This window comes from Enterococcus sp. 9D6_DIV0238, assembly GCF_002174455.2.
In the GTDB taxonomy this organism is placed as follows: Bacteria; Bacillota; Bacilli; order Lactobacillales; family Enterococcaceae; genus Enterococcus_L; species Enterococcus_L dunnyi.
Genome location: NZ_CP147246.1, coordinates 2,750,686 through 2,792,500, shown reverse-complemented (window position 1 = coordinate 2,792,500; position 41,815 = coordinate 2,750,686). Strand labels below are relative to the sequence as shown.

40 protein-coding genes, 2 tRNA genes and 2 rRNA genes (2 of these 44 running past the window's edge) are annotated in these 41,815 nt (G+C 36.3%); 11 read left to right on the top strand and 33 right to left on the bottom strand.

Annotated elements, in window-relative coordinates; genetic code table 11:
• The 6 genes from A5889_RS13105 to A5889_RS13080 form a co-directional block, all read right to left on the bottom strand.
• Positions 1-816 (bottom strand): 23S ribosomal RNA (locus A5889_RS13105) (it extends 2,096 nt beyond the left edge of the window).
• Positions 817-997: 181 nt separating this feature from the next.
• Positions 998-1,070 (bottom strand) — tRNA-Ala (locus A5889_RS13100).
• An 82-nt stretch (positions 1,071-1,152) separates the two neighbouring features.
• A 16S ribosomal RNA gene (locus A5889_RS13095) occupies positions 1,153-2,712 on the bottom strand.
• The 16S and 23S rRNA genes sit together here with 1 tRNA gene alongside, the layout of an rRNA operon.
• Positions 2,713-3,262: 550 nt before the next feature.
• A complete protein-coding gene (locus tag A5889_RS13090) occupies positions 3,263-3,775 on the bottom strand; it encodes a GNAT family N-acetyltransferase (protein WP_087642306.1) in 513 nt (170 codons plus the stop codon).
• 148 nt (positions 3,776-3,923) lie between these two features.
• On the bottom strand, positions 3,924-4,295 hold the full coding sequence (locus A5889_RS13085) for a hypothetical protein (RefSeq protein ID WP_176372910.1): 372 nt from the start codon (positions 4,293-4,295) through the stop codon (positions 3,924-3,926).
• Between the two features lie 64 nt (positions 4,296-4,359).
• Positions 4,360-4,728, bottom strand: a complete 369-nt coding sequence (locus A5889_RS13080) for a CvfD/Ygs/GSP13 family RNA-binding post-transcriptional regulator (RefSeq protein WP_087642304.1) — start codon at positions 4,726-4,728, stop codon at positions 4,360-4,362.
• A 200-nt stretch (positions 4,729-4,928) separates the two neighbouring features.
• On the opposite strand from A5889_RS13080, the gene A5889_RS13075 reads away from it, so the two are divergent.
• Positions 4,929-6,095 (top strand): MalY/PatB family protein, encoded by a 1,167-nt coding sequence (locus A5889_RS13075; RefSeq protein WP_087642303.1) that lies wholly within the window; start codon positions 4,929-4,931, stop codon positions 6,093-6,095.
• Positions 6,096-6,217: 122 nt separating this feature from the next.
• Here A5889_RS13075 and A5889_RS13070 read toward each other — a convergent pair whose 3' ends face one another.
• Positions 6,218-6,805 (bottom strand): peptidylprolyl isomerase, encoded by a 588-nt coding sequence (locus tag A5889_RS13070; protein WP_087642302.1) that lies wholly within the window; start codon positions 6,803-6,805, stop codon positions 6,218-6,220.
• Positions 6,806-7,034: 229 nt separating this feature from the next.
• Between A5889_RS13070 and A5889_RS13065 the strand changes: the two genes are divergently transcribed.
• Positions 7,035-8,048, top strand: a complete 1,014-nt coding sequence (locus A5889_RS13065; protein ID WP_087642301.1) for an NAD(P)/FAD-dependent oxidoreductase — start codon at positions 7,035-7,037, stop codon at positions 8,046-8,048.
• A 50-nt stretch (positions 8,049-8,098) separates the two neighbouring features.
• On the opposite strand, the gene A5889_RS13060 is transcribed toward A5889_RS13065, so the two are convergent.
• Positions 8,099-8,341 carry a DUF1450 domain-containing protein gene (locus A5889_RS13060; protein ID WP_087642300.1) on the bottom strand — a complete coding sequence of 81 codons (243 nt, stop codon included), beginning with the start codon at positions 8,339-8,341 and terminating at the stop codon, positions 8,099-8,101.
• An 85-nt stretch (positions 8,342-8,426) separates the two neighbouring features.
• Between A5889_RS13060 and A5889_RS13055 the strand changes: the two genes are divergently transcribed.
• Entirely contained in the window at positions 8,427-8,933 is a 507-nt protein-coding gene (locus A5889_RS13055; RefSeq protein ID WP_087642299.1) for a phosphatidylglycerophosphatase A family protein, read from the top strand.
• Between the two features lie 690 nt (positions 8,934-9,623).
• Here A5889_RS13055 and A5889_RS13050 read toward each other — a convergent pair.
• The 5 genes from A5889_RS13050 to A5889_RS13030 form a co-directional block, all read right to left on the bottom strand.
• Positions 9,624-10,502: a hypothetical protein gene (locus tag A5889_RS13050; protein ID WP_087642298.1), complete on the bottom strand. Its 879-nt coding sequence runs from the start codon at positions 10,500-10,502 to the stop codon at positions 9,624-9,626.
• A 192-nt stretch (positions 10,503-10,694) separates the two neighbouring features.
• Positions 10,695-10,767, bottom strand: a tRNA-Lys gene (locus A5889_RS13045).
• A gap of 109 nt (positions 10,768-10,876) precedes the next feature.
• Positions 10,877-11,008, bottom strand: coding sequence for a FeoB-associated Cys-rich membrane protein (locus A5889_RS13040; RefSeq protein WP_087642297.1), 132 nt, complete (start codon positions 11,006-11,008; stop codon positions 10,877-10,879).
• A gap of 4 nt (positions 11,009-11,012) precedes the next feature.
• A complete protein-coding gene (feoB, locus tag A5889_RS13035) occupies positions 11,013-13,166 on the bottom strand; it encodes a ferrous iron transport protein B (protein ID WP_087642296.1) in 2,154 nt (717 codons plus the stop codon).
• A gap of 4 nt (positions 13,167-13,170) precedes the next feature.
• Positions 13,171-13,638 (bottom strand): FeoA family protein, encoded by a 468-nt coding sequence (locus tag A5889_RS13030; RefSeq protein WP_087642295.1) that lies wholly within the window; start codon positions 13,636-13,638, stop codon positions 13,171-13,173.
• 578 nt (positions 13,639-14,216) lie between these two features.
• On the opposite strand from A5889_RS13030, the gene nrdH reads away from it, so the two are divergent.
• From nrdH to nrdF, 4 genes are all read left to right on the top strand, one after another.
• Positions 14,217-14,441, top strand: a complete 225-nt coding sequence (gene nrdH, locus A5889_RS13025; RefSeq protein ID WP_069664941.1) for a glutaredoxin-like protein NrdH — start codon at positions 14,217-14,219, stop codon at positions 14,439-14,441.
• Between the two features lies 1 nt (position 14,442).
• Positions 14,443-14,829: a class Ib ribonucleoside-diphosphate reductase assembly flavoprotein NrdI gene (gene nrdI / locus A5889_RS13020; protein WP_087642294.1), complete on the top strand. Its 387-nt coding sequence runs from the start codon at positions 14,443-14,445 to the stop codon at positions 14,827-14,829.
• The gene (gene nrdE, locus A5889_RS13015; RefSeq protein ID WP_422389702.1) at positions 14,795-16,960 is read left to right on the top strand and encodes a class 1b ribonucleoside-diphosphate reductase subunit alpha; all 2,166 of its coding nucleotides are present in this window, start codon (positions 14,795-14,797) and stop codon (positions 16,958-16,960) included. Before nrdI ends, nrdE begins: the two co-directional genes overlap by 35 nt.
• A gap of 243 nt (positions 16,961-17,203) precedes the next feature.
• Entirely contained in the window at positions 17,204-18,166 is a 963-nt protein-coding gene (nrdF, locus tag A5889_RS13010) for a class 1b ribonucleoside-diphosphate reductase subunit beta (RefSeq protein WP_087642293.1), read from the top strand.
• A gap of 63 nt (positions 18,167-18,229) precedes the next feature.
• Here the strand turns inward: nrdF and A5889_RS13005 are convergent, their stop codons facing one another.
• A complete protein-coding gene (locus tag A5889_RS13005) occupies positions 18,230-19,339 on the bottom strand; it encodes an AI-2E family transporter (protein WP_087642292.1) in 1,110 nt (369 codons plus the stop codon).
• 161 nt (positions 19,340-19,500) lie between these two features.
• On the opposite strand from A5889_RS13005, the gene A5889_RS13000 reads away from it, so the two are divergent.
• The gene (locus tag A5889_RS13000) at positions 19,501-20,310 is read left to right on the top strand and encodes a DUF92 domain-containing protein (protein ID WP_087642291.1); all 810 of its coding nucleotides are present in this window, start codon (positions 19,501-19,503) and stop codon (positions 20,308-20,310) included.
• A 94-nt stretch (positions 20,311-20,404) separates the two neighbouring features.
• Here the strand turns inward: A5889_RS13000 and A5889_RS12995 are convergent, their stop codons facing one another.
• The 18 genes from A5889_RS12995 to A5889_RS12910 all read right to left on the bottom strand — a co-directional run bounded on the left by A5889_RS12995 (position 20,405) and on the right by A5889_RS12910 (position 38,369).
• Positions 20,405-21,109, bottom strand: coding sequence for an MgtC/SapB family protein (locus A5889_RS12995; protein WP_087642290.1), 705 nt, complete (start codon positions 21,107-21,109; stop codon positions 20,405-20,407).
• 215 nt (positions 21,110-21,324) lie between these two features.
• Positions 21,325-22,026, bottom strand: coding sequence for a glucosamine-6-phosphate deaminase (gene nagB / locus A5889_RS12990; protein ID WP_087642289.1), 702 nt, complete (start codon positions 22,024-22,026; stop codon positions 21,325-21,327).
• A gap of 128 nt (positions 22,027-22,154) precedes the next feature.
• Positions 22,155-23,273 carry an LCP family protein gene (locus A5889_RS12985; RefSeq protein WP_242585586.1) on the bottom strand — a complete coding sequence of 373 codons (1,119 nt, stop codon included), beginning with the start codon at positions 23,271-23,273 and terminating at the stop codon, positions 22,155-22,157.
• A 138-nt stretch (positions 23,274-23,411) separates the two neighbouring features.
• Positions 23,412-24,578 (bottom strand): nucleotide sugar dehydrogenase, encoded by a 1,167-nt coding sequence (locus A5889_RS12980; RefSeq protein WP_087642288.1) that lies wholly within the window; start codon positions 24,576-24,578, stop codon positions 23,412-23,414.
• A gap of 31 nt (positions 24,579-24,609) precedes the next feature.
• Entirely contained in the window at positions 24,610-25,806 is a 1,197-nt protein-coding gene (locus A5889_RS12975; RefSeq protein WP_207114636.1) for a polysaccharide pyruvyl transferase family protein, read from the bottom strand.
• An 8-nt stretch (positions 25,807-25,814) separates the two neighbouring features.
• On the bottom strand, positions 25,815-27,206 hold the full coding sequence (locus A5889_RS12970; RefSeq protein ID WP_207114637.1) for a lipopolysaccharide biosynthesis protein: 1,392 nt from the start codon (positions 27,204-27,206) through the stop codon (positions 25,815-25,817).
• Complete coding sequence (locus tag A5889_RS12965; RefSeq protein WP_207114638.1) at positions 27,181-28,494, bottom strand: O-antigen ligase family protein; 1,314 nt, start codon at positions 28,492-28,494, stop codon at positions 27,181-27,183. The genes A5889_RS12970 and A5889_RS12965 overlap by 26 nt, the downstream gene beginning before the upstream one ends.
• Before the next feature lie 3 nt (positions 28,495-28,497).
• Positions 28,498-29,199 (bottom strand): acyltransferase, encoded by a 702-nt coding sequence (locus A5889_RS12960; RefSeq protein WP_207114639.1) that lies wholly within the window; start codon positions 29,197-29,199, stop codon positions 28,498-28,500.
• 2 nt (positions 29,200-29,201) lie between these two features.
• Positions 29,202-30,068, bottom strand: coding sequence for a glycosyltransferase (locus A5889_RS12955; protein WP_207114640.1), 867 nt, complete (start codon positions 30,066-30,068; stop codon positions 29,202-29,204).
• Positions 30,052-31,173 carry a glycosyltransferase family 4 protein gene (locus tag A5889_RS12950; protein WP_207114641.1) on the bottom strand — a complete coding sequence of 374 codons (1,122 nt, stop codon included), beginning with the start codon at positions 31,171-31,173 and terminating at the stop codon, positions 30,052-30,054. Before A5889_RS12950 ends, A5889_RS12955 begins: the two co-directional genes overlap by 17 nt.
• On the bottom strand, positions 31,174-32,361 hold the full coding sequence (cps2T, locus tag A5889_RS12945; protein WP_087642285.1) for a beta 1-4 rhamnosyltransferase Cps2T: 1,188 nt from the start codon (positions 32,359-32,361) through the stop codon (positions 31,174-31,176).
• Positions 32,361-33,068 carry a sugar transferase gene (locus A5889_RS12940; protein ID WP_087642284.1) on the bottom strand — a complete coding sequence of 236 codons (708 nt, stop codon included), beginning with the start codon at positions 33,066-33,068 and terminating at the stop codon, positions 32,361-32,363. Before A5889_RS12940 ends, cps2T begins: the two co-directional genes overlap by 1 nt.
• Positions 33,069-33,283: 215 nt before the next feature.
• A complete protein-coding gene (locus tag A5889_RS12935) occupies positions 33,284-34,048 on the bottom strand; it encodes a tyrosine-protein phosphatase (RefSeq protein WP_087642283.1) in 765 nt (254 codons plus the stop codon).
• 25 nt (positions 34,049-34,073) lie between these two features.
• The gene (locus tag A5889_RS12930; protein ID WP_087642282.1) at positions 34,074-34,775 is read right to left on the bottom strand and encodes a CpsD/CapB family tyrosine-protein kinase; all 702 of its coding nucleotides are present in this window, start codon (positions 34,773-34,775) and stop codon (positions 34,074-34,076) included.
• A gap of 11 nt (positions 34,776-34,786) precedes the next feature.
• Positions 34,787-35,614: a YveK family protein gene (locus A5889_RS12925; protein WP_087642281.1), complete on the bottom strand. Its 828-nt coding sequence runs from the start codon at positions 35,612-35,614 to the stop codon at positions 34,787-34,789.
• Positions 35,615-35,777: 163 nt separating this feature from the next.
• Positions 35,778-36,596 carry a hypothetical protein gene (locus tag A5889_RS12920; RefSeq protein WP_140405353.1) on the bottom strand — a complete coding sequence of 273 codons (819 nt, stop codon included), beginning with the start codon at positions 36,594-36,596 and terminating at the stop codon, positions 35,778-35,780.
• Between the two features lie 65 nt (positions 36,597-36,661).
• Positions 36,662-37,642 (bottom strand): diaminopimelate epimerase, encoded by a 981-nt coding sequence (gene dapF / locus A5889_RS12915; RefSeq protein WP_087642279.1) that lies wholly within the window; start codon positions 37,640-37,642, stop codon positions 36,662-36,664.
• Between the two features lie 118 nt (positions 37,643-37,760).
• Positions 37,761-38,369, bottom strand: a complete 609-nt coding sequence (locus A5889_RS12910) for a superoxide dismutase (protein WP_087642278.1) — start codon at positions 38,367-38,369, stop codon at positions 37,761-37,763.
• Positions 38,370-38,538: 169 nt separating this feature from the next.
• Here A5889_RS12910 and A5889_RS12905 point away from each other — a divergent pair, with 169 nt between their 5' ends.
• The 3 genes from A5889_RS12905 to A5889_RS12895 all read left to right on the top strand — a co-directional run bounded on the left by A5889_RS12905 (position 38,539) and on the right by A5889_RS12895 (position 41,652).
• Entirely contained in the window at positions 38,539-39,351 is an 813-nt protein-coding gene (locus A5889_RS12905) for a DUF1189 domain-containing protein (RefSeq protein WP_087642277.1), read from the top strand.
• Between the two features lie 144 nt (positions 39,352-39,495).
• Entirely contained in the window at positions 39,496-40,587 is a 1,092-nt protein-coding gene (gene ispG / locus A5889_RS12900) for a flavodoxin-dependent (E)-4-hydroxy-3-methylbut-2-enyl-diphosphate synthase (protein WP_087642276.1), read from the top strand.
• 102 nt (positions 40,588-40,689) lie between these two features.
• Positions 40,690-41,652 (top strand): phosphoglycerate dehydrogenase, encoded by a 963-nt coding sequence (locus tag A5889_RS12895; protein ID WP_087642275.1) that lies wholly within the window; start codon positions 40,690-40,692, stop codon positions 41,650-41,652.
• A 73-nt stretch (positions 41,653-41,725) separates the two neighbouring features.
• Here the strand turns inward: A5889_RS12895 and A5889_RS12890 are convergent, their stop codons facing one another.
• A protein-coding gene (locus tag A5889_RS12890) for a glycosyltransferase family 2 protein (protein WP_087642274.1) crosses the window boundary here: on the bottom strand, positions 41,726-41,815 show its end. Its footprint extends 849 nt past the window's final position; 90 of the gene's 939 nt are visible here — the last part of the coding sequence; the start codon falls outside the window, past its right edge; it ends in the stop codon at positions 41,726-41,728.

The following is a 41,815-nucleotide window of genomic DNA, read 5'->3' as shown; positions in this document are numbered from 1 at the left end:
CGCTACCCACAGCTCATCCCCGCACTTTTCAACGTACGTGGGTTCGGTCCTCCAGTGCGTTTTACCACACCTTCAACCTGGCCATGGGTAGATCACATGGTTTCGGGTCTACGACTACATACTCATTCGCCCTATTCAGACTCGCTTTCGCTGCGGCTCCGGCTCTTCACCTTAACCTCGCATGCAATCGTAACTCGCCGGTTCATTCTACAAAAGGCACGCTCTCACCCATTAACGGGCTCGAACTTGTTGTAGGCACACGGTTTCAGGATCTATTTCACTCCCCTTCCGGGGTGCTTTTCACCTTTCCCTCACGGTACTGGTTCACTATCGGTCATTAGGGAGTATTTAGCCTTACGGGATGGTCCCCGCGGATTCCGACGGAATTTCTCGTGTTCCGCCGTACTCAGGATCCTCCTAGGTGCTGTCACAATTTCGTCTACGGGGCTATTACCCACTTTGGCGGACCTTTCCAAGTCCTTCGACTATCCTGACAGACTACCATATTGGAGTCCTACAACCCCAACAAGCAAGCTTGTTGGTTTGGGCTCTTCCCGTTTCGCTCGCCGCTACTCAGGGAATCGAATTTTCTTTCTCTTCCTGCAGGTACTTAGATGTTTCAGTTCTCTGCGTCTACCTCTAACCAGCTATGTATTCACTGGAAAGTAACATCCTATAAAAGATGCTGGGTTCCCCCATTCGGAAATCTCTGGATCATAGCTCACTTACAGCTCCCCAAAGCATATCGGTGTTAGTCCCGTCCTTCATCGGCTCCTAATGCCAAGGCATCCACCGTGCGCCCTTATTCACTTAACCTTGTCAACCTTGCGGTTGGGTCTTGACTACTTCTTCTAGCGATAGAAGGTTGGTCAATAAAATAAGCTTCGAACAATTAATTAATTAACTCTTCAACGCGGTGTTCTCGGTTTGTTTTGATTACTTTTTTTACTTCAATATCCAGTTTTCAATGAACAATCTAGTAACCATTGGTTACTAATGGAGCCTAGCGGGATCGAACCGCTGACCTCCTGCGTGCAAAGCAGGCGCTCTCCCAGCTGAGCTAAGGCCCCAGTAAAGCTATATAATTGAGAGTAGACCTCTCAAAACTGAACAAAGTGTTGACGAACCGTGTAGTTCCGTAATATTCCTTAGAAAGGAGGTGATCCAGCCGCACCTTCCGATACGGCTACCTTGTTACGACTTCACCCCAATCATCTATCCCACCTTAGGCGGCTGGCTCCAAAAGGTTACCTCACCGACTTCGGGTGTTACAAACTTTCGTGGTGTGACGGGCGGTGTGTACAAGGCCCGGGAACGTATTCACCGCGGCGTGCTGATCCGCGATTACTAGCGATTCCGGCTTCATGTAGGCGAGTTGCAGCCTACAATCCGAACTGAGAGAAGCTTTAAGAGATTTGCATGACCTCGCGGCCTAGCGACTCGTTGTACTTCCCATTGTAGCACGTGTGTAGCCCAGGTCATAAGGGGCATGATGATTTGACGTCATCCCCACCTTCCTCCGGTTTGTCACCGGCAGTCTCGCTAGAGTGCCCAACTGAATGATGGCAACTAACAATAAGGGTTGCGCTCGTTGCGGGACTTAACCCAACATCTCACGACACGAGCTGACGACAACCATGCACCACCTGTCACTTTGTCCCCGAAGGGAAAGCTCTATCTCTAGAGTGGTCAAAGGATGTCAAGACCTGGTAAGGTTCTTCGCGTTGCTTCGAATTAAACCACATGCTCCACCGCTTGTGCGGGCCCCCGTCAATTCCTTTGAGTTTCAACCTTGCGGTCGTACTCCCCAGGCGGAGTGCTTAATGCGTTTGCTGCAGCACTGAAGGGCGGAAACCCTCCAACACTTAGCACTCATCGTTTACGGCGTGGACTACCAGGGTATCTAATCCTGTTTGCTCCCCACGCTTTCGAGCCTCAGCGTCAGTTACAGACCAGAGAGTCGCCTTCGCCACTGGTGTTCCTCCATATATCTACGCATTTCACCGCTACACATGGAATTCCACTCTCCTCTTCTGCACTCAAGTCTCCCAGTTTCCAATGACCCTCCCCGGTTGAGCCGGGGGCTTTCACATCAGACTTAAGAAACCGCCTGCGCTCGCTTTACGCCCAATAAATCCGGACAACGCTTGCCACCTACGTATTACCGCGGCTGCTGGCACGTAGTTAGCCGTGGCTTTCTGGTTAGATACCGTCAAGGTAAGAGCAGTTACTCTCCTACTTGTTCTTCTCTAACAACAGAGTTTTACGATCCGAAAACCTTCTTCACTCACGCGGCGTTGCTCGGTCAGACTTTCGTCCATTGCCGAAGATTCCCTACTGCTGCCTCCCGTAGGAGTCTGGGCCGTGTCTCAGTCCCAGTGTGGCCGATCACCCTCTCAGGTCGGCTATGCATCATGGCCTTGGTGAGCCGTTACCTCACCAACTAGCTAATGCACCGCGGGTCCATCCATCAGTGACACCCGAAAGCGTCTTTCAAATCAACACCATGCGGTGTCGACTGTTATGCGGTATTAGCACCTGTTTCCAAGTGTTATCCCCCTCTGATGGGCAGGTTACCCACGTGTTACTCACCCGTCCGCCACTCCTCTTTTCAAATGAGTGCAAGCACTCGGTAGAAAAGAAGCGTTCGACTTGCATGTATTAGGCACGCCGCCAGCGTTCGTCCTGAGCCAGGATCAAACTCTCATAATAAAAGTTGAACACGATCTTGCGATCGTTAAGCTCATTTGTTTGCTAGCATATTGCTTCGCTTGTTAAAAATTGTTGTTTGTTTTCACCGTTGTGAAAACAACCTACACATTTGGTTTGTCTTACTTTGTTCAGTTTTCAAAGGTCTACGTTGTTACCTCGCAGCAACTTTTATATCATATCAAATCTCCGGTTTGATGTCAACACTTTTTTTTAAAAGTTTCAAAGTTTTTTCTGCTTGGCGTTGTCGTTTGTTTCAGCGACAACTTCATTAGTTTACCAGGTTGTTTGTTATTTGTCAACAACTTTCTTCCTGATTTTTCAAGTTTTTTTAAAACTTGATTTGTTATTCTATTTCAGTCGTTTCAGCGTTTTTGTTGCTCGCCTTGCGACATGTAATAATATAACAAGTTTTTCTTAATTGGTCAACCTTTATTTTAAAAAAATTGAATATTTTTTTCATCATGATTCTCTGTTCCAAGTACCTTTTCGCTTTTTGATAGCTTATATACATTTGGCTCTTGTTTTTAGATTAAATCACTTATATTTCCGATCATTTTTTTAGTTTATATGAAAATAGTTCGAATTCTACTCCTGTATTATCTTTTGAACGCCCGATATACTTAAATTCATTTTCAATATAGAACCTTGATAAGCGCTGATTACTTGCTAAACAATCCAAACGTAATTCATCGACCTGATTTTCGAATTCAACTTTTACAGCATTCAGCAATTCTTTCCCATAACCAGCCTTTCGGTATCTGGGACGTATTATCACACGATGGAGATAGCATGATTTCTGGCTTGATTCAATGTTTTTCCAAAGTAGGCGATCCCATTCAGTAGGTTTCTGCCAAGCAGCAACCATTCCTGCCAATTGTTTTTCATTATTATAGAAGAAAAACACTTCGCCTCTTTTTACAGCAGCAATTAATCCGTGCTTATCTTCTCCTTTTAATACATCAGACCATTGATCACTGCCGATCGATTTTAACCATTCTGCAGTTTCTTTTAATAGTTCTAATGCAGTTTGTCCTTCTTCAGTAGTTGCTTTTCTGAGCTCCATTAACTTTTCCTCCTTGCGCTTCCCTACTATATATATGTTATGTTAGAAAAAAAGACGGGCAAACCAGCATTTGGTTCACTCCGTCTACACAATGTTGAATATTAAAAGCATTCATGACAGCTTCTCATATTCTTTATGTATCTAATTTTTAAAACATCGGTACTCCTTCGATTTCAAAAGAAGAGAGTAAATTTTTTAATTCGGACGGTTTTTCCCAAACATACGTACTACCGATTGTTGGTATTCCTGAATCTTCATTCATTTCAAATACAAATAGAGGCATATTTTCAACCTCAGTATGGGCATTTGTCAATTCGACTAAATTAATTGAAGTAACATCTAAAAGAACTTCTTCTTTGATAATCTGCAACATACTAGCCAAAGCGGTCATCTCTTCTGAAACTTTTGTTGTAACAAACTGCATCGATCCATCAACTGGATGAACAAGAAATTTTTTAGAACCATCATTTAAATGCAATATAATAGTACCAGCGACTTTTTTGTTAGACAAAACATCCACCTCAATTAATTTTTGTTTTCATAAACTAGGAAAATTGTACCATATTTTCTGAAAAAAAACAGAATTATTTCGACAAGAGTTTCTCCATTGCTTCATCTCGCCAAATAGGAAGCTCTTTTTCAAGTGTTTGAAAACCAATTTTTTTGTTTTTATTGGTGAAGTATTTTTTTCGTCGATAGTTTGGCTGCTGAGTTTGACTTTCTAGTGTTCTCAAAGACAAACTGATTTTTTTTGTATATTCATCGATATCAATGATTTGAACTTTTACTTTTTGCCCAACCTCCAGTAAGTTGTGTATATTTTTTGTATATCCTGCTTGGACTTCAGACACATGGATCAGTCCCTGAACCGTGTCGCTCAGTGAAACAAATGCTCCGTAGGGTTGCAATCCTGTAATCGTTCCATCAACGACCATGCCTATTTTGTAGTTCATAATTATTAGCCTCTTTTCAATTTTCACACTAAAGTATTTTCCTCATTTAAAATAATAGCATGTTCCGTAGAAATGTGCATAGATTTCTTTCTACTATATAATATTCGTTCTTTTTGTTCATATTTTCTTAAAAGTCTATTATACTAGAGTTATCAATCAAGTAATATACTAAATAATTGATAAATGAAAGGATGAAGCGAATGGTAGAATTTGATAAAGTATATGACCGTCGAAATACAAATTGTGCAAAATGGGATTCCATCAAGGATACTTATGGAGAAGATGGATTACTTCCACTTTGGGTAGCTGATATGGATTTTAAAGCGAATAAGCCTGTTTTAGATGCCTTAAAGAAAACGATAGATCAAGGAATTCTAGGATATTCTCCAGCACCAGATTCATTGTATCAAGCAATTCAAAGTTGGCAGCAGCGCCATCATGATTACTCAATCAGCAAGGAAGCGATTCTTTTTAACAGTGGAGTCGTTCCAAGTTTAGCATTAGCTGTTCAAGCGTTTACTCAACCTGGTGAAGCTGTTTTAATTCATGATCCTGTTTATCCACCATTCGCTAAAGTCGTTGAGCAAAATAATCGCAAGCTTGTTCGTAGTACCTTAGACGTGGCCGATGGACACTTTGTTATGAATTTAGATGACATGGAAAAGCAAATTCTGAATGAAAACATCCGTCTATTCATTTTATGTAATCCTCATAATCCAGGAGGACGAGTTTGGACCGCTGCTGAATTAGAAGCTGTTGGGAAATTATGTGCGAAATACGATGTCCTTGTCGTAAGTGATGAAATTCATCAAGATTTGATTTTTGCTCCTCATCAGTTTACAACTTTTGCCAATGTTCATTCTAGCTTCAAGGATTTTTCTATTACTTTAACAGCAGCCACAAAAACATTTAATTTAGCCGGTATCAAAAATTCAATGGTCTTTATCGAAAATTCTGAATTACGAAAGAAATTCGTTACGATCCAGCAACAGAATGCCCAAGATGAAATCAACATTTTCGGGTATGTTGGAACAGAAGCAGCTTATGAACACGGCGATGACTGGCTTAAAGAGTTACTCGCATATCTAAAAGAAAATATTGATACCGTAGCTGACTTTTTAAAGCATGAACTACCTCAAGTAAAGATGATGCGCCCAGAGGGAACCTATCTGATTTGGCTTGATTTTTCAGCTTTTGATTTATCTGATGCAAAACTTCAAAAACAATTGGTCCACAAAGGTAAGGTCGTTCTAAACGCCGGGATCACTTTTGGTCCTCATGGTTCACAGCATATGCGTTTAAACGTTGCTTGTCCAAAAGAAACGCTGTTAGAAGGATTACGTAGAATAAAATATGCATTCGAATAAAATCAAAACGGATCAAGATGTAGCTCAACGAGTTATATGCTTATCACTTAACATTTAAATATAAGAACAGAAGCGCCTGATCCTTCCTTAAGATCAAGCACTTCTGTTCTATTTTTTGTATTCTATTCGCTAATTTCTACTTTATCGATCACAACGTCAAATGTTGGGCGATCTTGAGAATCTCTTTGAACGCCGCCGATTTCATCAACAACATCCATTCCCTCAACAACATGACCAAAAACAGTATGACGGAAATCTAGCCATGGTGTTCCGCCTGCTTTATAAGCTTCGATCACTTCTGTTGGGAAGCCGGCTCCTTCTAGTTGTCCCATCATATTAGCTGGTACATTTTGATTGTTGACAATGAAAAATTGGCTACCGTTCGAGTTCGGTCCAGCATTCGCCATTGATAAAGCGCCTCTTAGGTTAAAGACATCTTTAGAAAATTCATCTTCAAATTTTTCGCCATAAATACTTTCGCCGCCCATGCCTGTTCCAGTAGGATCTCCACCTTGGATCATAAAATCAGGAATGACACGATGGAAGATCACTCCATCATAGTAGCCTTTTTTCGCTAATTGAACAAAATTTTCAACGGTTTTAGGCGCTTGCTTTGGGAATAGTTGAACTGTGATATCTCCTCTATTTGTTTTGATCACCGCTTTTGGTCCTTTGACATTTGCTAAATCTAATTGTGGAAATTCTGACATTTTATTTCCTCCTAGTGTAGTTTTTACTTCCTCATTTTATCATAATCAATGACACTTGAACATTCTATTCTCTCATCCCAATCTTTTAAGAGTTCCTTTCTTTCACAAACTTCCACTTGCTTTTTTCTGTTACAAGTGATATTTTGTGAAAAACGATATACTTTGCATTTTCGTTTTATCTTTAAAATAGATAGGAACTTTTTATAAACCGAAACAGGAGGAATTTTTAATGTCTGACGCAAAAGATATTTATGATCTAACGATTGTTGGCGCGGGGCCTGTTGGTCTTTTCGCCGCTTTTTATGCAGGAATTCGTAAAGCAAAAACGAAAATCATTGATAGTTTACCCCAAGTAGGCGGACAATTATCAACGCTTTATCCTGAAAAATATATTTATGATGTTCCTGGTTTTCCAGCCGTGAAAGCAAGTGAACTGATTGAAAACTTAGAAAAACAAATCACTCCTTTTTCTCATGATATTTGTTTGGAAGAAGAAGTACGTAATTTAGTGCAGGAAGATGGACATTTGCGTATCGAAACGTCTAAAGGGATCCACTATTCTAAAGCAGTTATTTTTGCGATCGGAAACGGATCATTTCAACCAAGACGTTTAACTCTTGATGGTGCAGCAGAGCTTGAGGGGAATCATGTTCATTACTATGTTACTGACATGAATAAATTTTCTGGAAAGAAAGTTGCCATAGCTGGTGGCGGTGATTCTGCGATCGACTGGGCATTAATGTTGGAACCCATTGCTGAACGCGTATCGATTATTCATCGTCGACCTGAATTCCGTGGCCATGAGCATAGTGTAGATAATCTAAAAAAATCAGATGTTTCTATTTACACACCTTATGTGATCGATCAGCTTTTGATGGAAGACAGCTCTTTTAAAGGCATTCAATTAAAAGAAACGAAAGCTGATAATTTTGAGAAGCTTGATTTAGATTCTTTGATCATCAATTACGGCTTCACTTCTTCGTTGAGCCATCTAAAAGACTGGGGCTTGGAAGTCAGCCGTAATGCAATCGAAGTCAATTCTGATATGTCAACAAATATTCCTGGCGTTTACGCTGTAGGTGATATTTGTGACTACGATGGAAAAGTAAAACTAATTGCTACAGGTTTTGGAGAAGCTCCAACTGCCGTAAATAACGCTTTGCACTTCATCAAACCTGATGCTAGAACTCAACCCATGCACAGTACTAGTCTATTTGAAGGCAAAGAAGCAACAATGCTTTAGTATAGAAAAAGGAATCAAACAGATAAAACCTGTTCGGTTCCTTTTTGTATTTAGCCCATTTCTTCTTGCCAAGCGACTAGAGCTTTCTTTATATTTTCCACTAACGATTCAGGTGTTTCACCAACAATTCTCTCTCCTTCAAATAAAACGAATAACGTTTGAGCACAAAGTACACATTCATTCATACAGGAATAGGTGACAATATCACTATTTTCTTCGATAAATGGATCGCTTAGTATCAACTCTCCACCATTCGCTAAATTTTGCTCACAACATTCGATTAAGGGATTCATTGATCTTCTCCTTGCATTTTACTCTTTAGATAGTATACCATTGATGTATTCTAAATTTAAAAAAGACGAATTGGAGGTTTTTATTTTGGTCATAAAAGGTGAAACGTTAGAGAAAAAAGCACGTCAGCTATTGAAAGAACGCGGTGTTGAAATGGAAGATCTAGCTGAGTTAGTATTATATCTACAAAAGCCTTATATTGAAAATCTTGATCTAAACACTTGCATTGAAAATATCGATAGTGTACTTTCAAAACGTGAAGTTCATAATACCATCATTACAGGTATTCAGTTAGATATTTTAGCTGAACAAAAAAAATTGCTTCACCCACTTCAGGAAATTATTGAAGATGATGAAGGCTTGTATGGTATTGATGAAATTTTGGCTCTTTCCATCGTGAATGTTTATGGCTCGATCGGTTTTACCAACTATGGTTATATCGATAAAGTGAAGCCTGGAATCTTAGCAAAACTAAATTCTCATGAGGGACCAGAAGTCCATACTTTCTTGGATGATATCGTTGGAGCGATCGCAGCTGCTGCAGCTAGCCGTTTAGCACACTCACAACCGGATAAAAGCAGAATCACGCAGTAAAATGTATCTCTATCTACTATATTTAACGTCGTTTTGATTGCGTTGATAGTAATTCTTCCATTATAATAACTATAAAGTATATGATGTTTTATACTTCCATTTAAAGCCACCACTATAGGTTTCAAAAGTTCTTTGTGACGTGTAAGCGGACACTGTTTTCAGTCATTGATTTTCTTCCCCAATAGATAAATCAACTACCTATAGTGATGAGCTTTATTTTTTTGTATCTTTATGCACTGACTTCTGTTTTTCTACCTATGACAGAAGCCTTCCACTGAATAAAGATAACAAAAAATGAAAAAAGAATAGAAGCGAAAATAAAAGCAGTGTCAGAATCTTCTCCAACACTGCTGTTTCGTTCAATAAATAAAGGCTGGCATGTCTGTGCTCTCATACATTTTAGGGGTAGATATTTTCCTAAAAATTGAGTACAATAAATCATGTCAGTGCTTTTTGCATCGACGAGGGCAACTTGATTGGTCAGTGTCTGCTGACTTTTCAGGGCTTCATAGTTTGGCTGCCACCAAATTGTGAAGTGCCTTTTTTTATTTAATTATTTTCGCTTCTATCCTGTACTTATTGTACAAGATGAGTGAATGTTTCGTCAATGATGATTCTGTTTTATTTTCCTTTTGAAGCACCATCGTTCGCTTTCTACTTACAGAGGTAAATAAATGCTCTTGAACGTTTTTAACCGTTTGTTGAGACAGCCATCTTAACTGCTTGAAGGGGATCAAAATGCTTGATCGTATATATGGTCGTTCCTTTTTGCCAAACAACTGTATTGATTTGGTAGCTGTCGCTTGTACTCGCTGTCAAAGAAATTTGACCTAGATTTTGAGGAGCCGGCAGCATTGCTTTTTCTAGATAGGTAACTACTTCTTTTGCTAAAGGTTCTGCTACTTCTCCACCAATATTAGAAGCACGTACAACCAAACTCCAATTTCCTTCCTGCCAAGATAAATAGGTCGAACCGGCTGCTCCTTGTTCATATCCCGTAATACCATAGCCCAAATCCACCTTATTCCCGCCAGTATCAATAATTTGTCCTACTGCTCCTGCAGCTTCTTCAGCCGAACCATAGCTTTTCTTTTCAAAAGAAGCAATCGGCTGTAAATTATTTACTGCAAGATCATTGACTGCGATCGGATGATCTTCTGCATAATATAGTATTCTAAAATTCGTTTGATCCGCTGTACTGGTCGTTGCTGCTGTTAAATATTCAGCTGTTCTACTCGTTAATAGGCTTTGCGGCAACGTATTATTTGGAAATAGGCTATTCAGCTCATCAAGTACTGCTTTTGCCTGTTTTTCTGGTGTATTGCTTTGCGGCTGAGCAGCAGTTTGTGTTTCGCTTGTTTTTGTTTCAGAAGATGATGAAGCTTTTGTCGAACTAGAAGCTGAGGTACTTGATTTAGTTGAGTTTTCTTTTGTTGTAGTTGATGCTTGACTACTTTTCTCCGTTTGCTTTGGCGGTGTTGAATTTTCAGATGACTTCGTTTTCCCTCCACATGCGGCTAGCGAGATAGTTGCTAGTAATATCAATGAATAACTAATGATCTTTTTCATGACTTTTCCCTCCCATTCCTATTCTTCAATTTTAGTGTATCACCAAATCAGAGAATACTCACTTTATACGATTTTTAAAATAGATTTTTAATTAAAGGACAGTCAAATAAACAAAAAAAAAGAATGCATATTCCATCTTCGAAACGTCCGAAGACGCCGACAGAATACCATTCTCGTGGGTTTGGCACCCAATGGGTCGTAAGGGGCTCGAACCCATGACCCGCTGATTAAGAGTCAGCTGCTCTACCAACTGAGCTAACGACCCAAATGTTTAGTACTTAAATATTGTAGCACTTGCTTGTTGTTTGTTCAAGTGAAAAAATACGACACAATAAAAGAAATGACGGTTACTTTTCTTTCATCGTGTCGTTCGATCAATTTTCCTGTTCTTTTTTCACTGGACAAGTCGTATGACAATCATCGCAACTCTTTCCAGTTCTTATACGAGAATAGATGATATACCCCGCACCACCAAAAATCAGTACTGCTAAAATAAACGTTGCCATGTTCCTACCCTCTTTCTAATGTTGCCATCGTAATAACAGGTTCTTCTTTGGCTTTCGGTTTTCTAAATAGATAATACCCCATAATGAACACTAATAAAATGGCACTAAAGAATCCTGCACCTATCGGACCATTTTCAAAAATGACATGACCAACTTGGTAGATAATAAAGCTGACAACATAAGCCAGTCCACACTGATAACCAATGGCTCCCCATGTCCATTTCCAATCGCCCATTTCCCGACGGATAGCACCGATCGCAGCAAAACAAGGCGCGCACAATAAGTTGAAAACTAAGAATGAATAGGCTGCAACTGGCGTAAATGCCGCCTGAAGAGCAGACCAAACTTCAACGCCATTTTCTGATACTTCACTCAAATGACCAAAAAGAATACCAAACGTTCCAATCACATTTTCCTTCGCTACTAATCCAGTGATCGTTGCAACAGCTCCTTGCCAAGTACCCCAGCCAAGCGGTGCAAACAACGGTGCGATGACTTTTCCTAAGTTTGCTAAAATACTTTGGTCTTCTGCGGCTTCCTGCAAAGTAAATGTATAAGTTGATGTAAACCAAATAATAATGCTCATCACAAAAATGATCGTTCCAGCTTTTTTGACGAACGATTTGCTACGATCATATGCATGTCTCAAAACGCCTCTTAGTTGGGGCATATGATACGCAGGAAGTTCCATGATAAACGGGGCCGGATCCCCTGAAAATGAACGAGTTTTTTTCAAAGCGATACCAGACAATACAATCGCTGCGATTCCAATGAAGTAGGCAGAAGGCGATACCCAACTGCTTTTTGGGAAAAATGCCCCCGCAATCAAAGCAATAATCGGCAATTTCGCTGAACAAGGCATAAAGGTCGTTACCATGATCGTCATCTTACGATCTTTTTCATTTTCGATCGTTCGGCTGGCCATAACTCCTGGAACACCACAACCTGTAGCGATCAGCATAGGAATAAATGATTTCCCTGATAAGCCGAATTTTCTAAACAAACGATCCATTACAAATGCGATACGTGCCATATATCCGCAATCTTCTAAAAAGCCCAAACATAAAAACAAGACAATCAATTGCGGCAGAAAACCTAAAACAGCTCCTACTCCTGCGATGATCCCATCTAAAATCAAACTTTGCATCCAAGGCGCTACCTGTAAGGTCTCTAGCCAGTTTGCTACATTCGTTGGTACGATATTTCCAAATAACTCATCGTTGATCCAATCTGTTCCCATTGTCCCTACTGTTTGAATCGCTAGATAATAAACAAACCACATAATGACTGCAAAAATCGGTAATGCTAACCAGCGATTCGTTACGATCCGGTCGATTTTATCACTCGTACTGAATGAAACTTCATTTTTTTCGATCGCACAAAGTGCAGTTAAGCGCGTAATAAATTCATAGCGTTCATTGATCACGATCGATTCACTATCATCACCAAAAATTTGTTCTGTAATCTTGATGATATCTTCGATTTCTTTTTTCTGCAAGTCGCTCAGCGTCAATTGAGCAGCCACTCTAGTATCCCGTTCAAATAATTTAACACTGTACCAGCGAGCCTGCTTTTCCATCACACTATCCCCTAGAACATCCACAATTTCATTCAAGGCTGCTTCTAGCCGATTATCGTATGTTGGATAATTAAATTCAGGCGGAAAAACTTCTTGAACTTTACTTGCCTTTTTTATTAATTCATCGAGTCCACGATTTTTCAAAGCACTGATTCCAATGACATCGATCCCTAAGCCATATGCTAATTTTTCGATATTGATCTTTTTACCAGTTTTGTCCAAAATATCCATCATATTTAATCCGACAACAACCGGAATCCCTGTTTCCATCAATTGGGTCGTCAGATAAAGATTTCGTTCTAAATTTGTTGCATCGACAATATTAACGATCACATCAGGAGAACCGCTAAGCAGATAATCTCTAGCAACAACTTCTTCTGGCGTATAAGGTGAAAGAGAGTAAATACCAGGCAGATCCTGAATCGTGATCGCTTTGTCTTTCTTCAATTTACCTTCTTTTCTTTCAACAGTGACTCCCGGCCAATTTCCTACATATTGATTTGCCCCAGTCAATGCATTAAAAGCAGTTGTTTTCCCGCTATTAGGATTTCCTGTCAGAGCAATATGCTGTTCTTTCATCTCCTTACCCCACTTTCTGTACTAAGACTAATTCTGCTTCATTTTTCCTCAACGTCAGCTCATAACCACGAAGATTGATTTCGATCGGATCCCCTAATGGCGCCATTTTTCTAACTAATAGATCCACGCCTTTAGTCAGTCCCATATCCATCAAACGTCGCTTGACCGCTCCTTGACCGTGAATACCTACAACACGTGCTTTTTCACCAACAGACAACTGATCTAATGGTACCCAATTTTCTTCTTCTGTATTTTTTTCTACTATTGTAATTTGTTTTAATACAGATACATTGATCGCGATCCGGCTGTTGTGTAAAAGAACGATCCCATTATCAGCAGAAAAGTTCAGCAGCACTACTTTGCCCCCTGGCACAAGGCCAAGATTGTTCAAGTGCTTCTTTGCAAATCCTTCTGCCTGGATCTCGTCGATCATATAAACCCTGTTCAATTTTGCCTGTGCCAATGTCAACATTGTGTAGCCTCCCTTAATTTAAAAGCGGAACAAATCATTTAATCCTGTAGAAAATTAGGAAATTGATATTGAGACGTTTTTTGTCTCACTGACAATTTATCTATTTTCCTAAGGATGGATTTGTGTAGCTGGATAACTTACATTCATCAATATCACTCACGATATATATTATTTGTGAAAAAGTTTCATTCCTTTCTTTAATGATATTGATAATCGTTCTCATTAAGTATACCTGTTTGTGAGGTTTAAATCAATGTTCTTTCTACCTATAGTAAGAAAATAATTGGTTCTTACATTCGCCAAAATATTTCTAGTGTGCTTCCTTTTAGTCACCCCCTATATCTTGTGTTTCTCTCATTAAAAATCCCGCCGAAAAATTTAATAAATTTCTTTTTTGAACACGAAAATCGGCATAAATGTCGCATAAAACGAGAGAATACGAGCTTTCATATTCTTTTCAAAAACACAAAACATGGTATTCAGCTAAAAAACAACCACAATATATAGTGCCTAAGTGTTGACTTTTTCCCAGAGAGATTTATACTAGTGAATGTAAACTAATTGAGGGGGAAATAAAAATGAACGTAAAAATCTTTTCTAAAAATAATTGTATCCAATGTAAGATGGCAAAACGCTTTTTGAGCGAAAATAATATAGCATTTGAAGAAGTAAATATCGATATCCAACCAGATGCGATCGACTGGTTAAAAGAACAAGGATTCCAAAGTGTTCCGGTTATCACTTCTGACGCTGCTACAGTTGTGGGATTCCGTCCAGATCAATTAAAAAACTTGGCCAGCTAGAATGAAACTCGTTTATTTTACTGTTACCGGACAAACCAGACGATTTATTAAAAAATTGGATTTGCCAGCTTATGAAATTGAGCCTGCGAATCCTTTTTTTGAGATAAATGAACCCTTTATTCTGGTTGTTCCAACCTATGATGCTGATATTACTGATGTCATCAATGATTTTCTCGACCATCAGGAGAACAAAGAACATTTGATAGGGGTTGCCGGCAGCGGCAATCGTAACTTTGCAGAATTATTTGTTTATACAGCCAAAGATATAGCACGTGATTATAACGTTCCGTTACTTTTATCTTTTGAATTTAGCGGTACCAATGAAGACGTAGAATCCTTTAAGAAAGTAGTGAATGAACTTGAGTCTAAAAGAAATCAAAGAGGTTAGTTACTTTAAACTAAACAATGAAATCAACCGTCCGGTGAATGGACAAATTCCTTTGCATAAGGACAAAGAAGCTTTGGAAGCATTTTTTAAAGAAAATGTTGAACCAAACACAAGAACCTTCAATACAGTAGAAGAAAAGATCAACTACCTGATCGATAATGATTATTTAGAAACTGCCTTTATTCAAAAATATTCAATGGCTTTTATTGAAAAATTATATACATTTCTTGATGAACAAAAGTTTGAATTTAAATCATTTATGGCCGCTTACAAGTTCTATTCACAATATGCACTTAAAAACAATGCTGGAACAGAGTATTTAGAAAGCTATGAAGATCGTGTTGCTTTCAACGCCTTGTACTTTGCTGACGGTAATGAAGAGTTAGCCATGGTCTTAGCAGATGAAATGATCCACCAACGTTATCAACCAGCGACTCCTTCTTTCTTAAACGCTGGGCGTAAACGCCGTGGGGAATTGGTTTCTTGTTTCTTGATTCAAGTAACAGATGATATGAACAGCATTGGTCGTTCGATCAACTCAGCTTTACAATTATCAAGAATCGGCGGAGGTGTGGGAATCACATTAGCCAATCTTCGTGAAGCAGGCGCTCCAATCAAAGGTTATGAAGGAGCAGCTAGCGGGGTCGTTCCTGTAATGAAATTGTTCGAAGATAGCTTCAGCTACTCCAATCAATTAGGTCAACGTCAAGGTGCAGGTGTTGTTTACTTAAACGTTTTCCACCCAGATATCGAAATGTTCCTTTCTACAAAGAAAGAAAATGCAGATGAAAAAGTCCGTGTTAAAACATTATCTTTAGGTGTTGTCGTTCCAGATAAATTTTATGAACTTGCACGTAAAAATGAAGATATGTATTTATTCAGCCCTTATAGTGTCGAAAAAGAATACGGTGTTCCCTTCTCATACGTTGATATTACAAAAGAGTATGATAACTTAGTAGCGAATCCTAACATTCGTAAACGTAAAATCAAAGCGCGTGATTTAGAAAATGAAATTTCTAAACTGCAACAAGAATCAGGATATCCTTATATCATCAATATCGATACAGCTAATAGAAGTAATCCTGCTTATGGAAAAATCATCATGAGTAATCTATGTTCAGAAATTCTACAAGTTCAAACGCCGTCTATTTTAAATGGCAAACAAGAATACGAACAACTTGGTACAGATATCAGCTGTAACTTAGGTTCTACAAATATCGTTAATTTGATGGACAGTCCTGATTTCGGGAAATCTGTTCGTGCGATGACTCGTGCCTTAACTTTCGTAACAGATGCTTCAGATATCGACGTCGTTCCTTCTATCCAAAACGGGAATCGATTGAGTCATACTATTGGACTTGGTGCCATGGGATTACACACTTTCTTTGCAAAAAATCATATGGAATATGGTTCTCAAGACTCTTTAGACTTTACGAACGTTTATTTCATGTTATTGAACTACTGGACATTAGTTGAGAGTAATACTATCGCTAAAGAACAAAAACAATCCTTCCATAATTTTGAAAAATCAGATTATGCAAATGGTTCTTATTTTGACAAATATATCGAAGGTGATTTTACACCTCAATCAGATAAAGTCAAAGAGATCTTCAAAGATATTTTTGTACCGACAGCAGCTGACTGGGCAGCATTACGCGATGCAGTCAAACAAGATGGTTTGTATCACCAAAATCGTTTAGCGGTTGCGCCAAATGGTTCAATCTCTTATATCAACGATACAAGCGCCAGTATTCATCCAATCACTCGAATGATCGAAGAACGTCAAGAAAAGAAAATCGGGAAAATTTATTATCCTGCTCCTTATTTGGCAAATGATACCATTCCATATTATACGTCTGCATACGACATGGATATGCGCAAAGTGATCGATGTTTATGCAACAGCACAGCAACACGTAGATCAAGGAATGAGCTTAACTCTGTTTATGCGTTCTGAAATTCCTGAGGGGCTTTATGAATGGAAAGATACACCAAAACAAACAACACGCGATCTGAATATTTTACGTCACTATGCTTTCCATAAGGGTGTAAAATCAATCTATTACGTACGAACATTTACTGATGATGCGGAAGAAATCGGCAGCAATCAATGTGAAAGTTGTGTGATTTAACTTAAATTGGTTCAAAGGCTGAGACAAAAGTCTTTGGCTCCGAGAAATAAGAAGGAATCCATGAAAATGATAAGAAACATGGTGCTCTTCAAATTTTCGTGAATTTCGGCTTATTTCTGAAAGAGCTGCTCTTTTCTCGCCGTTTATTCTGGTTTAGAGAGCGAATCAAAACGAACTTTTAGTTTTGTCCCGCTCTTTATGATCATTGGTTAAACAGTCATTCGGTAATTAGGAGGAAAATAAATGGCAACATATTATGAAGCGATCAACTGGAATGCGATCGAAGATGTGATCGATAAATCAACTTGGGAAAAACTAACAGAACAATTTTGGCTTGATACACGTATCCCACTATCAAACGATCTAGATGACTGGAGAACACTTTCAGACTTAGAAAAAACAACTGTCGGATATGTTTTTGGCGGCTTAACTTTACTTGATACAGTTCAATCTGAAAGCGGCATGGATCAACTAAGAAAAGATATCCGTACGCCTCATGAAGAAGCGGTGCTTAACAACATCCAATTTATGGAATCTGTTCATGCGAAAAGTTATTCTTCAATTTTTAGTACGTTGAATACTAAAAAAGAGATCGATGACATTTTTGAATGGACTAATACAAATGTTTACTTACAAACAAAAGCTGAAAAGATCAATGAAATCTATAAAAACGGCACACCATTAGAAAAGAAAGTTGCAAGTGTGTTCTTAGAAACCTTCTTATTCTATTCTGGTTTTTATACTCCTCTTTATTATCTAGGCAATAACAAATTAGCTAATGTTGCTGAAATCATTAAATTGATCATCCGTGATGAATCTGTCCATGGCACATATATCGGCTATAAATTCCAATTAGGTTTTAATGAACTGCCTGAAGAAGAACAAAACGAATTAAAAGATTGGATGTATAACCTACTTTATGAACTATACGAAAATGAAGAACGTTATACAGAAGAGCTTTATGATGAATTAGGCTGGACAGAAGAAGTAAAAACCTTCTTGCGTTATAATGCTAATAAAGCACTGATGAACCTTGGCATGGACCCATTATTTGCTGATACAGCGAACGATGTAAACCCAATCGTCATGAATGGTATTTCTACAGGAACAAGTAACCATGACTTCTTCTCACAAGTTGGTAACGGCTATTTATTAGGAACTGTTGAAGCCATGAAAGATGACGATTATTTGATTGGTATGGAATAATTAAATAAAAGAAAAAAGGATCAGCGACAACATAAAATGTTATCGCTGATCCTTTTTCTTTTATCATTCATCCGAGAGTTGAGTCCTCTCTTCTTTTCGAATGTTATAAATTTTAACGATATTGACCACTAAAGTTTTAATCACAGCATAAACAGGAATACAAATCAGCATTCCAATGATTCCACCGACACTTCCAGCTGCAATCAATACAAGAATGATCGTCAATGGATGGATATTCATCGACTTGCCCATCAATAAGGGTTTGATCAAATTACCATCTAACTGCTGAATGACAAGAATCGACAACATCATATATAGTGCTTGCCAAGGTGAGATGAAAAAGCCAACAAGAACGGCAGGTACAGCACCAATAAATGGCCCTACATAAGGAATGATATTAGTCACTCCACAAAAAACAGCTAGCAGCAAGCTATACGGTTGTTTAAAGATCGTCATTGCGATAAAGCTTAAACCTCCAATGATCAAAGCATCCAAAACAGTACTGCTGATATAGGCTGACAAAGTTTGATTCATTTCTCTTACTGTTTGACGAAGCTCTGTTCTAATACTTGCAGGAAAAAAATGAGATAACGCGTCTAAAAACTTATGTCCGTCTTTAAACATAAAAAATAAAATAAACGGTACTGTAAAAAGTAAAATAAAGAATTTCATTAATATCCCAACGATTTTCGATAAACTACTCGTCACCCCTACGATCGCGAAATTCAGAATATTTGTAATCGTGATATTCGCTTTATCTAATTGATCCTGAATATTGAATCCTTTGATTTCTTCTAAGTTTCCTAGCTCAGTCAACCAACGATTCATTTCCTCCGCATATCCTGGAAGTGACTGCGTCAAGTCAACAAACTGTTTGACCAATTGAGGAACGATATTCATGATCACAAGAGCAATCAAAACCGCTAAGACTAAAAAAGAAAGCATAAAGCCAACAAGTCTAGGCACTTTATGTTTTTCAAGAAATACAACAACTGGATCAAACATATAATACAAAAAGCCTGCAATCAGCAGCGGCATAAAAACAGCGGAAATCATTCCCAATATCGGACTAAAAACATTCGGCATCCTTAATAAAAAGTAAACACCAATAATAGTCAAAACCACTTCTGTTGTCCAAAACAGTAACTTTGACTGCTTAAAAAGAGAACCCATATCAAACCTCCAATAATCTAGCTATTTCTATTTTATCATTCTTTTCAAGTATAAAAAATATTTTTTTGATAACTATTATTTCGTGATCATAGATTATTGTGTATTTATCTAATCTATCTTGTACTTTCATGATATACTTGTTTTGTTTTAGGAGGCAGCATATGACTATTTTGACGTATAAATTACTACTTGGTGTTTTCGGCAGCAGCTTCATTGCCTTTTTTTCTTATGTCTATCAATTACTCACAAAATCGGGTGTTTTTGCCTTGATCATGATTGGAACCCTAGTTTGTGGTTTTGGCAGCTGGCCAACTTGGGTACTTTTGATCCTTCTTTTTGGCAGTTCTAGTTGTATTTCTTTTTTTAAAAAAGTAGCTGCACTTGATGGTAAAGATACTATAAGTAAAAAAGACGCACAAAGAGACGGTTGGCAAATACTGGCAAACGGCCTTCCCGCTGTTGTTTCATTGGTTCTTTTTTACTATACAGATAACCCTTTATTCATGATCGGCTATGTTAGTGCCATAGCAGGTGCTACAGCAGATACTTGGGCATCTGAGATCGGTATTTTAAGTACGTCTCCCCCACTTTCCATTCTCACATTTAAGCCGATTCCTTCTGGCCTATCTGGAGGCGTTTCATTACTTGGAACCTTTGCTTCTATCCTTGGTAGTCTTATGATTTTGATTACTTTTTGGTTATTTCATGATCCTGATATCACTTTTACTACAAATCTTGTACTCGTTCCTGTTGTTTGCGGCTTTGCCCATTCATTGACCGACAGTTTTTTAGGTGCAGCGTTTCAGGTAAAATACAGATGTTCTATTTGCGATCAGGTGACAGAACGTAATGTACATCATCAGCAGCCAGCAACTAAAATTAGTGGAATTTTTTGGCTGAACAACGATTGGGTCAATTTTATCAGTGGATGTTTCACTGTTCTTTTAAGTTGGTTGCTTATTTCTCTTTGATACCTGTAAATAACCTGACAATGATTTTCCCCCAGAAAAACTGAAGCTAAGAACTCAGTTTTTCTGGGGGAGTTCTATTCAAGACAAAAATAAATTAAATACTTACCAAACGCAATTTAGTTATATTTTTATGAATCGATAAATCCTCGATCACCTCAGCGTAGGTCATTCCTTTAGGTAGATCGATCGTATAAATATTGGTATAAATTTGGTCATCACCAACTAATAAAACACTAAAATTCACGTCTTCGATCTCAATTTTATGCTCTTCGAAATAACGATTGATAAACTCCTTCGTTTCTTGTTTATGAAGATATCGAATCTCTAATTTTTTTGTTGTCGGCACATGAATCACTTTTCTAACTAATGTCAAAGCGACAAAAATTCCAATAAAGCTAGTGATTGCAATCGCGTAATACCCCATACCAATGGAAATACCTAATCCTGCAACCGCCCAAAGGGAAGCTGCTGTCGTTAAACCTGTTACCGATTGTTTCGTTACAATGATCGTTCCTGCACCTAAGAAGCCGATACCACTGACGACTTGAGCAATCAAACGTGCTTGATCAGAACGAATCACGCCGCTCAATTCTGGATGATTCATCGCATCTTCCAGCGCACTTGCTGCAATCTCTACTTGAATCAAAGCGATAATTGCCGCTCCCATACAAACTAAAATATGTGTGCGCATTCCCGCCGGACGATTTTTATACTGTCGCTCAAAGCCAATTACACCACCGATCAGCATCGCTAAGCTCAAGCGCACAATGATCTCTTGAATTGTTAAATGTACATCCATTCTGCTCATTCCTCCTATTATTCTCCCTTCTATTATAACACTAAATTCATGTCATTTTTTTCATACTAAAACAAAAAAAGAGTACGAAACAAAACGACAAATCAGTTTTGTTTCGCACTCTAAAATGTAATCAAGGGAAATCCCAAGTCAGGTTCTTCGGTAAATTTACCAAAATCGAGCTTGATCAGCTTTGGTCTTTCCCTCATCTGCTGCGATTATAATTTACTTGCTGCTGCTTCGTCTACGATAACGACAACATCTGGATGGTTTTGTAACGCACTTGCTGGTAAATCTACTGAAACAGGTCCGTCGATCATTCCTTTGATCGCATCTGCTTTTGCTTCACCGTAAGCAATCAAAATCATTTTTTTGCCCTTCATGATTGAACCAATTCCCATTGATACAGCACGTGTAGGTACATCTTCAACTTTTTCAAAATTGCGTTTGTTCGCATTGATCGTTGATTCTGTCAATTCAACTACATGAGTTAAACTATCTAATGGTGTTCCTGGTTCGTTAAAACCAATATGTCCATTTTGACCAATTCCTAAAATTTGAATATCAATCGGATGGCTGTCAATGATACTTTCATAATGAACACACTCAGCTTCTAAATCTGCTGCTTTACCGTTCGGTACATATGTTTCTTTAAATGGTTTTTTGTTAAATAGCTGATCATTCATGAAGTAACGGTAACTTTGATCATCGTCTCCACCTAAACCAACATATTCATCTAAATTTACAGAAACCATATCTGAAAAATCTAAGTCACTTGAAGTCATCTCTTTATATAATGTTTCCGGTGTGCTTCCTGTCGCAAGACCTAAAACCTTTGCTCCATTGTCCATACCTGCTTTAATCAAGTCAAATGCTTTTTTTCCGCCTTCTTCGGCGTTTGCTACTTTAATGATTTCCATCGAAATTGCTCCCTCATCTTCGTTTATTTGGTATAGTCCAATTATAACACCCTCTAAAAAGGATTTCTAGTAGAAATGTATAAAAATAAAAAAACTTCTAGCCTTTATCAGGATAGAAGTTTTCTAAATTAGTAATTTCCAGTATACTGCTCAGTTCCTTCAGCATTTGGATCAGTATAAGTTCCGCCACCAGTCACATCGTTGGCTACTACATCTTGCCCATAACCATAAGTACCTGCAGCTGCATCCGTTGAGCTTGAACCATATCCCGTACCACCTACATAATTATTGTAGTTTGCAGTATCTTTTGCCTGCATCTCTGTATTTTCCGGTAGCCCTAGCTGAGCACGTAAATTTGTTTGTGTTTTATATAATTTTTCCGGATCAAGGATTTGGTAATAGATACCGCCAATTTCTTGTCCTTCACCTTCTAATTGTAAAGAGTCAATATTTTTGAAGGCAGGCATATATTTTTTCTGAATGTCTACCATATTGTCCCAAGTTAGATCTGTTTTTACATTATCTTGTACTGCATTCAAAATCTGTCTGTATTTAGTCAAACCGTCTATACTAATGATTTTGTTCACGATTTTTTCAACAACTTCACGCTGACGACGTTGACGTCCAATATCCCCTTCAGGGTCTTCTTCACGCATTCGAGCATAAGCTAAACCAGTTTCGCTATCAAGCTTAATATGACCTTTTGGAACCGTAATACCATCTAATGTAAACTCAAATGGATTGTCCACTTCGATACCACCTACAGCATCAATCAGATCTTTTAAGCCTTTCATATTGATCGATACATAGTTATCGATTGGAATATCCAGTAAGTTTTCTACTGTATCAATCGCCATCTTCGCACCACCAAATGCATAAGCATGGTTCAGTTTATCTTCTGTACCATAGCCAACAATCTCAGTTAAAATATCTCTGTCCAAACTGATCATTGTTGATTTTTTTTCTTTTGGATTAATAGTAACTACCATTGTCGTATCAGAACGACCTTGTTCTGTTCGTCCTAGATCTCCTGTATCGATTCCCATCAATAAAACGGAGAAAGGTTCTTGTGCATCAATGTTCACGGCTGTTTCTCTGCGTTTTGATGTTCGATCGATCGATTCATACACGCCTTCAACTGTACCGCTGGCATCAGAATACATTTTAATTCCATAAGCACAAATACCGGCAACTGAAACAAGTACTAATCCTAAAGCAGTTAGTATTACTTTTTTCCATAGGTTCATAAGACACTTCCTCATTTTTTGCAAGAATAATTCATGAAATCTATTTTCTCACAATTTCAATCCTGTCGCAACATTTTTGAAGATTTGGCATGAGAACTTAATGTAAATGTAAGATAAGGATTCTAACAAAAAGAAAGATCAATCTCTTCTGAATAGATCTCTTGTATAAACTTTACTTTTGACATTCTCTAATTCATCTTCAAATCTGTTGGAAACAATGATATCAGAAATTTCCTTGAATTTATCTAAATCTTTAACAACTTTTGAATGATAAAAGCTTTCCTCTTCTAATGTAGGTTCAAAAACAATCACTTCGATCCCTTTCGCCTTCAAGCGTTTCATGATCCCTTGTATCGAAGAATATCTAAAGTTATCAGAATTTGCTTTCATCGTCAACCTGTATATCCCGACAATGTTCGGCTGCTTAGCTAAAATTTGTTCCGCAATAAAATCTTTTCTCGTAGTATTTGCTTCAACAATTGCCCCTATAATATTATTAGGTACTTGATCGTAATTTGCTCGCAACTGTTTCGTATCTTTTGGTAAACAATAGCCACCATAGCCAAACGAAGGATTATTATAATGAGAACCAATTCTTGGATCCAAACCTACACCTTCAATGATTTGTTTTGTATCTAAACCACGAACTTCCGCGTAGGTGTCCAATTCATTGAAATAAGCCACCCTTAGAGCGAGATATGTGTTTGAAAATAACTTGATAGCTTCTGCTTCAGATGAATTAGTGAAAAGAATTTCGCAATTTTCTTCAGCAGAATTATCAGCAAATAAATGAGCAATCACTTTTGCCCGTTCAGAACATTCTCCAATGATGATTCGTGAAGGATGAAGATTATCATATAGCGCTTTCCCTTCACGAAGAAATTCTGGAGAAAAAATAACGTTTTCAGTGTTGTATTTGAGTCTCATTTCTTCAGTAAAACCAACTGGCACAGTGGATTTGATGAGAAAGCAAGCATCTGGTTTTATAGCTAAAGCTTTTTCTATCACTGATTCGACTGTAGATGTATTGAAATAATTTTTCTTTTCATCATAATCTGTTGGAGTTGCAATAATCAAATATTCACCAAATAGAACAGCTTCTTCGAAGTCTTTTGTAAATGTAATGTTTAATTTTTTTTGCGTCAAAAATTCACTTATCTCTTTATCCTCAATCGGTGATATTCCTTGATTTAGGGTATCAATTTTTTCTTCTATAATATCATACGCTAAAACATGTTCATTTTGTGATAATAATAGAGCATTTGCTAAACCGACATAGCCTAATCCGAATACTGAAATTTTCATAGATTTTCCTCCGTCCAAAGTAAAGCCTTTCTTAATCTAAAATTTCAAGTAACTGTTGAAAATGATCTGTAACCAAATCTATAAGTCTATTCTTTGAAGCAATAATATCTTTAATCTCTAAGCCATCACTTTTAACCAATTCGTCATAAATATGACGACTATTTTCAGCATATGGATAAGAATCTATATAATACTCTTCTAAAAAGTATTTCAATTTTTTTACTCTATTATCTAATCCGACAGTTTTCACACAATAAGAAATAGCTGTTATATTCCCATGCAAACTAGTTCCTGAGAAAAGTTCCGAATTACCAATATAGGACATAGTATCAAATATTGTATTATTCTCTGGAAGATAAACTTCTATTTCATTTTTACAGTACTCATAAATTTTTTTCAACGGAATTTGATCTTCATGCATACCAGCTCTTCCAATTGGTAATAAAACTAATGATAACTCTTTTTCTTGACAATACTTATATAATTGCTTAGCTATTTCTTTTTCATCACTGGAATATTTTTTCCCAATTTGAAATACCATATATTTCTTTGAAGCATTCTTTTTTTCAAATGCTTTATATTCTTCACTCACCATTGTTTTTAGAATTTTTTTAGGGAATAGTTCTGACATAATAACAGCTGAATCGGGTACCATATGAACTTCTCCAACACCTAAATCTTGTAAATTCATTTTTGTTAATGGATCTCGTACTGATAAATAATCAGCTTCAGATAAATAGTTAGCTATTATTTTTTTCTCTTTTTCACTGAAATAAGAAAAATCAGTTCCACTTACTGTATTATAAATCAACTGACAATTCTTAAGCTTATACTCTCCTTTCGAAAATATCCAAGGGTATCTAGATCTTCCATTCAAAATCTTTGATGAGAGTTTCTCCGCATTTCTTTTTCCAATTATTTTATACAAAATTCTGTAGAGTAAGATCTTGTTTTCATTCTCTAATAAATGTAAATGGGTAAATTTCCATGCAGAATTTAGCGTAGCTCCACCTACAATAATCAGGGCATCAGGACCATCATATTCCAAATCTGAAATTTTTTTACTTGGGATTGCACCAATTTTTGTTAAATCAGATGATACCACTCCATAATTTATAAATTCTAAATTCCTATTTTTTGAAGACAACCATTCTTTTAAAATGATTGGGAATAACAAATCACCATAATTATTTCGATCTACGGCGCCCACTAAAGCAATCTTTTTCATTGTCTCACCTATCTTCTTTTCATATTTTCTACTAAAAGTTTTAATGTGTTAAAATTTACTATAAACATTATTAAAACTAACACTAATTCGATCATGATTGTCAATATTTCATTAAAATTCAAAAATAAAACAAAACTTTGCATTAAATACATTAAGAGACTAATCGCTATTAGAAACCAGTTGTATTCAATTTTAACTAAATTTCTTGTGTCATAAACTCGTAAGAAAAACATGATTAACGAGCTTCCTAAAACTGCTACTCCAGCACCCAAGTAGCCTAATGTAGGAATAAAAACCAAACTCAAACAAACACTGACAATTCCGCCAATTACAGAAGTTCTGAATGCTCCCTTGGTCTTCATCGAAGCCATGTAATTCGTTCCCAAAAAGGTTGCCAAGTTAGTGAAAATAACGCCCAATAATAGAAAAGGAACTATTCTCCATGAAGAGAAGTACTCTGATGCTACAACAAATTTATAAATATATTTTAAAATAATTAATATTAACGCTGCAACAATAATTAGTATAGAAAAATATGCCTGGAAAATATGAGAATAGAAAGAATCTTTTTTTAAACTATCATATTCTTCTATCGCTGAAATTTGCCACGCTTGATTGAATACCTGGCTAACAATTTGTAAGATAGAGGGGATCTTATTTGCAACAGCAAATAAACCATTCGCAGAGACACCTACAAAAGCAAAAATAAAATAACGATTTGAAGCATTCATAATCCACCACATTAATGCGTTAGGTATCATAGGGATACTATAAGAAAGCATGCTTCGAGCCAGTTTTGTATCAATACCTACTACAAATAGATTTATCTTACAAAATATACATAGATGAAAAATTGAGAATAGATTAGATAGAATAATTGATAAAATATATCCCTCGATTCCCATAGAGAAAACAATTAAAAAGACGATGTTTAGTAGACAAAGCAAGACGGTTTGTAGAATTCCATTTACCGCAAATAACTTTATTCTATTATCTGCTCGGGCATAGTTAGACAGTAACTTTTGTACACCCATGACAATCAAAACTAGAACAGTATTTAAAAATACCATCAAATTTTTATACCCACTCAACATCAAGAAAAGCATTATTAAAAACAGGAATAGAGAACCTATATATGAAATTGTTAATCCGTTTTTTAAAACATCTTTCTTATTTTCATCTTCTCTCATTACAAATCGTAGAACCGAATCATAAATACTTACAAATATTATTGGTAGAAATAGATTAGCTGTGTTTACAATCAAATCTACTGTTCCGTATTCAGATACAGATAAATAATAAGTGTATATAGGTACTAATAAAATAGTAACTAATTTACTTCCCATTGTCCCCACAGCAAAAATAATTGAATTACTAAATAGCTTCTTGTATGAATCCATATTTCTCCTTTTCATATATCTTTTTATTGGACAAAAGGCCCGTAAACAAGAAATAGAATACTGTAATTTCCATATCATAAATATGATTTGAAAAAATGAACATTATTAATACGTAAATTGTTAAACAAACTCCTGTAAAATTAATATTTTTATATAATAACGATTTATATCGCTTCATTCGATTATAGAAACCTAGCAAGATACTGACTATCATTCCATAATAACCAATGAATCCTTGAATACCAGTATCTAGTAATACAGCTAAATAAGATGATTCACCCATGATTCGATCGTGCTCCACAGAGACTACATCTGATACAGTTCCAACACGTCCTAATCCTATGCCGAAGGGACTATTTTTAAAATAAGAGAATGCCTCCAACCAAATTCCTTTTCTTCCAGCAGCAGAATTATCTTCTAATGTGACTGTAGATTCAATATATTGAACTAAAATGTCAAAGACATTGATACCAAATAAAACATTAGCAAATACTAGCGTCACAATGACTCCAACTAATAAAATACTGATTTTAGATAAAATTCCTCTTTTCTTAATTATTACCAAAACAATGATGAGTCCTACTGATAACCAATTACTTCTAGAAAAGGTTAATAATAACGTCAAAAAATAGATTCCTAATAAAAAGTTATAATACTTAACTTTTATGAACTCTCTATTAATCAACACTACGACCAAAATCAAACCTAAGGTAGCTCCAAAAACATTAGTATTTGAAAATGTAGAAACAACTCTTTGCCACGAACCAAATCCTCCAAAGTAAAAAGAATCTTTTAATCTTCCAGCATATTTAACAGGATAGCCTAAGTTAATCAGGAATTGATCACCTAAAATATATGCTTGAAAAATTCCCCACATACAAATCCATCCAAAAAATTTAAAAATGTAACTAAAAAAATTAAATATGTCTTCACTGCTAATAGAAAGGTTTCTAGCAATTATAAAAATAAATATCGGTAAGATATATCTACGAATCACAAAAAAGGCCGTAGATAAGTTTTCAGTAAATAATACAGTAGAAATAACTAAAGAGATAAGAAACAAAAAATAAAATAAGCTCCATGAGCCAACCTTCACATTAAGCATAGATACATTTCTTTTTTTGAATTCAAACATTTTAGGAATTAAAAGTACTAAGTACAAAATTACAATTAATTCCTTCCAATATTTTACTATTGGATTATCATGTAAAATTATTGAGAATACCATGTACTGTAAGGAAATACCAATTGGCAAAATATATAACATTATTTTTTCAGCTTTATTCATTGGTTATCCTACTCTATTCTTTATTATTCTAACAGGATTACCAACAGCAACACTATTTGAGGGAATATTTCTATTTACGAGTGTATTTGCGCCAATAACACAGTTATTACCAATTTTTATACCGTCCAATATTACTACTCCGCTACCAATCCAATTATTATTTCCCACATGTATTCCTTTAGAGGTTACTCCCTGTTTTCTTATTAAAACGTTAGTATCTTGATGGTTATGAGATTGTGCATGAAAACGAACATTTTGTCCCATAATGACATCATCCCCAATAATAATGCCCCCTGAACAACCAAAAAAACAATAATCTGCGCAACTAGAGTTATTCCCGAAAGTAATTCCTACTCCTAATGAAGCTAAACTACCAGTCCCTCTAATTGTAGTATGTTTTCCGATAGAGCAATTATTCCCAAATCTAAGCCCATTTTTGGATAAGCCATCTAATTCAGTATAATCACCTATTTTTATTAAACTTCCCATATAAATACGTTTTTTATTACGAAGAATAACCTTCTTACCTATAAATATTTTTTTCTTGTTGCCTTTAATGCCAATACCTCTATAAATACCTCTAAGATATTGACAAAACTTATTCACTGCAATAAAAAAAAGCTCACTATCAGAAATACTATTATCAATTTGAAAAGTGTCACCTTTCACTTTCTCCATAACCTTTTTTATGATTCTTATTTCCATAATTACTCACTCTTTCGCATAAGATCAATGAGAACCTGAGATGAATGTATACTGTGCTTATAAAAAAAACGTCGTTTAGATAAATTATTTTTCAAGTAAGCATTCGTTGAACTGTCCTCTTTGTGAAAAATAGTTATATCATTTAAATAGCTCATTATTAAGGAGTCTCTTTCAGCAATATATTTCAAAATAAACTCTTCCATATACATAAAAGTCTCATCATTTAATCCATCATATTTTTCAACATAATCTTTTGAAAAAATTAAGCAGGCACCATGTAATTGAAAATCTTTATATTCTGTTACTTCTTCAACTTCTTTATCATTTTTGTTCAAAATATTTTTTAACCACAAATCAATATTCATAAAGCTCAGAATATACCATATTTTAAACTTTAATTGCATCCTTTTTACATCTTGGACTTTAAAAAAAAGCTTTGGAGTTGGGTTTTGATTTCTTCCATTTACGGTAGAAATAATTTGTGGCCCCGCTATATCAAATCTATCTTTTTGATAAATTTCAATTAAATGCATCAAAAAATTATTTTGTTCAATAACTATGTCGTTATTTACTAATAAAATAAAATCAGGATCTAGATATTTTTTTGCATAGTTAAAACCAATATTATTACCTTTAGAAAATCCTAAATTTTCTTCTGATAGTAATACTTTCACATTTTCCTTGTCTTTAAAATATTGAAGTAATTGTTTTCCGCTACTATCAGGAGAAGCATTATCGACAATAACAATTTGTAAATTTATTTCATCTTGACTTAACTGAAATATCGATTGAACGCACTCTATAGTATCATTTATTGTTATATAATGAAGCACTACAATAGCTACATTTTTTCTACTCATTACTTTCATCCAATACTCCTTCAATATTTTGAATATACTCATCTATAGAAAATTGTTCTTGTTGCATTATTTGACCACTTTTAGCAATGTACTCCCTTTTTTCCGAATCATCTATTAACATTTTTATTTTTTGAGTTAATTCAGTAACATTCTTCGGCTCCACCAAAATACCTGTAACTTCATCTTGAATAATTTCTGCTGGGCCTCCAAAATTAGTAGCAATAACTGGTACTCTTCTAGCCATTGCTTCCAAAATGACTAATCCAAAAGGCTCAGGTTTTATTGAGGGTAAAACAAAAATATCCAAAGAGCGATAAAACTCTTCCATATTTGAAATTAAGCCTAATAATTTTATTTTTTTAGAACCATCAGATTTTGATATCTTTTCTTTTAAACTCTCTTTTAGATATTCTTCCCCTTTGAAGACATCACCAGCAATTAAAAATGTTACATCAGGATATTCTTTAAGAACTTCGAGAGCAGCATCAACAAAAAAATCTTGCCCTTTCCATCGGTTAATTCTTCCAGCCATTCCGATAGTAAATGTTTGATTCTTCCTTTGACTATCAAGAAAATCATTTTTTATATCCACTACATTGTATATAACTCTTCCTTTATTCTTATCAATAATAATAGAATTCAATGTGGCTTTACTATTTCCAATAATGACATCTGCATATCTATTTACAATTCTTTTAACAATAAAGTTCTCGTATTTGTTAGAAATAATCTCTCGCACATGCCAAATAGATTTTTTATTTAACGATTTTGCAGCAACCCCACCTGGAAAAACAACAGAAGTATTTGTATAAATAATATCAATATTGTTTTCTTTAATAAAAGCTTTTAAATATTTTACTGAACTAAAAAAATCACGAAAATAGGAAACTATTCCCTTAATTGACAAATTTTTTCGGCGTAATATAGCAATTGATTTTATTATGACTTTACAGTTACCTGTTTCTTCAATTTTTTCAACTAGCTCTCCTTGAGAAGGTAACATTACATATATCTGATATTTTGTTCTATCCAACTTATTCACTAAATTTAATAGTGACTTATCAGAGCCATATAGCTCTGAGCTTGAATGCAAAAATAAAATTTTTTTTTTCATTTATATACCACCAAAAACCTTTTCATAGTCGTCTATTATTTTTCCCCACGAGTACTTCCGTTCAATCCTAATAGATAACTCTTGATTATTTACTAATTTCAACTTATCGGTCTTAGATATTTCATTTATTAGATACATCAAATTATCTGGTTTCTTATTCCAGTATAGTGATCCATCCCTAGCTACTTCTTTATTAAAACTAACATCCAATAGTAAATTCACTTTTGTTGATGCCAAAGCCTCTAAAAGCGATGGATTCGTCCCTCCAACTTCGTGACCATGCAAATAGGCAAATGCATTTTCACGTATGTATTTCAGTAGCTCTTGATCGTAGACTGTTCCTACAAATTTTATACGCGGGTCCTTATCAAAACCTGTCTCTTTTTTCAACTTGTTGTAAAATTTATTTTCTTCAATATTTGTTACCAAAACAAAGTCTTTTTTTGTGTCAGATTTCATAAATTCTTTGATCATTGTCTCATAATTATTTTCAGGGACAAACCTTCCAACAACCAGATAATAGCCTTCATCCCCAATATTTTTTTCTTTAAACCAATCCTTCACTCGTACATCAGTTGCCGAAAGTGTTGATTTACTTTGTTCCGTTCCATAAGCAATATAAGTTGTTTTTGGCGTATATTTTTCATAATCGGTCTTGATATATTTTTCTATATTCAAGCTATCACAAATCATCAAGTCTGCATGCTTTACCATTAACTTTTCTGAAAATTTCCAGTATCTACGAACAGGATAACTCCATTTGGCTCTTAACCATTCATGACCATCGGGATTTACATAAAGTTTGCCCTTAATTTTTTTGATCTTTTTTTTATAATGATTGAGAAACGGACCTATTCGACATGCTAATATATAAAAAATCGGTTCTATATCACTATTTTTTTTAGCTAGCTCGATGGCATAATCTAATGCTTTTACATCATAATAAATGGCTCTAGCTGGACCAATATTTGGCACTGCTATATTAAAACAGTCTGCTTGATTATATTCAAAATGCTGTTCTCCATCTCCATATAGATCGTCTCCTACATTCATACAAGCGACATGATACTGAATACTTCTAGACTGCTTGTACTCTGTCAACTTCTCAACAAAAGTTTCAAAACCTCCATACTTAGCCGGAATCCCCTTAGAGCCAATAATATATACATGCTGAATCTTTTTATTCATTAATAAGCTCCTCTAGAAAAAAACATCACGATCACTGTTTGAAACATGATTTTCAGATCATTCCAAATAGATTGATTCTCAATATACTCCAAATCAAACTCGACCATTTCATCAAAATGAACATCGTTTCTACCTCTGACCTGCCATAATCCTGTACAACCAGGTTTCACATTCAAACGTTGTAGATCACGTTGTGTATACTGAGAGACTTCTCTTTCTAACGGAGGTCGTGGCCCAACGAGTGACATGTCACCTTTTAAAACATTCACTAATTGGGGCAACTCATCAATGCTTGTTTTGCGTATTTTTTTTCCTATTTTCGTTACTCTAGGATCGTTCTTGATTTTGAACATAGCCCCTTCGATTTCATTTTGCTCAACTAGATCATGAAATTTTTCTTCCGCATCTGTGCACATCGAACGAAATTTATACATTGTGAAGTGACTGCCTTTTTTTCCAACCCGTTCCTGAGAAAAAACAACTGGTCCATTAGGATCTTCTTTTCTGATCAAAAATGCGACGATAAGAAATACAGGGCTTAATAAAATCAAGCCGCAGAGACTACCAACAATATCGATCGTTCGTTTGAGTACGCGAAAACGAATAGATTGTGATTCAACTATCGATACAGAAATCTGCTTGTCAGGCTGTGATGTCTGCTTTTTTTGCTGTATACTTCCTCCAACACTTACTATTTTTTCCTCCAATTTCAACACTCCTTTTATGATAGGGCAGGAACAAACTATTTACTGATGCTATTAGCTTTTCAGTTTTTTCGAACCTCAACAGCTGCTGATCCCAGCATTCCCTAATATTTCAGTTGATTTAAGATACAACCAATATCAAAAATCACATATACCAACACCTAATAATATGTACAAAAATTATATAAAACTCTTACATTCATATTTTTCTATTTCGTTTAAAACAGTCGAAATCTTTTCTTTTGTAGTTCTTCAAATTCCAATGTCTGGACAGGATCACCATTTAAAATATCTTTCGCAATCTGCTGCATCACTTCAACATGCGCAGTTCCCATATCTTTGGCAATCGCATCGTACGCTTTCTTCATAAAAAATCCGCGTTTTTTTACATTATGAGCATCTGAAGCCATCATCGAAACCATATTATGAGCAACCATTTGTTTAGCTGTTCGCTCGATTTGTTTTCCAAAAACACCAACGTAGCTAGGCGCTGTTAATTGAGCAAGGGCACCCATCTCCAAAAATGGCAACAACCGATTAGGATCTTCAATAAATTTATTGTTTCGCTCTGGATGCACAATGATTGGAATATGATTTTCATCAAGTAGCTCAATAAAAAGAGGCTCTGCATATGCTGGAACATCGTTTGTTGGAAATTCGATCAAAATATAACGATTATTCAAGTCTGCAAATAAGATTTTATTTTCTTTGATCTGTTCTCTGATATTTCCAGCAATTCGAACCTCTTGACCTTCAAATAAGGTAAGAGGTATATTGCGCCTGTCCAGTTCTACTTGTAACGCTGAAACACAGGATATGACCTGACCTGCTGGATTGTCATATCTGCCATTATTATGATGCGGCGTGCACAAAATGTGAGTAATGCCTTGTTTCACAGCCATCCTAGCCATGTCAAGCGAGTCATCGATCGTTTTGGCCCCATCATCAATACCAGGTAATATATGGCAATGCAAATCAATCATTGGTATTTATCCTTTCTGCCTATCCTCATGAACCATAATAGTAGCCTTGATCTGTTATACTTTTAGAGCCGTTATAAACAACTCCTAAGATATTGGCATCTACAAGTTCTAATAAGCTTTTAGCTTTTAATAGAGAGTCTCTTTTTGAGACATTTTCACGGACGACCAAGATCGTTCCGTCTGATTTTGAGGATACGATTTGTGCGTCTGTCACTGCCACAACAGGAGGCATGTCAAAAATGACCAAATCATATTGTTGTTTTAAATCTTGGATAAGCTCTTCCATTCTCCTAGAATCCAGTAACTCAGATGGATTAGGCGGTTTAGGTCCGCTTGTCATAAGGAATAAATTATCAATGCCGGATGACTGAACGACCTGATGCAGCACAACTTCTCTGCTACCCAAAAGGGTACTCAAGCCTCGAACATTGTCTAACGAAAATGTTTTTGCCACCGTTGGTTTGCGCATATCTGCATCTACTAATAAAACACGCTTCCCAGAATTAGCAAACACGATCGCTAAATTGGCAGAGGTCGTTGATTTCCCTTCACTTGGACCTGAAGAAGTAACGACTAATGTTTTTAAGTCTCTATCGATCATTGCATATTGTATGTTCGTTCTGATCGTTCGATATTGTTCTGATATCGGTGATGATTTATCTGCTAAAGTTATAAGACTGACTGCTTTTGTTTTTTGTTTTTTTTGATTTCTTATTTTATTTGACATTCTATACTCCTTTAAACTCGTGGACGACTTCTACGCGCTGGGGTAGAAGTATCTGAGTTGAGATCTTCTTTTTGAATGACTCTTGCTCCCTCTTTGGCAAAACCGCTATTTGGCTTTGAAACCGTTGAAGGTGAAGGGCGAACAACCTTTGCATTTAACTCTTTAGCAGTCATATTTGGAACAACACCTAATATCGTAAATCCTAATTCTTCTTCCACAAAGCTGTCATCTTTGATTGTCTTATCAAATAATTCTAAAATGAAGGAAGCCATGATTCCAAATAAGAGCCCTAATGCTAGTCCTATCAATAGATTGATTTTATCATTAGGTGACACTGGATTTAAATTGGCCGTCGCTTCTGAAATGATCGTAATCTTATCGACATTCAGCATGTCTTTTGCTTGCTCTTGGAAAACCAAAGCTGTCTGATTGGCAATATTTTGAGCAACCAATGGATCTGTTACTTTAGAAACGATCGAGAACATTTGAGAATTTTGAGACTGATTGACTGATACACTTGCCTTAAGTGCATCAACAGACAAATCACTTTGATGGTCCACTTTCATCCTTTGCTGAACTTCCGTCATGACCGTATCACTTTTGATCAAATCTTTATACGTATTGATCATCTGAAGATTCCCATTGATATCATTCACATTCGTCGTTTCATTTTGCGGCAGACGAACGATCAATTGGGCTTGGGAACTGTATTTTGGTGTAATAACAAAATAGGTTAAAACTCCAGCAACCCCCAACCCTAAAAACATACTAACGATAATTAGACCTATACGTTTTCTTAAAACTCCGATGAGTTCTTGTAAACTTATTGTTTCTTCCATTTTTTCCTCCATTACTACACAATTAATTATAATTTTAAGCTTAAGCAAGTACAAGGGTATTCGACTAATAAAATGTTATCAACTTTTTCGATATTTTTTCAAATAATTGATAATTTATTTAAAAAGCAATCGATATATTGCATTATTATTTAATAAATATTAACTAAATTGGTTCTTCCAGCAAATTTTCCTCGCCAACAATTTGGGCATTCATAAGCTGATCGATTTGTTCTAACCGTTCTGACAATCCTTTTCTCAGCGTTGTATTTTTCACCTGTGTGACTAGATTGAAGTGGTGGATAAATGTTTCAAGCGTCGCTTCACTCGTTAAAGCTTGTCCATCGATCATTTTATCGATTCCTTGTTCGATTTCGTTATACAGCTTTACTTGAACATTCATCTCATTTAAAAATGCACTGATACTATTTGACCACAAGCTATTAAATTGAACGACATCATTATGTAATTTAAGCAAATTCTCTACAGTGGCATTTTCATTGATTATCACAGTGTCACTAGTGGAATCCCAATTTTCTGGTGCTTGAACCAACATTTCCTGTAATTGCTGCTGAATCGTATATTTAGTTTTAATATCTGCTACCTTAGAAAGCAATACTTGTTTATCTTTTGATAATTGTGAGATATCCAAAGGTAAATGTTCAGACTTGAGTCCAAAGTCAGAAGCTTCTGTCTTTAATTGATTGATTTTGCTTTCTAGTTGTTTGATTTGTACTTCTTCTATTGATTCAGTCAAAAACTCTTCCGTTTCATCTTTATAAAGCTTACTGAGCTGTTTATCTAAAAACGTGATTTTTTCTGTTTCATTTCTTATCGTTATTTCTGCGTAATCGATTTTTTGTTGCCGTCGCTGCTCAGCATTCATACTTACTCCTAAAAAACAAATCAACAACGAACTACCAATGACTGCTATGCAGCCAACCCTTTTTATCAGATTCATGTTTACCCAACCAAAATTATTCATTTTGACACTCCCTTAGTTCTCCAAAGCGACCCTCTTGTTTCGATCAGACAAGCTCTCCCAGCGCACTAGTCTATTTTGATCGATTCTAAAAATGCTATGTAAGCTGCCTGTTCATTCGTTTCATCGATCTGTAATCTATTGAACTGTCCATCCGTAAAATCAACTAGATCACCTGACAAAAGATGTGTCACACTTGCATTACCGATCAATTCCATCCAATATCCTTCAGCATCGTCTTCATGAACAACTGTTTTTACAATGCCTCCCACATTTTTAACTGTGACTGTTTCTCCAAATACTCGCTCATTCAACAATACATACATCAAACTGCTCGCACACATTGCTGTTCCACATGCGCTTGTAAAACCTACTCCACGTTCATAGGTCCGAACAAACAATTGATTTTCTCCCAAAATCTCAACAAAACTGACATTGATTCCATCTGGGAAAAGCGGATTCTCTCCATTGACATAAGCTGCAATCCGTTCAAACTCCGGACTAACCAACATTTGATGGTCTACAAATGCAATAAGATGAGGATTTGGAACTGCTACTACAGAAAATTTTATTTCATCAGATAGTTCTGGTATCACTTCATCAATAATTCTATTTTTATTCGTCACCATCGGTATTGCCTCTGCTTCAAAACGAACAGGTGAGATCTCCACTTGATAGGTAGCTACACCTTTGCCTAATTCTTCGGCTCTGCGGACTTTAAGGTCCGCAAACATCGTTTCTACTATAAATGACTGTTCATCATGCTTTTCAGATAAATATCTAGCAACTGTCCGCAAGCCGTTTCCGCACATACTCGCTTCACTGCCGTCTGAATTAATGACACGCATCTTTGCTAATGCTTCACCTTGTTTTGATGCTTCAACAAGCAATAATCCGTCCGCGCCTCCAAGCAATCCGTTTTTACGATCGCATAAGCGAATACGTAGGTCTTCAAGTTCTTTTTTCGTAAAAGGACGCTCTAACTGTAATTGATCAATCAAAAAAAAGTCATTTTCTGACCCGTGGACCTTCTGTATTTTTAGATTCATTCTCATCAAGCTCCTTCAACTATCTTTTTCCTACTATTAGTATGCCACAAATAAAAAGAGGAAAACAGTACATTTTACTGTTTTCCTCTGAAAAGATAGAATTTCTATTATTCTCTACTTATTTTGCTGCAGCAAAATGTTTGTTTACTTCATCCCAGTTCACAATGTTCCAAAATGCGTCAATGTATTCCGGACGAACATTTTTATAGTTTAAGTAATACGCATGTTCCCAAACGTCTAAACCTAAAACTGGTGTTTTGCCTTCCATTAAAGGAGAATCTTGGTTAGCAGTTGATGTTACTTCTAATTTGCCATTATTTAAAACTAACCATGCCCAACCAGAACCGAAACGTCCTGTTGCAGCAGCTTTAAATTCTTCTTTTAGTTTGTCAAAGCTACCGAAAGCTGCATCGATCGCATCTTTGATATCTCCAGTTGGTGCGCCGCCTGCATTAGGTGCCATGATGTTCCAGAAAAACGCATGGTTCGCATGTCCGCCACCATTGTTACGTACAGCAGTACGGATATCTTCTGGGATCGCATCCATGTCAGAAATCAATTCTTCTACAGATTTTGAACCAAGTTCAGGGTGTTTCTCAATTGCAGCATTTAAGTTCGTCACATAAGTGTTATGGTGTTTGTCATGGTGTAAATGCATTGTTTCTTCGTCGATGTAAGGTGCCAACGCATCATAAGCATAAGGTAATTCTGGTAAAGTGTAAGTCATAAAAAATCCCTCCATTTAAGTAAGTATAAATTTTCATACATTTATAGCATAACAGATTTTATGCTAACCTTCAAAGTAATTGCTTACAAAAATTTGCACGACACTTGTTTTTACAGGTTAACTCCTTTAAAATGACGACTGTACGTAAAATCAAGTCAGGAGAAAATCTATGAATACATTCACATTATTTAAACACGCTTTTTTTCAATTTTCCGAACTTCATAAAGCAAAGAACATGCCCTTTTGGAAAGTCATTTTGTACATCCTTTTTTTAAGTGTGATTCTTGCTTTTCCATTAACAAAACAAATATTTTCTATGGTTCAGGATATCAAAAATGATGGTCAAAAAATCGCTGAAAAATTACCTGATTTTACAATTGCCGATGGTCGATTAAAAACAGATCCTTCTACCAAAGGTTTTATCTATCAAACAAATTCGATCATCTTCACCTTCGATCCGGAAGGAAAACGTTCGCTCAGTGATATTACCTCTGATTCTGTGGGAAATGCAGTCAGTGTCGGTTTTTTAGATGACGAGTTTGTTGTTTCCTTACCAAGTTCTGGGACGGCAGATGCCCTATTTGGCACAAGTCAGTTTGAAGTGCCTTATTCACAAGGTACTCTAGATGGCTTGAACAGCCAAGATTTGCAACAAGCACTAGATGAATCGAATGTACCATTTTGGCTCAAACTCATTGTTTTTGTAGTTACATTGTATCCAGCATTTATTAATTTGATTATCAATCTATTGCTGATCACGATCGGTGCCAATCTTTATAGTAAAGTTCGTTTATACAAACTACGCTTTCTTGATTGCTTAAAGATAGTTGTCTACTGCTCAACCTTACCAGTGATCGTCAGCAGCTTACTCCAACTATTGGTCAGACCTTTTGATGATAGCTTTTTGATCATTCTCGTTTCGCTGATGCTCTTTTTCTTTGCTACCCGAAAAGAAGCGCGGCAAGAACCACCGACGATCTAATCTTTTTGATGATTTTAAGAAGAAATCTTAAACTTTTCTTACATTCTCAGATTTATCATTATGTGTTAAGATAGACGTTGAATTATACTTATTGAGGAATTAACAATAAAAAAACTGTACGACAAAATAAGGAGAGAATCTATTATGGGAGAATTGACCCATCGTAAAAATACACGTCCGGTTAAAATCGGCGACTTAACGATCGGCGGAAGTGATGAATTATTTATCCAAAGTATGTGTACAACAAAAACACATGACATTGAAGCAACAGTTGCGCAAATCAAACAATTGGAAGAAGCAGGTTGCCAGATCGTGCGTGTGGCTGTTCCTGATGAAGCAGCAGCGAATGCTTTAGGTGCCATCAAGAGTCAAATCTCGATTCCGTTAGTCGCAGATATTCATTTTGATTATCGTTTAGCACTGAAAGCAATCGAGCAAGGCGTAGATAAAATTCGGATCAATCCAGGAAACATCGGTAGAAAAGACCGCGTAGAAAAAGTAGTTACTGCTTGCAAAGCCAAAGGAATCCCTATTAGAATCGGTGTGAATGCTGGTTCTTTAGAAAAGAAATTCTTACAGCAGTACGGCTATCCAACTGCCGAAGCAATGGTTGCTAGTGCTGTAGAACATATCAAAATTCTTGAAGATCTAGACTTTTATGACATTATCGTTTCATTAAAAGCTAGTGACGTGAATTTGGCGATCGAAGCATATACTTTGGCTGCTCAAACATTTGATTATCCTTTACATTTGGGAATCACTGAAGCTGGAACGAAATTTTCCGGCGGAATGAAATCCGCTGCTGGACTTGGGGCTTTGCTTTCCCGCGGCATTGGAAATACTTGCCGAGTTTCACTATCTGCAGATCCTGTCGAAGAAATCAAAGTAGCTAAAGAAGTTCTAAAAGCATTTGGTTTAGCAAGTAATGCTGCGACATTGATTTCTTGTCCTACTTGTGGACGTATTGAAATCGACTTGATTCCGATTGCTAATGAAATCGAAGAATATATCGAAAAGATCAAAGCACCGATCAAAGTAGCTGTTTTAGGTTGTGCCGTGAATGGTCCTGGTGAAGCTAGAGAAGCAGATATCGGTATCGCTGGTGGAAACGGTAAAGGAATGTTGTTTAAAAAAGGGAAAATCATCCGTACAGTTCCAGAAGAGATCATGGTTGAAGAGTTGAAAAAAGAAGTAGATCTTCTAGCAGCCGCTTATGCCCGCGGTGAAGAAATCTAATTTGACCCATGCTATATTTGAAAGGATTGAACGACTCATAGTTCAATCCTTTTTAGTTTGACTTCGTTTTTTGTTACAATGATGATGCAGGGAGGAATCAAAATGGGACAACCAATTATTTATCTTTTTGAAAAAATGAAGGAAGAACAAGTGGAGGATATTCGAAAGACAGCTGTTGATCATATCGTTGTTGATGCTCACAGAGAAACACCCCAAATAATCAAGGATGATATTGAAATCATGTTAGGCTGGGATAAAGAGTTAGGCCAATATCTTCTGGACTCTGAAACTAGTCGTTTAAAATGGGTACAATCGATTTCAGCAGGTGTTGATTCCTATGATTTAGACCGCTTTGCGGAAAAAGGTATTCTTTTGTCAAACGCAAGCGGTATTCACAGTGTTTCGATTTCAGAACACGTTTTAGGTGTTTTATTCGCGGCTTTCCGTGGGATTCGTACAAGCATCATCAATCAAACAAATGGGATATGGAGCCGAGAAAATATTTCCTATAAGCAATTATCTATGCAAAAGATGTTGATCGTCGGCACTGGAAATATCGGTCAACAGCTGGCCTTATTTGCTCAAGGCCTAAATATCCAGCCATACGGTATCAACACATCAGGACATGTCACTCCTGGTTTTATTGAATGCTACTCACAAAAAAACATGCAGCGGATCATCAAAGAAATGGATATCGTTGTAAATGTTTTACCGTTAACCGATGAAACCTACCAAATGTACAATGAATCAATGTTTCTTGCGATGAAACCAGGAACAGTGTTTGTCAATGTGGGCCGTGGACCATCTGTCAACACAACTGACCTGATCGAAGCACTAAAAAACGGTCAGCTGAGTTTTGCTGCTTTAGATGTTTTTGAAGAAGAACCTTTGCCGTCAGACAGCCCTTTATGGACTATGGAAAACGTGCTAGTAACACCTCATATTTCTGGACTCACCCCTCAATTTAAAACAAAGCTGTTAGCTATCTTCAAACAAAATCTGATCCAATTCTTATCAGATGGCACACTAGCTAAAAATGAAATTGCTCTGAGCCAAGGCTACTGAGCACGTCAAAAAGACCAGCCTTAGATTCTCAATGAGATCAAAGCTGGTCTTTTCTGATTACTTTCTAATTCTGCTATTCTTTATTATCTTGTTCTGTTTCCTTCACAAGATAAATCGGACGTTTTTTCGTTTCCAAAAAAATCTTTCCAATATATTTACCAAT

Bases quoted from the DNA above. Each gene is read 5' to 3' on its own strand.
- A5889_RS13090 (WP_087642306.1), bottom strand. From the start codon at position 3,775: ATGGAGCTCAGAAAAGCAACTACTGAAGAAGGACAAACTGCATTAGAA.
- A5889_RS13080 (WP_087642304.1), bottom strand. From the start codon at position 4,728: ATGAACTACAAAATAGGCATGGTCGTTGATGGAACGATTACAGGATTG.
- A5889_RS13075 (WP_087642303.1), top strand. From the start codon at position 4,929: ATGGTAGAATTTGATAAAGTATATGACCGTCGAAATACAAATTGTGCA.
- A5889_RS13070 (WP_087642302.1), bottom strand. From the start codon at position 6,805: ATGTCAGAATTTCCACAATTAGATTTAGCAAATGTCAAAGGACCAAAA.
- A5889_RS13065 (WP_087642301.1), top strand. From the start codon at position 7,035: ATGTCTGACGCAAAAGATATTTATGATCTAACGATTGTTGGCGCGGGG.
- A5889_RS13060 (WP_087642300.1), bottom strand. From the start codon at position 8,341: ATGAATCCCTTAATCGAATGTTGTGAGCAAAATTTAGCGAATGGTGGA.
- A5889_RS13050 (WP_087642298.1), bottom strand. From the start codon at position 10,502: ATGAAAAAGATCATTAGTTATTCATTGATATTACTAGCAACTATCTCG.
- A5889_RS13040 (WP_087642297.1), bottom strand. From the start codon at position 11,008: ATGGCAACGTTTATTTTAGCAGTACTGATTTTTGGTGGTGCGGGGTAT.
- feoB (WP_087642296.1), bottom strand. From the start codon at position 13,166: ATGAAAGAACAGCATATTGCTCTGACAGGAAATCCTAATAGCGGGAAA.
- A5889_RS13030 (WP_087642295.1), bottom strand. From the start codon at position 13,638: ATGTTGACATTGGCACAGGCAAAATTGAACAGGGTTTATATGATCGAC.
- nrdH (WP_069664941.1), top strand. From the start codon at position 14,217: ATGAACGTAAAAATCTTTTCTAAAAATAATTGTATCCAATGTAAGATG.
- nrdI (WP_087642294.1), top strand. From the start codon at position 14,443: ATGAAACTCGTTTATTTTACTGTTACCGGACAAACCAGACGATTTATT.
- nrdE (WP_422389702.1), top strand. From the start codon at position 14,795: ATGAACTTGAGTCTAAAAGAAATCAAAGAGGTTAGTTACTTTAAACTA.
- nrdF (WP_087642293.1), top strand. From the start codon at position 17,204: ATGGCAACATATTATGAAGCGATCAACTGGAATGCGATCGAAGATGTG.
- A5889_RS13005 (WP_087642292.1), bottom strand. From the start codon at position 19,339: ATGGGTTCTCTTTTTAAGCAGTCAAAGTTACTGTTTTGGACAACAGAA.
- A5889_RS13000 (WP_087642291.1), top strand. From the start codon at position 19,501: ATGACTATTTTGACGTATAAATTACTACTTGGTGTTTTCGGCAGCAGC.
- A5889_RS12995 (WP_087642290.1), bottom strand. From the start codon at position 21,109: ATGGATGTACATTTAACAATTCAAGAGATCATTGTGCGCTTGAGCTTA.
- nagB (WP_087642289.1), bottom strand. From the start codon at position 22,026: ATGGAAATCATTAAAGTAGCAAACGCCGAAGAAGGCGGAAAAAAAGCA.
- A5889_RS12985 (WP_242585586.1), bottom strand. From the start codon at position 23,273: ATGAACCTATGGAAAAAAGTAATACTAACTGCTTTAGGATTAGTACTT.
- A5889_RS12980 (WP_087642288.1), bottom strand. From the start codon at position 24,578: ATGAAAATTTCAGTATTCGGATTAGGCTATGTCGGTTTAGCAAATGCT.
- A5889_RS12975 (WP_207114636.1), bottom strand. From the start codon at position 25,806: ATGAAAAAGATTGCTTTAGTGGGCGCCGTAGATCGAAATAATTATGGT.
- A5889_RS12970 (WP_207114637.1), bottom strand. From the start codon at position 27,206: ATGGATTCATACAAGAAGCTATTTAGTAATTCAATTATTTTTGCTGTG.
- A5889_RS12965 (WP_207114638.1), bottom strand. From the start codon at position 28,494: ATGAATAAAGCTGAAAAAATAATGTTATATATTTTGCCAATTGGTATT.
- A5889_RS12960 (WP_207114639.1), bottom strand. From the start codon at position 29,199: ATGGAAATAAGAATCATAAAAAAGGTTATGGAGAAAGTGAAAGGTGAC.
- A5889_RS12955 (WP_207114640.1), bottom strand. From the start codon at position 30,068: ATGAAAGTAATGAGTAGAAAAAATGTAGCTATTGTAGTGCTTCATTAT.
- A5889_RS12950 (WP_207114641.1), bottom strand. From the start codon at position 31,173: ATGAAAAAAAAAATTTTATTTTTGCATTCAAGCTCAGAGCTATATGGC.
- cps2T (WP_087642285.1), bottom strand. From the start codon at position 32,361: ATGAATAAAAAGATTCAGCATGTATATATTATTGGCTCTAAGGGGATT.
- A5889_RS12935 (WP_087642283.1), bottom strand. From the start codon at position 34,048: ATGATTGATTTGCATTGCCATATATTACCTGGTATTGATGATGGGGCC.
- A5889_RS12930 (WP_087642282.1), bottom strand. From the start codon at position 34,775: ATGTCAAATAAAATAAGAAATCAAAAAAAACAAAAAACAAAAGCAGTC.
- A5889_RS12925 (WP_087642281.1), bottom strand. From the start codon at position 35,614: ATGGAAGAAACAATAAGTTTACAAGAACTCATCGGAGTTTTAAGAAAA.
- A5889_RS12920 (WP_140405353.1), bottom strand. From the start codon at position 36,596: ATGAATAATTTTGGTTGGGTAAACATGAATCTGATAAAAAGGGTTGGC.
- dapF (WP_087642279.1), bottom strand. From the start codon at position 37,642: ATGAATCTAAAAATACAGAAGGTCCACGGGTCAGAAAATGACTTTTTT.
- A5889_RS12910 (WP_087642278.1), bottom strand. From the start codon at position 38,369: ATGACTTACACTTTACCAGAATTACCTTATGCTTATGATGCGTTGGCA.
- A5889_RS12905 (WP_087642277.1), top strand. From the start codon at position 38,539: ATGAATACATTCACATTATTTAAACACGCTTTTTTTCAATTTTCCGAA.
- ispG (WP_087642276.1), top strand. From the start codon at position 39,496: ATGGGAGAATTGACCCATCGTAAAAATACACGTCCGGTTAAAATCGGC.
- A5889_RS12895 (WP_087642275.1), top strand. From the start codon at position 40,690: ATGGGACAACCAATTATTTATCTTTTTGAAAAAATGAAGGAAGAACAA.